A 55,672-nucleotide genomic window follows, 5' to 3' on the forward strand; every position below is an offset into this window, starting at 1 on the left:
AGAAGCGGACCGTCTCGGCCAGGTTCCGGGTCCGGATATTGAAGTGATCGAGCACACCCACGCTCACGCCCATGCGAACTCTCCCAGTTTGTTTGGTTATTAGGTGGCCAATCCTAGCACGAAACCGGCGGTTTCGGCCAAACGAAGGCGTTGCCCTCCCCTGCGCAGCGGTTATGGTGCGGCTCCTTCAAGAACCGCCCGGCCCCGACCTGCGGCCGCTGGCCAAACCTCCAGGTAGCAACATGGCAAAAGTCGCTTTTCTCGGTCTCGGCGTGATGGGTTTTCCGATGGCGGGGCACCTCGTGAAAAAGGGCGGCCATGAAGTGACCGTCTACAACCGCACCGCGGCAAAGGCGAAGGAATGGGCGGACAAGTTCGGCGGCAAGACCGCGGCAACGCCGAAGGCCGCCGCGGAGGGCCAGGACTTTGTGATGTGCTGCGTCGGCAACGACAACGACCTGCGGGCCGTGACAATTGGCCCCGACGGCGCGTTCGCCGGCATGAAGAAGGGCGCCGTATTCGTCGATCACACCACCGCCTCCGCCGAAATCGCGCGCGAACTCGACGCGGCCGCTGCCAAGGGCGGCTTCAGGTTCGTCGATGCGCCGGTATCGGGCGGCCAGGCCGGCGCCGAGAACGGCGTGCTGACGGTCATGTGCGGCGGCAACGAGGACGCCTATGCCGCGGCGGAGCCGATCATCAACTCTGCCTATGCGCGGATGTGCAAGCGGCTCGGCCCGGCCGGCGCCGGGCAGCTCACGAAAATGGTCAACCAGATCTGCATCGCGGGTCTGGTGCAGGGCCTTTCCGAAGGCCTTCACTTCGCGAAGAAGTCAGGCCTCGATGTCAGCGCGGTGGTCGACACCATCTCGAAGGGCGCGGCGCAGTCCTGGCAGATGGACAACCGCTACAAGGCGATGAACGAAGGAAAGTTCGATTTCGGCTTTGCAGTGGAATGGATGCGCAAGGATCTTTCGATCTGCATCGCGGAGGCCCGCCGCAACGGCGCCAACCTGCCGGTCACGGCGCTGGTCGATCAGTTCTATGCCGAGGTCGAGAAGATGGGCGGCAAGCGCTGGGACACCTCCAGCCTGATGGCGCGGCTCGAGCGGTGAGGATGGCCGCTGCGGTCGGTTTATCGGACCTTGTCCGCTTCATTTCCGAAGCGGACAACCAACCAAGCAACCCCGCTACTCGATGACAGCGTCCGCGCCGGCGACAAGTCCCGCAGGAACCTCGATGCCGAGCTCTTTTGCCGCCTTCAGGTTGATCACCAACTCAAAGGTCTTCTCCTGGAAATACGGCATCTCGGCAGGATTGGCCCCGCGCAAGACGATCTCAGCCATCTGCTCGGCATTCCTTCGAATGGCGGCTTTGACATCCCAGGAGTACGACATCAGACCGCCAGCCTCGGCCTGATCGCGGAAGTTATACATGGCGGGAAGCCGATTTTGCTGGATGAGCTGAGCCATAAGCACCCGATGAGGAATGTGCTCATTCTCATCTGAAATCATCACTCCATCGAATTGCTCTCTCTGCACGGAGCCGAGCACGCGTCGATACTCGGCCTCATTGTAAGGATTGTTCAAAAGCACCGACGTCAATGAAATCCCCAGCTTCGGCGCGGCATCCTCGGTGGCGCGTCCGCCGGGACCAGTCCAGCCACCTCGCGTCGAAACAAATGCAACCCGCTTCAAGCCGGGGACCGCGTGGCCGAGCAGCTCAAGACGCTTGCCCCAGACCTCAACACCCGCGTCGACACTGACACCCGTAATATTGCCTCCGGGCCGTGCCAGGTTGGAGACAATACCAAAGCGAATTGGGTCTCCCGTCATCGTCACGACCGGAATTGTGTTCGTTGCGGCCTTGAGCCTGAGCGTCATCGGCGTACCTCCAGTCCAGATCAGGTCCGGATTGGTAGCGACCACCTCGCGCGCAAGGGATTCATAACGGTCGGACCGTCCCTCTGCGGAATAGCGGTCGATGATGACATTCTCTCCTTCGATGAGACCGGTCCGCCTTAACTCTGCATCGAACAGCCGAGCCAGCGGATCGCGCTTCACATCCTCGACCTTCGTCGATGCCATTACGACGGCGATACGCTTCTTCGGAGTGGATTGCTGCGCCTCGGCGTATCGCAGCGAAGGCAACCATATCGCCGTGGCTAGCAAGAAATCGCGTCGCTTCATTTGGTCCCCCTGCCCCAACAAGGCCTAACCAATTTTCCAGTCGCGGTTCGACGGTGTCGCAATCAAATTCTTGGAATCAAATTCTCTTGGAATCGAATTCTTGGGCTTGAGCCCCAGCGGTTTCACCTGTGGCTCGAATATCACACAACTTAGCCGATCGCTCCCTTGGTAGCAAACGGACGTTGCGGTAGCCGACGTGACCTGCCCCAATATCGAGAGGGTTTGGGCAGGTGGGGGCACCATGAACATTCTCAGATGCGCCTTCGCCGGCGCAGCGATGACGTTGTCTGTCGTATCAGGCGCGCTTGCGGCGGACCTTCCGGTCAAGGCCAGGTCAGCTCAATATTTGAAGATTTGCTCCCAATATGGAGCCGGCTTCTTTTACATCCCGGATACGGACACCTGTATCAAGCTTGGCGGCTTCCTGCGCATCGACACCACGTTCAATGGCAACGTTTACGGTTTACCGGCATGGTCCGGCGACCTCGGCCAGGGCAATCGGTATTTCGACTACTTCGTCGGTCGCTCCCGTCTGGGAGTGACTGTTGATACGCGAACCGACACGCCCTACGGCCTGCTCCGCGCCTTCGGCCAGTTCGATCTGCAGTTCAATAATTTCAGCACGGCCAACCCAACTGCACTGACGACCACTTCGTTTGGTACTCCGTTCGGCTTGAATTCAGGCCTGTTGTCCAACGCCGGCGGCGGCTACGTTCCCGTGGACCCGGTATTTATCCAGTTCGCAGGTTTCACGATCGGCAAGTCGGCGTCGGCCTATGCAACGCCGTGGCATGGCTATCCCGGCAACAACACGTCGTATCTGATGGGCGGACATGACACCGTCACGGGCGTGAACAACATCCAGTACACAGCCCAGTTCGGCAACGGCGTGACCGGCAGTGTCGGCCTTGATGACCCGACCGTGTTCAACCGTACCGTTCTCTTCAACCTGTCGACCGGCACGAATGCGGTTGGCCTCGGTGCAAATGCCTACGCCGGCACGCGGGCTCCGGACGTCGTCGGCAGGATTCGCGTGGACCAGGCCTGGGGACTGGTGCAATTCTCGGTTGCGGCCCACGAGGTCGCCGCCTCTTACAACGCCCTTGCCTTCAGTGCATCGCCGACCAACTCGTCGGAGACCAGCGGACATCCCGACGCAAAGTGGGGCGGTTCGGCGATGGCAGCGCTACAGATCAAGAACATCCCGACCGGTGCCAACGACGACTTCAAGATCGAGGCATCGTATGCACGAGGAATCACCAAGAACGTGATTTCGACGAGCACTTCCTCGCCGAGCTTCGCGATGTTTGGCGGCTCAAGCCGTGCCGGCGCCTATCAGAGCATTGGCTTTGGCGCCACCACAGATGCCGTTTTTCTTCCCGCCTTCGCCGGCGGCACCGGCGATCTCAAGCTGACAACCTCCTATGGCCTCCGTGGCGCGTTCAATCACAATTGGAATCCATTCTGGTCCAGCAGCCTGTTCGGCAGCGCTTCGGCTGTTCGGTACGCCGGCAACGCATCCGACATCACCACTGCGATGGGCCAGTACTGCACGAGCTACATCGCCAGCACCGGCGGCTTGGCGACCAAATCTGCCGATTTTCGCTGCAACCCGAACTTCAATGTCTACCAGGCAGGCTTCGTTACGCGCTGGACTCCCGTCAAGAACCTGACGTTCTCGGGCGAGGTGCAATTCGTTGCGCTTGATCAGAAGTTCACGGGCACTTCGGTTTTGCCTGCGGCGGCGCCAAAGCCTGCGACTGTCTACGAGTACAAGAACCAGAATACGGCCTATCTCAACGTTCGCGTTCAACGCAATTTTTGAAACGCCTGGCTGCTCGACGGGTCCTGCGCCGAAGGCGAGAAGATGGGCAGCAAGCGCTGAGGCACCTCCAGCGTGATGGCACGGCTGGAGCGGTGCGAATGGCCGCTGCCGCTGGCTGATCGGACCTTGTCCGCTTCAGTTCCGAAGCGGACGCCGCCATGAGCCGGTTCGCACCTCAAGCGGTTCAAGTCTGACGGAATTGTTGAGATATCCCTTAACCTGCCCGGGGCTAAGACGGATCGGTTACGCGGCCCTTAGAGAACGCACGCATGTTGAGTACCGATCTCATTTTTTGGCCAGTCGTCGCTCTTCTGGTGGCGTGCAATTTGTATTTTGGGCCGCGCATCAGAAGCGACCGGATCGCGATGCAATGGGGCTTGGACGGCCAGCCAACGTGGCACGCATCGAAAGCGGTCGGGCTTTGGGGGATGGTGGCGTTCGCCCTTGCCGTCCGGCTACTGATCTGGGCGCTATCAACATACGCTCCCTCCAAAGTGCATGGCGTCGAACTGGGCTTGCTGCTTTTCTCCATCACAATTGCTGCGTCGCATGCTCTGTTGCTCAGGAAAGCGGTACAGGCGGGTTGAACCATCGCTCCGATATAGACTCCTCAAAGGTTCATGCTCATAACTCCTTCGTTCGGCGGGAAAGACTTGTCCAACCCGTGAGCATGCAGCGGCGCAAGTATAAGGGGTAAGCCGCCCCCGGAGAGGAAGCGATCGCGTGAGCAACTCGCCGTTCCGGCGGATGGTCGAGACCCCGGACTTCTGGCGCCTGTGGTATGTCGGCCTGATCGTCGCCACGGTACGTTGGGTGGAAACCATCGCGGTCGGGATCCTGGTCTACCAGCGCACCGATTCGGCGTTTCTGGTTTCGATGATGACCATGCTCCGTTTGCTTCCGATGGGGCTGTTCGGGATTTTTCTCGGCGCGCTTGCGGAACGCGTCGATCGCCGCCTGACCCTGCTCGTCATGGTGCTTGTCATGAGCGGCACCTCCGTTGTCCTCGCGCTGCTCGACCGGACCGGGCAACTCGAGGTCTGGCATCTCGCGCTCGCCAGCTTCATCAACGGGTGCGGCTGGTGCACCGATAATCCGGTGCGCCGCGTGATGATCGGCGAGGTCGTCGGCCGCGAACAGATGGGCCGTGCGATGTCGTTCGACGTCGGTGCCGTCAACGCAAGCCGCATGGTCGGCCCCGTCATCGGCGGATTCCTGCTCGCCGGGACGGGCATTCAAGGCGTGTTCATCCTGAGCGCGTTGATGTATTGCACGGCGCTATGGGCGGTCGTGACCGTCCGCCCACGCCATGCTCACGCGGCGGAATCCGCCGCGGTACTGGCACGGATCGCCGAAGGGCTGGCCCTGGTACGCACCGACAAACGGATCATCGGTGTGCTGCTTGTGACGGTCATCTTCAATATCTTCGGCTGGCCCTTCACCGGCATGATCCCCGTCATCGGACGCGACCGCCTGCATCTGGGCCCCGAGGGCGTGGGCGTGCTGGCAACCATGGACGGGATCGGCGCGTTCGGAGGCGCGCTGCTGATAGCCCTATGGTTGATCCCGAAATATTACGGCCGGGCTTATGTGGGCAGTGTCATCCTCTATCTGATCATGGTGGTCGTTTTTGCGCTGGTGCAAAGCCCGGCGCTGGCAGGTGCGGCGTTGTTGCTGACCGGGCTGGGTAACGCCGGGTTTGGTGCGATGCAGGCTACGCTGGTCTATCTTGCCGCGCCGCCGGACATGCGTTCGCGTCTGCTCGGCGTGCTGACCGTCTGCATCGGCACAGGGCCGATCGGCTTCCTGTGGCTGGGTTGGCTCGCAGAGCGCATCGGGCCTCACAACGCCACCGCCGTGACCGGCGTCCTCGGCCTCTTGGCCCTGGCCGCAACCTGGCGCTGGTGGAAGGATATCTGAGTAAAGCGCGGCTCATCCCACCGACGCCCACAGGTTGGCCATCGCCGTATCCGTCAATCCACTCCGACGTGCAGTGGTATGTAACGGACCATTTTTTCATAATGCGCGCCGAGCGCCTGTTGCGCCGCCGGCACGTCGTGAGCCAGCGCGGCTTTTGCGATCGCTTCGTGCTCGGCATCGATGTCACGCGGTCCGGTTTCGATCGCCAGCGAGATGTGGCGGTATCGGTCGGCGCGAGCGCTCAACGCGCGGCAAATCTGTAGCAAGCTTGCGGAGTCGCAGGCCGCTATCAGGGCCTCGTGGAAATCCTTGTGGCGCCGTTCCCATTCCTCGTTCATCAGCCGCGGCTCGCCCGCGCGGCGGCGCGGCAACCGGGTCAGCACGTGCAGGCTGGACATGATCCGGGCTTCCCACAATTCGTCACCCAGCGCGATGGCGCGCTCGATAGCCCAACCTTCGATCCTGATACGGGTGCGGACCAAATCCTCGAGCTCGTGGCGCGACAGCGGGGCGACGCGGTAGCCGCGATTGTGCTCGGTCACAACCAGGCCTTCAGTCACCAGCCGAGCGAGGGCTTCGCGCACCGGCGAGACGCTCATCCCGCATAGCGCCTGCATTTCATGAAAACGCAACGGCGCACCCGGCTGGAATCGTCCGGTGAAGATCGCTTCGCGCAGGATCCGCCACGCTTCCGCGCCGCGACTACCTTCGGAAATTGGGTGCTGCGTCGATCCGAACATGGGAGAAATGCGTTTTCGAAGGAGCCAAGATTTTCGAAGATATTGACTATCTGCGAACATACAATGATAAATGTTCAACCAACAGGCAAACTAAAAATTGCATGGGGAGCTCAATACATGTGGAGGGCGTTGGGGTGCGTGATTGCGCTTGGAATCGGTCTGGTACCGGCCCGCGCTGCCGAGGTGACCATCCGTTTCCCGGTCGAATACGCGATCGATATCGCGCCGGGGCTTTCCAACCAGGACTTCAAGAAGCTGATCGAGGAGCGGACCAACGGCCGCGTCGAGGTCAAGCTGTTCCCATCGGGCAGTCTTTATAAGGGGCTCGACCTGGTGCAGGCGATCCTGCGCGGCGACGCCGAAATGTCGACGCTGACTTCCGCCTACTGGACCGCGCTGTCGCCCAAGGTCGCGGTGTTCGAACTGCCCTACGCTTTCCCGGAGCGTGCCGCGTTCTATCGCGCGATCGACGACGCCGCCTTCATCAACAGCCTCTACGACGAGGTCGAGGCCAAGGGCGCCAAGGCCATCACGATCATGCCCTACGATCATTTCGGCTTCGGTACCCGCACCAAGCCGCTGCGCAATCCGCGCGACATGGCCGGCCTGAAGATGCGTGGCCTCGGCCGCACCAACTCGGCGATGTTGCAGGCATTGGGCGCTTCCGCGGTGTCGCTCAATCTGGTCGAGCTATCGCCGGCGCTACAGCAAGGCGTGATCGACGGACTCAACGCACCGATCGACATCATGCTTGCCTACAAGTGGCACGAGTCCGTGAAACACGTGACGTATGCGCCGGCCTATATCGGCTATTACCCGTGGATGGTGAACGCGAAGTGGTGGAACGCCCTGGCGCCCGACCTTCGCAAGACTATTCACGACACCGCCATCGAAGTGGCGCGCTTGCACCGCGCCCGCTCAGAGGCGGAGACCGAACGCGCGCTGGCGGGACTGAAGGCAGGCGGCGTCGAGACACACGTGCAGACGCCGGAAGAGCGCAAGGCCTGGATCGAAGCCACCCTGCCGGTGTGGCAGCAATTCGAACCGCAGGTCGGCAAGGAACTGATCGCGCGCGTCCGCAGCTACAGCAAGTAAAGCTCGATCCGGGCGACTCACGCTTCGCCAGCCAAATCTCAATCAAAGGGGGTCCATCATCATGCTCAATCGTATCGTCGCCGCATGCGCGGTGTCCTGCACCGTGCTCGCGGCGTGGCTGACCGCGCCCGCGCCGGCCGGCGCCGCCGAGGTCACCATCCGCTTTCCGATCGAGTACTCGCTCGACATCACGCCCGGCCTCGCCAACCAGGAATTCAAGAAGCTGGTCGAGGAGCGCAGCAAAGGCCGGGTCGAGGTCAAGCTGTTCCCGTCGGGCAACCTTTATAAGGGACTCGATTTGCTTCAGGCGCTGCTGCGCGGCGATGCCGAAATGACCACGCTGATATCAGCCTATTGGAGCTCGCTCTCGCCGCGGCTGGCGGTGTCGGAACTGCCTTACGCGTTCCCCACCGCGGCATCGTTCTACAAGGCGATCGATGGCGGCTTCTTCCAGGAAGCTTATAGCGAAGTGGAAGGCAAAGGCGCCAAGCTGATCACCGTGCTGCCGTTCGACTACCTTGTGCCGGGCACCAAGAATACGCCGCTGCGCAATCCGCGCGACATGGCCGGCCTGAAGATGCGCGGACTGGGCCGGGTCAATCTGGCCATGCTGCAAAGCCTGGGCGCGACGCCGGTGTCGCTGAATTTCGTCGAATTGTCGCCGGCGATTCAGCAGGGCGTGATCGACGGCCTCAACGTGCCCACCGATAATTTCCTGATCTACAAGTGGAACGAAAGCATCAAGCACGTCACTTATGCGACCTACTACGTCGCGTTCTATCCCTGGATGGTGAACGCCAAATGGTGGGCCAGTGTGCCCGCCGATCTGCGCACGATCATCGAAGATACCGCCAAGGAAGTCGCCATTCGCCACCGGGTGCGCGCGCAGAGCGAATCCGACAAGGCGATCGAGGGCATGAAGGCGGCCGGCGTCAACGTTCACGTGCAGACGCCTGAGGAACGCGCGGCCTGGATAGAAGCGACCAAACCGGTTTGGAAACAATTCGAAGCGCAGATCGGCCCCGACCTGCTTTCGCGCCTCCAGAGCTATTCCAAATGAACGGGATCCGGCGGGCTAGCGCCGTCCTGGCGCGTATCGAAGACGGCATTGCGGGGCTGGTACTCGCCGCGGTGCTCGGCGTCGTCGTCTATGAATTGACCGTGCGCGGTCTGTTCGGTCAATCCAACCTGTGGACCGACGAACTCTCCCGGGTGCTGCTGATCGCGATGACATATATCAGCGCGATCGGACTGACGCGCGACGGCGCCAATGTGCGGGTCGAATTGTTCATCGACCGGCTTGGACCTGGACCGCGACAGATCGTCGAAAGAATTTGCGACCTTCTCTGTCTCGGCTTCGCGGTGACCGCCACCGTACTAGGCGCGCGCTATGTGCAGGAATCGGCGCTGTTCGGCATTTCCTTCGCCCATTCCAATCTTCCCTTCCCGCTGTGGGCGGCGCAATCGGTCATTCCGATCGGTTTTGCCCTCATCAGCTTGCGGCTCGTGCTGCGCTTGATCGGGGTCCGTCCCGACAAGCCGGTCGCCAGCGCGGAGGCCTGACATGGCGTTTATGTTGATAGCCAGCCTGCTGGTGATGCTCGCACTAGGGCTGCCGGTGGCGTTCGCGCTGTGGCTCACCGGTCTTGCCGCCGTCGCGATCTTCAAGGTGACCTCGTTTACCCAGGTCGCGCAGTCGATGTTCTCGGGCCTCGACAGTTTCGTGCTGCTCGCCATCCCGTTCTTCATCCTGGCCGGCAACATCATGCTGCGTTCCGGCTTTGCCAAATACCTGTTCGACCTGATGCAAACCCTGGTCGGCAGCGTCTCCGGCGGCGCCTCGATCGGCGCCAGCGGCGCTTCGGCGATCTTTGGCGCCATGACCGGCTCGTCGGTCGCCTCGGCGGCAGCGCTCGGGCGCGTCATGATTCCGGTGATGGGTTCGCTGGGATACCCCCGTCCCTTCACCGCCGGCCTGATGGCGGCCGGCGGCACGCTCGGCATTCTGATCCCGCCCAGCGTGACGTTCGTGATCTACGCCGAGATGGCGCAGCAGTCGGTCAAGGACCTGTTCGTTGCCGGCGTGGTGCCCGGCATCGTGGCGGCGACCGCGATCGGCATCGTGGCCTTTGCCATCGCAAGGCGTCATGGATACGGCAAATCAACCGAACCGTTCTCGCTGCTGGCGGTCTGGCGAGCCTTCGTGCTGGCAGGTCCGGCGCTCCTGATGCCGGCGATCGTGCTCGGCGGCATTTATCTCGGCGTATTCACGCCGACGGAGGCCGCCGCGGTGTCTGCGGTATACGGGCTGCTGATCGGCATGTTCGTCTACCGGACGATCCGCCTCGCTGATCTGCCCGGCATTTTCATCGACAGCGCGCGGTCCACCGGCGCGATCCTGTTCATCCTGTCGGGCGCGTTGTTCGTCGGTATGGTGGCAACGTTGGCCGGCATTCCCGATGCCATCGTCAACGCGATTACGCATCTCAATCTGTCGCCGCTGCTGTTCCTGTTCCTGGTCAATGCCGTGCTGCTGGTTCTCGGCTGCTTCCTCGACGGCTTCACGCTGCTGACGGTGGTGACGCCATTGCTGCTGCCGACGGTGAAGGCGCTCGACATCAACCTGATCCATTTCGCGATCATCCTGACGCTCAATATCGAGATTGCAGCGATCACCCCGCCGGTCGGGTTGAACCTGTTCGTTATCACCGGCATTTCCGGAACGACGATGCAGGAAGTGGTGGCGGGCGCATTTCCCTTCGTGTTCGCCTTGATGGCGACGCTGATCCTGCTGACGATCTTCCCGGCGATCACGCTGCTGCTGCTTTGATGAGGAATTGACGATGGAACCGATCATCGACGCACACCACCACATCTGGCGGCAGGCCGACCAGCCCTGGCTGCAAGGACCGACGGTGCCGAGGATATTCGGCGCCTATGATGCGCTCAAGCGCGACTATCCGGTGGAGGAATTTCTTTCCGACATCGCGGGCACCGGTGTGGTGAAGTCGGTTTATGTGCAGACCAACTGGGGCAAGGGACAGGAAATCAGGGAAGTCGAATGGGTTCAGGCCAATGCCGACCGCGCCGGCTGGCCGCACGCCATCGTCTCCTACGTCGATTTCCAGAGCGAGCAGGCGCCGCAGGTGATGGAAGCGCAGGCGAAATCTCCGCTGATGCGCGGCGTGCGCCAGCAATTGCACTGGCACACCAACGAGCAGTACCGGTTTGCACCTGCGCCGGACCAGATGAACACCGCGGCATTCCGCAGGAATTTCGCCTTGCTGGAAGAGCGCGGCTGGCTGTTCGAATTGCAGGTGTTCACCTCCCAGATGGCCGACGGCAGCGCGTTGGCGAAAGCCTTTCCCGGCATCACGCTGGTGCTGGAGCATGCCGGCATGCCCGAGGACCGCTCGGCGGAAGGCCGGCGGGCGTGGCGCGAAGGCATGCGGCGGCTGGCCGATCAGCCGAACATGCACACCAAGTTTTCCGGGCTCGGCACTTTCATCCGCCGTAACGACGCCCAGCACATCGCCGATATTGTCGGCGAAACACTGGAACTGTTCGGTGCAAACCGCTGCGTTTGGGGATCGAATTTCCCGATCGAAAAGCTGTGGACCGACTATGCGTCGATCGTGAGCGCCATCAAATCGGCGCTGACATCAGTCCCCGAGAGCGATCGGCGCGCAGTATTGCACGATACCGCCGCGAGACTTTATCGTCTCACCGAGACAAAATGAAAGCGCGAATGACCGCTAACGGAGTTGGCGTCATGGCGCGGCCACGAGAGGAAGCGCCAATCGTCCGCGCTTCCACTGGACCGAACTGAGGTCAACAGATTGATACCTGCGCACCTACTGGAACCAGGCGGCATAGATCCTTGCAAAGCTGCCGTCGTTCATCGCGATGTGCAGCCACTGATCGACGAAGGCCTTCAGCGCCACATCGCGCTGTAGCCAATAGGCCTTCTCTGCAAAGTCGAACGGCTGGTCCGGATGCACGGCGCAAAGCACGCCCGGATGAAGTTTCTGCTGGTAGCGCGTCTCCGAGGCGTCCGTCATCATGACGTCGGCATCGCCCTTGGCGATTTCATCGAAGATCGTGCGGTTGTCGCCATATACCCTGATCTCGGCCGCTTTGACATGGGCACGGGCAAAGCGCTCGTTGGTGCCGCCGGGATTGACGATAACGCGCGTGCCCGGCCTGTCGATATCGGCAAGGGTGGAATACCTGTCCTTGTCGGCGCACCGCGCGATCGGGGTCTTGCCTTCGCGCATGACCGGCGCCGAGAACAGGCCCCTCTTCTGCCGGTCGAGCGTAATGGAGATGCCGCCCATCGCGACGTCAAACTTGTCGGCCTCAAAGTCCTGCGTCAGTTGCGGCCATCCCGTCTTCACGAACGCGACCCTGACGCCGAGCGCCCTGCCCAGCGCTTCCGCCATGTCGACGTCAAAACCGCTGAACTTCTGCGCCGTCTCGTCGAGATGGGTGAACGGGCGGTAGTCGCCGGTCATGCCGACCCGCAGGGTGCCGCGGCTGACGATCTCGTCGAGACGGGAGGGTTGCTGCGCCTGCGCGCAAACGGAGATGCTCAACGCGGCGATCACGCCGACCGGGATACGAAACATCTTGCTTCAAGGTCCGCTTTTTTCATGGTGTGGTCTGCGAGACCCGCCCCGCGTGAAGCGGTGGCCGGCGGCATGGGCCTCGTCGACGCGACGAATTTCTCCCGTCACGCCGCCGGCCGACTCCGGATATAGGAAGGCATCAACGACATCCGCAATGTCGCCGATATGGCGAGCCGTAGCTTTAATGTTTGCCCAGAAACGAAAGAACGGCCTGGTTATAGGCTTCAGGCTGTTCCGAAGATACGGTGTGCGAGCTTCCGGAAATGACAATTCTCTCGCGCCTGGGCAGGCAGCTCTCTAGCTGGTCCGTGATCAGATAAAAGAATTTCGGGCTCCGCTCTCCGCTGGACAGCAAGGTCGGTGCCGTGATTGCTTTGGCCATCTCGCAGGTGAAGACGGGCCTTGGACGCTTCGTCGTCACATCGGCCTGGTACGAAGCCAGATTGTCGAGGTTCATTTTCTTTTCCGCATCGGAACGGCGCTCGTAAGCGCCCGGCCCGCCGACGGCATCGACGAAAAGAGGAATGCTGGCCTTGGCGTCGCCAGCCTTGACCGCTTCCCTTGCCGGCGCCTGTCTGTTGCCCCACTCTTTCAGCGTATCCGCAACGTTGGGCACGCCGGTCAGCAATCCGGTGGCGGGCGGCTCGTTGAGCGCGAGGCTGACCACCATTTCGGGATGCGAAGCGGCAAAGAAAAGCGCGGCATGCGCTCCCGACGAATGCGCCACCACCCGCACCTTCGAGAAGCCGAGTGCCCGCACAAAGGCCGCCAGATCCTCGCCATGGGCGTCGGCAGCGCCATCAGGCATGCCGTCCGGGCTTGCCTCGTTCGGGTAATGATTGCGGCGGCTGTACGCGATCGCGCTATAGCTGCCGCTGAACTTGGCAAGCTGTTGCGACCACATCCTGTAGTCCTGAAGCCCGCCGTGAACGAATATGACGGGTTCACCCTTGCCCGCTTCGACATAGGCGAATTCAGCTCCGTTGGCGGAAATTCGCTTGACCTCGTCGGCCGCGGCCATGGTGCCGAGCGCGCTGCTCAAAACGAGCGCGCCGACAATGGCCGACGCAGAGCGACGACGGGTCAAAGCAAATCCGAACATTGGACGCCTCCTCTTGCGAAGAGGAGCATACGCGGTCAGGGCGCGAACGTCCAATATGAATACCTTAAGGTTGCATAACCGTTTTGATAAGGGACGTTGATCGCCCGGACGCCGTTTCGTCAAACCAGCGGGGCGACGTCTGAATATCGATGGCGGCTTGTCCGGTCGCCGTTCCCGCGGCGCCGGCTCGGGGACGGTTGCCGGTTTGGACCAGGGATAATCAAGCCGCCTGCTTCTTTGTCCGCGGCAGGAACGGACGCAGCGGCCGCTTGATCGCACCGGTGCAGGCGCGCGTCACTGTCTTGCCGCCGTCGGTCCAGGTCTGCGTGCCCTTGAGTTTCGCGCTGCGCCGCACGAAGGTGCCGCTGTATTTCGCCTGATACTCGCGGTCGCCGCCTTTCCAACTGCCCTGAAGGTCGATCTTCTGGCCGTTGATCGTGCCGGTGCCCTGCTCTGCTGTCGCTTCAACGCCTGTCGGACGCAGCCGCACCACGTGATTGTAGTTTGCAGCGCTGCCGGCGATCGTGACATCGATGGCCTCGCGCATCTTGTCGTTGGTGAAGGGCAGCTTGTCGCACACCATCGTGCCGCGATAGGTGGCGTCGAGCACTTGCGCCGCGATGGGCGTGGCCGTCGCCATCATGATCGCAACCAGCGCCGCCATCCTTGCCCCCACCATCGCCGTCCCCCTTATGAATTTTCGGCAGGCGCTCCTGCCGTTTATAAAAGCGGCATCGTAATGGGCTCAATCGGACGGGTCGACAGGAATCGATTTGGCTTCGCTAGTGCAGCATGACAGCGGCCCGCGCGCACGATTGCTCGCTGCTACCGGCTTGCCGTAACGTTGCATCGAAATGCGGTACCGGGAGAGCTTCCGTTGCGTCCAAATCCAATAAAACCGCGTCTTGCGGCCGGCGGCTGCGCCTTCGGAACGATGACGTTCGAGTTTTTTACGCCCGGCTACCCGGCAATCTGCCAAGAGGCCGGCGCCGAATTCATCCTCTATGACATGGAGCATTCGGGCGTCGGCTTCGAGACCATGAAGGCCCAGTTCGCATTCTGCCGCGGACTCGATCTGGTGCCGCTGGTGCGCGTTCCCTCTGGCGACTATCACCACATCGCCCGCGCGCTCGATATCGGCGCTATGGGCATCATGGTGCCGATGGTCGAAACGCCGGAACAGGCGAAGGCGATCGTCGACTGCACGCGATATCCGCCGGCGGGACGCCGCGGCGCTGCGTTCAACGTGGCGGCGCATGACGACTATGCCGGCGGATCGGAGGCCGACAAGATCGCCAAAGCCAACGCGCGCACGATGGTGATTGCGCTGGTCGAGACCGGCAAAGGCATCGAGAACGTCGATGCGATCGCCGCGGTCGACGGCGTCGACGTGGTCTGGCTCGGCCACTACGATTACACGAACTCCATCGGCATTCCCGGCCAGTTCGACAACCCGAAATTTTTTGCGGGTGTCGACAGCCTGGTCAAAGCCTGCACGAAACACGGCAAGACGCCGGGCTTTCTCGCCGGCGACGAGAAATGGGCGCGCGATTTCCGCGCCAAAGGCTTTCGCATGATCGCCTACGGCGTCGACACGCTGCTGATGCAGCGCACACTCGCCGGGGGGATCAGGCTGTTGCGAGGGACGGTGAAGGAGTAAACGTCACGCTCGCGGCGGCACGCTTGCCTCATCCCTGCCCTCGACCGCGAACCGCTGCACGATCCAATCGATGAACAACCGCACGCGCGGCGAGAGCTGGCGGTTGCGCGGATAGAGCACGGCAACGGGACCCGGCGGCACTTGCTTGTCGGGCAGCACCTGCACCAGGCGGCCTGCCTCGAGATCGCGACCGATATGGAATAGCGGCATCTGGGCGAGGCCGAGGCCAAGCAGGACGCCGTCGAGAAATGTTTCGGTACCGGTGCAGGTGAATGGCGTCGGTACTTCAACGTGCGTGACTTCTCCGTCGCCAACGAATTCGAACGGTGTCACCACGCCCGTGGTGATCGATCGCAAGCCGACGGCGCGATGATGCAAGAGATCGGCGATGGTCTTCGGCGTGCCGTGTCGTTCGAGATAGGCGGGCGCGCCGACGGTGATGCGCGGCAGCGCGGCCACCTGGCGTGCGACGAGATCGCTGTCGGGCAAGGCGCCGTAGCGCAGCACGCAATCGACGCCTTCGCGCACCACGTCGACCCAGCGGTCGCTCTCGCTCATCGCGAGCTCGATCCCGGGATAGCGCGCAAAAAAATCCGGCAGGCCGGGCATCAGAAAGTGCCGCGCGATCGTGCCCTGCACTTCCACGCGCAGCATGCCCTTGGGCACGGCGCCGCGGAACGCGCCTTCGGCATCCTCGACGTCGTCGAGGATGGCCATGCAGCGGCGGTAATAGGCTTCGCCATCGAGCGTCGGGCGCACGGTGCGGGTGGTGCGCTGGAGCAGCCGCACGCCCAGCCGCTCCTCGAGCTGCCGCACCACCTGGGTGGCGGTCGAGCGCGGGATTTCGAGGTCGTTGGCGGCCTCGGTGAAGCTGCGCCGGTCCACCACCCGCGTGAACAGCCGCATTGCGTCCAACCGGTCCATTGGCGCCCTATTGTTCTAAAATAACGAACAGTATTGCTGTTTCTAGCCGGATTATCTGGGTAAGGCCAGCCTATATCTCCTGCCCATCAGCCCGAAAATGGGCTTGGCAAATAAAGGAGATCGACATGACCGCCACCAACAAGACCGCCCTTGTCACCGGCGCCTCCCGCGGCATCGGCGCTGCCATTGCCGAGCGGCTCGCCGCCGACGGCTTTACCGTCATCATCAATTATTCCGGCAACGCCCGCGACGCCGAGGCGATGGCCAGCAAGATCGAAAAGGCCGGCGGCCGGGCTACCACCGCGCAGGCCGATGTCACCGATCCCTCCGCGGTCGCGCGCATGTTCGATGCGGCGGAAGCAGCGTTCGGCGGCGTCGACGTGCTGGTGAACAATGCCGGTGTCATGCACCCCCAGCCGCTCGCGGAAACCGACGACAAGTCGTTCGACAGCCACCTCGCGGTCAATCTGAAAGGCACCTTCAACACGTTGCGTGAAGCAACGAAACGCGTGCGCGAAGGCGGGCGCATCATCAACATGTCGTCCAGCCAGGCCGTCATGCTGTTCCCGGGCTACGGCGTCTATGCCGCCACCAAGGCCGCCGTCGAAGCGATGACGCATGTGCTGTCCAAGGAGCTGCGCGGCCGCAACATCACGGTCAACGCCGTGGCACCCGGACCAATCGCCACAAAACTGTTCTTCGATGGCAAGTCGCAGCAGGTGATCGACAACTTCAAGAAGCTGTCGCCGCTGGAGCGGCTCGGCCAGCCGGAAGATGTCGCCAACACCGTGGCCTTCCTCGCCGGACCCGACGGCGGCTGGATCAACGGCCAGGTGCTGCGCGCCAATGGCGGGATCATCTGATCCCGCCCGCCTCTCGCCTCTCACTCCTCGTCTCAACCCAACGTCCGCCTTGAGAAGGCGGCGACAGAAGGAATCTTGCCATGTCCAACGAAAATGCGGTTTCGACCACCGCGGCTTCCAAAGCCGTCATCCTCGTCACCGGCGCTTCCAGCGGCTTTGGCCGCCTGGCGGCAGAGTCGCTCGCGCGGGCCGGACACACCGTCTACGCCTCGATGCGCGATGTCACCGGCCGCAACGCCCGGAATGCCGCCGAGATGGCCGCGACCGCGGCTTGCGACGGCGTCGATTTGCGCGCGATCGAGCTCGACGTGCAATCCGAACCGTCGGCCAACGCAGCGGTCGAAAAGATCATCGCCGAAAGCGGCCGCATCGACGTCGTCGTCCATAATGCCGGCCACATGATGTTCGGTCCGGCGGAATCCTTCACACCGGAACAGTTCGCCCAGCAATATGACGTCAACGTGCTGGGCACCCAGCGCGTCAATCGCGCGGCGCTGCCGCATATGCGCAAGCAGAAGCAGGGGCTGCTGGTCTGGGTGTCGAGCAGCAGCTCGGCCGGCGGCACGCCGCCCTACCTTGCGCCCTACTTCGCAGCAAAGGCCGCGATGGATGCGCTCGCCGTACAGTATGCGCGCGAACTGGCGCGCTGGGGCATCGAAACCTCGATCGTGGTGCCCGGCGCCTTCACCAAGGGCACCAACCATTTTGCGCACTCGGGCCGTCCGGCCGATGAGGCACGCCTCGCCGAATACGAGGCCGGTCCCTACAGCGGCTTCGGCGAGCAAGTGCAAAAGGCCTTTGCGGCGATCGTGCCCGATGATGCCGACGTGACGGGCGTGGCGGAGGCGATCGTCGACATCGTGAGCCTGCCGTTCGGCAAGCGGCCGTTCCGCGTGCACTACGACCCGACCCAGGACGGCGCCGATGTCGGCTTCACCGTGCTCGATCGCCTGCGCGCCGAAATGCTGCACCGGATCGGGCTATCCGACCTGCTCGCCCCGGCCCGGCTCGTCTGAGGAGCATGGCCTTGGTATCGGCGGCGTCAGCTCCGCTCTGTCGCGAGCCGCAGGCCGGACAGCGTCATCTCGCGCTGCTCCGGATCGCCATAGAGCGATCCGATCTTCAACCACTGCCCGCCCGGCACGATGCCGTGGCGGGCGGCGAAGTCGCGCGCTTCGTCGAGCCGGCCCATATGGGCATAGCAGGCGGCGAGCGCCCATTTCGTCATCGCATAGCTCGGCAGTTCGTCCAGCGATTCCTCGAGCAGGCTTGCGGCCTGGTCGAAACGCCGCTGCCAGAAACGGCAGATGCCCATGCCGGTCAGGTGAAAAGCGCGCCGCGACGCGCGCGGGTCCAGCCGCTGCGAGATTTCGAAATGTTCGATCGCAAGCTCGGATTCACCCGATACGGTCCGGATCCAGCCGCTCCACATCCAGCCGATGGCATGGCTCGGATTGCGGGCCAGCGCACCGTCGACCATCCGCTTCAGCAGGTGGGTGTCTTCGCCGAGGTTGAGCAATGCGCCGGCAACGCTGATGATCGTCATGGGATCATTGGGCGCCGCATCGCGCGCCCGCCGCGCCAAAACCCTGGCCTTCTCGCTTTCGACCGCAGCGTCTCCCCATCCGTTCAGAAAGTTCTGGGCATGGCATAGCGCCAGCGATGCAAGCGCCGGCCCAAAATGCGGATCGCGCTCGATCGCCTGCTCGAGGAAGGCGGTGGCATCGGCGACGGAGTTGCGTGCCCACGGGCGGATCAGGTTCAGACCGCGAAGGTAGAGATCGTAGGTGGTCAGGTCGGGAACGGGCCGCTCGCGGGCACGCTTGATCTCGGTGTCCAGCAGCAAGGGATCGATCAGCCCGGCGACGCGCGAGGCGATATTGTCCTGAAGCTCGAAGACGTCTTCCAGCACGCCGTCGAACTTGTCGGCCCACAGGTTCGCGCCGGTCGATGCATCGATCAGCTCGCCGGCGATGCGCAGCCGCGCGCCCGCCTTGCGCACGCTGCCTTCCATCACGTAGCGCACGCCGAGCTCGCGCCCCACCTGCTTGATGTCGACCGCCCGGCCCTTGTAGGTGAACGCGGAATTGCGCGCGATCACGAACAGCGACTTGAAACGCGCCAGCGCGATCGTGATGTCTTCGACAAGGCCGTCGGCAAAATACTCCTGCTCGGGATCGCCGCCGACGTTCTGGAACGGCAGCACGGCGATCGACGGCTTGTCCGGCAGCGCAAGCGCCGGTGACCCAGCCGGGTTGTGCGCGCCAAGCCTGACCCGCCACGCCCGCACGGGCTCGCTGATGTTCTTCAGGAGTTGCGGCCCGAGATCGTCGCAGGCGATGTCGACCTTGCCGCGGATTTCCCGCCAGGCCGCCTCCGACATGCAGATGCCGCCGGGCTCGGCAATCCGTTCGAGCCGGGTCGCGATATTGACGTTGTCGCCGAAAATATCGCTCTCATCGAAAATGATTTCCCCGACGTGAATGCCGATGCGCAGTTCGATCCGCCGGTCGCGTGCCGCGCCGGCGTTCTGTTCGGCCATGGCGCACTGTAGCTCGGTTGCGCTGCGGAAGGCTTCGACGGCACTGGCAAATTCGACCAGCAGGCGGCCGCTGCGCGCCTTCACCGTACGGCTGCGATGCGCTGCAAGGACGGGATCGGCGACGACCTTCTTCAGTTCCCGGAGCCGGGCCAGCGTGCCCTCCTCGTCGACGTTCATCAGCCGGCCATAGCCGGCGACATCCGCCGCCAGCACCGCCGCAAGTCGCCGTTGTATGCCCTCACCGGCCAAGATGCGCTGCCCCTGAGATCGCTCCGAACATAAGAGCACGCCGGGCTTGGCGGGGCCAGAGCCATGAGCCGGTGAGTGGAAGCCGGACTTCACTTAACCGGCCTTCGCCTGATCGCCGGCTGCAACATCGTCGCCAACGGCATGCAGCGCGAACGGCTTTCCCGCGCGTCGGATTTCGCGGAGCGGAAACAGCTTCTTGCGGATGCGCTTTGGCCGTGGCGCGGCCTGGGCCTCGGCGGAGCGAAACAGTGCATAGTCGCGCCCGAACAGCCAGCACGACATCTGAAAGACACCGTAGGTAATGAACAGAGCGGCGAGCACGTCGATCGAATAGTGATAGTGGCCGAGCAGCACGACCGCGCCGAAGAACGCGGTCAGCGCCAGGAAGAATATCCGCCACAGCGGGATGTGCCAGAAGGCAAGCGCGGCCAGAAACGGCAGGCCGGTGTGGCCGGAGAAGAACAGGTCGCTGCCGTAGAAGATGGAGTTGAGGAAGGGCACGGGCTGTTGCGGATCGATCGGCGATGGCGCCACGTGGGTGAGCGCCACGAACACGGCGCGTATCAGCAGGAACAGGGCCACTGCCTTGAGAGTGAACGGCAGCCGGTTCGGCTTCCAGGCCAAAAGGCCCGCGGTGACGGCAAAGGCCGTGAAGGTGCCGTAGACGAACAGGAAGCGCAGGTTGAACGGGCCGACGCGGCTCAGCACGAAATCCGTGACGGGATTGCTGGCGTGGACCGTCGCATAGGAGACTGCGGCAAAGATCGCGATGGTGCTGGCAGCGAGGAACGCCGTACCCTCGCAGACCGAGCGGATATAGGCGCGATTGGCGAAATGCGTGGCATAGAGCCGCAACGTGTCTTCCATTGCCCTGCTCCGTTTTCCGCGAATGCAGAAGGAGCTCTGCCTTGCCGGAAGATCGTAGTTCCAAAGCGAACGGCACGGAAGTGAACCAGGCCACATCGACGGCGTGGTCACGCTCACTTGAACGTCAGGCGCAACGCTCCCGCACAGAGCGAAGGGTTAATTTAACTCTCCGTTAACGGGATTCTTTAGTCTTTTAAGTCATCGCTTAAGGATTTAGGGACAGAGATAGATGATGCGAAAGGTCCGCGCGGTTCGCGGGCAGGATTTGTTGTGTTCGATGAGTAAACCCGCTGAAAAGCCTGAGGTTGTCCAGCTTCCGGCTGAAACGCCAGCCAGCGCGCCCGTCAGCTCACGGCGCGCCGCTGCGCAGCGGGTGCGCGAGGCGCGCGACCGGTTAACGTCCTCGAGCGGAACGCGGCCCGCCTTCGACACCGAGCTGTTGCGGCAGTACGCACAAACACGGATCTCCGCATCCTATGTGGTGATGCTGCTGGTGGTGGCGACCGGGGCGCTATTCGGCTTCTGGCTACAGCCGGTTTCCGCGGTCGCGTGGACTTGCGCGATGCTCTGCATCCACGCCGCCATCATCCGCTATTGTCGGCGCTTTCTGGCCGAACCGTCGTCGCCCGCCGCCACGCGCAAATGGCGCACCCGCTTCGTGCTGCTCGATCTGCTCTACGGCTTGTGCTGGACGGTGATCCTGATCCGGCCGGCCGGGCTCGATGTCGCCTCCAACACGCTGATGATGTTTTTGATGCTGCTGGTCGTCGCGGTATCCAGCATGCTGGCGGCGAGCCTGCCGATCGCGGCACTGGCCGCAACCGCGCCCGTGACCGCCGCGATCGCGCTCAATTTCGTCATCAGTGGCACGTTCGACAATTATGTCCTCGCCGTATTGGCGCTGGCGGCGGAGGCTTATTTCGCCCTGCTCGCCCATCGCCTGCACTCGACCACGCTGGCGACGCTGGAGGCGCGCGCCGAAAAGGACGCGCTGATCGGCGAGCTCGAGCAGGCCAAGTCGATCTCGGACGAGGCGCGCCATCGCGCCGAATCCGCCAACGTCGCCAAGTCGCGCTTCCTCGCGCAGATGAGCCACGAGTTGCGCACGCCGCTGAATGCGATCCTCGGCTTTTCCGAGGTGATGAAGAGCGAGATTTTCGGCGCGCATGCGGTGCCGGTCTACAAGGAATATTCGGCTGATATCCACAATTCCGGCGTCCACCTGCTCAACCTGATCAACGAGATCCTCGACCTGTCGCGGATCGAGGCCGGACGCTACGAACTGAACGAGGAAGCGGTGTCGCTCGTGCATGTCGTCGCCGACTGCCATCATCTCCTGAAACTGCGCGCCACCAGCCGCGGCATCACCATCCACGAGGTGTTCGAGCACGGCATGCCGCGGATCTGGGGCGACGAGCGCGCGACGCGCCAGGTCGTGCTCAACCTGCTCTCCAACTCGATCAAGTTCACCCCGCAGGGCGGCGAGATCTGGCTCAAGGTCGGCTGGACCGCCTCCGGCGGGCAGTACCTCTCCGTCAAGGATACCGGCAGCGGCATCGCGGAAGACGAAATCCCGATCGTGCTGGCCTCGTTCGGACAGGGCTCGAACTCGATCAAATCGGCCGAACAGGGGGCGGGCCTGGGCCTGCCGATCGCCAAAAGCCTGATCGACATGCATGGCGGCACCTTCACGCTGAAATCGAAGCTGCGCATCGGCACCGAGGTGATCGTCACCTTCCCGCCGGAGCGCGTGATGAGTGCGCTCGGACCGATGACCGAGGAGGCCCCGCCACTACAGCCGGAGCCGGCAATCAATCCAGCCGACGAGAAGCGAAGGGCGCGTCACAAGCCGATCATGAGCGCGGGCACCGGACTGGAACGATAGGCGCTTGCCTCGGGGCGAAAATATCCGCAACACTGGACGAATGAGCAAAGAAACGCCGTGCATCTCAGTTTGTCAGATGGATCCGAGAACCAACCTCTGCTTCGGCTGCGGCCGTACGCTGCCGGAAATCGCGCGCTGGTCATCGATGACGAGCGCGGAGCGGCTTGCAGTCATGGCGCTGCTGCCGGCGCGGATGGCGGAGGCCGGGCTGGCACCTGTCGAGCAACCACAGACGACAAACGCTCGCTGACCCGCGGAGGTGCGGCGTCATGATCCGCGTCCTGCTCATCCTTATCATGCTTGGCGCCACCGCCGGCGCCGTCGTCGCTTATGGCGATCCCGAGCAGATCGCGCGCGCCGGCGACAGCATCTCGCACATGCTGCGCAATCGCACCCTCTCCACGGCGCACGCCGTGCAGATCCCACGTAGCCAGGGCGGCGAGTATGCGCTGCGCGCAAAAATCAACGGCGTGGCTGCGCCGATGGTGATCGACACCGGCGCGACGTCGGTGGTGCTGACCTGGGAAACGGCAAAGGCGATCGGCCTGCCGATCGAAATGCTCGAATACAATGTCGATCTGGAAACCGCCGGCGGCCACACCAAGGCGGCCCGCCTGACGCTCGATCGCCTTGCGGTCGGCAAGCTCGTGGAAAAATCGGTACCGGCGCTGGTGGTGCCGCGCGGGCAGATGAAGACCAATCTGCTCGGCATGAGCTTTCTGGACCGGCTGGAAAGCTGGGGCGTTCGCGCCGACAAACTGATGTTGAACGGCTATCCCGAAACCACCGGCTCGATCGGCTCCAGCAGCCAGAAGCGCGACCGCGCCTCGGGACAGCGTCCGGCACGGCCGTCCGCCCGCGACGGCTGAGCCCTCACCTCCACAGCACAGGCGCGGCCGCGACTGTCTGCGGCACCACCTGTTCGATCTGCACCCGCTTGCGCTCGGCGTCCCGCTTGGCCTGCAGCCATTGCGGGAACCACATCGCGATCGCCGGGAACACCAGCACCAGCACCACGCAGGCCACCTGGATCACCATGAAGTCGGCCATGCCGCGGTAGATCAGCCGCAGATTCCATTCGCGCACGACCTGCTTGAGATAATAGGCGGACATCGCGACCGGCGGCGACAGGAAGGCGGTCTGCAGCACCACCGCGACGATGCAGCCGAACCACACCATGTCGTAGCCGAGGCCCTTGGCCACTGGCGCCAGCATCGGCAGGAAGATGAACACGATCGCCGGCCATTCGAACGGCCAGCCGAGCAGGAAGATCAGCGTCAGCAGCAGGCTCATGGTGCCCCACGGCGGCAACGGCGAAGCCAGCAGCGCGTTGGTCATCCACGACGCCGTGCCGAGCCAGGCGAACACCGCGCCGAACACGTTGGACGCGACCGCCAGCAGCAGCACCATGCTGGTCGTGGCCAGCGTGCTGTAGCAGGCCTGCAAGAGACCGTTCCAGGTGAACTTGCCATAGAGCATCACCAGCACGATGGCGCCGAACGCGCCGAGCGCGGCGGCCTCCGCTGCCGTCGTGATGCCGGCGAGGATCGCGCCCAGGGTGACGATGGTCAGCACCGTCACCGGAACGAGGCCGACCAGGCACTCCCACAGCACGACCTTGATCGACTCCGGCCGCTCCTCCTTCGGCACCGGCGGGCCGAGTTTCGGATTGAAGTAGCAGCGGATCAGCGTGTAGGCGATGAACATGGCCGAGAGCAGGAAGCCCGGGCCGAACGCCGCCGCGTAGAGGTCGATGATGGAGATATCGAGCACCGGCGCCATCACCACCAGCATCACCGACGGCGGAATCAGGATGCCGAGGGTGCCACCGGCGGCGATCGCTCCGGCCGACATGCGCACGTCGTAGCCGGAGCGGATCATCATGGGCCCGGCCATGATGCCGAGCAGCGCCACCGTTGCGCCTACCGTTCCAGCGGCGATGCCGAACAGCGTCGCGGTGACGATCACCACCACGTAAAGCGCGCCGTTCATCGGCGCGAACAGGTCGCGGAACGCCTTGAACAGCCGTTCCATCAGTCCGGCCTGGTCGCAGATGAAGCCCATCAGGATGAACATCGGCACCGCGACCAGTTCGTCCTGCTTCATGATGCCGATGGTCTGCAGGTAAGCGAGGTTGAGCACCCGCTCGCCCATGCCGATGTAGCCGAACACGCCGGCGAGGAACAGCAGCGTGAAGCTGATCGGCAGGCCGATGAAGATCGCGCCCAGCATCACCACGAGCATCGCAAGGCCAAGCAGCTCGGACCCGCTCATATCTCGACCTTTTCCTTGTGCTCGAACTCGCGTCCGAACTGGATCTGGTACCAGCACTTCAGGACTTCGGAGACGCCCTGGATCATGAGCAGGGCCGCCGCCAGCGGCACCGTGGCGCGGAACGGCCACATGATCGCGCGCCAGACGCTTTCCTGCGACCGCTCGCCGGTGTCGAAGGAATGCAGCGTGGCGTCGAAGGACACCAGCATGAAGGTGATCATGACCGGGTAGAACAGGAAGATGTAGGAGACCATGTCGATGATCCCCTTGGTGCGCTCCGAAAAATTCTCCCAGTAGATATCGGTCCGCACATGCGCGCCCTTGTAGAGCGCATAGGCGCAGCCAAGCATGAAGGCCGCACCGTTGACCATGAAGCTCGACTCATAGACCCACACGGTCGGCGCGTTGAACGCATAGCGCATCACGACCTCGTAGGAGATCGTCGCCAGCAGGAACAGCATCGACAGCGCGATCAGCTTGCCGGTGACGTCAGAGAAGGCGTCGATGACGCGAATGATCGTGTAGAAGGCCTGTGGAAACTCGCGGCCCCCGTCGGCAGGGTACGCGGCTCCGCCATTGCTCGACATGAATGACCCCTCTTCTGGAAAGCAACTGGCGCCGTTGAATGACGCCAGTTGCGTGCACGAGAAAGCGGATCACTTCTTCTGTAGGTAGACCTTGTCCTTCCAGTAATACTCGCCCGCGAAATTGTAGGGCGGGAACCAGGACAGCTTGAACGGGACGATCTTCTCGGCGTAGGCCTTCTGGCTGTCCATCGCCTTCTTGTAGAAGGGATTCTTGGCAGCGTATTCGGTCTGGATCTTCTCCCACTCGTCGAGGAAGTTCTTCAGGACCTCGTCCGGCGTGCGGTGCAACTGGACGCCGGCCTTGAGCAGGTCCTGGCAGGCCGCCGCGGTCTCGCGGTTGAAGGCGAAGTTGCGCTGCGTCGTGGCATAGACGCTGGCGACCTTGATGATCTCTTGCAGGTCGGGCGTGAGCTTCTTCCACACGTCGCCGTTGATCATCAACTGGCCGCCGGTGACCGGCTCGTGCATGCCGGGCGTGTAATAGTGCTTGGCGACCTGGTGCAGGCCGAGCTTCTTGTCTTCCTCGCAGTTGATCCATTCGGCGCCTTCGATCACGCCCCGCTCCATCGCCGGCACGATCTCGCCGCCGGGGATGGTGACAACAGACACGCCGAGCCTGCCGTAAGTTTCCGCGCCGATGCCGTAGATGCGGTACTTCAGGCCCTTGAGGTCGGCGAGGCTGTTGACCTCTTTCTTGAACCAACCCATGCCTTGCGGATAGTCGGTCGGGATCGGGAAGCCGACGACGTTCAGCTTGAGGACGTCGCGATAAAATTCCTCCAGCAGCGCCATGCCGCCGCCGTCATAGTACCAGGCCCAGTAGTCGCTGCCGTCCATGCCGAACAGCGGGCCGTGCGACATCGGGATCGTCGCGGTGTTGCGGCCGAGGATGTAGCCGAACGGCGCCATGCCGACGTCGAGCACGTTCTTGGATGTGGCGTCGAAGACCTCGAACGGAGGCACGATGGCGCCCGCGGGCAGCGTCTCGATCTTGAGGCGGCCGGCGGTCATCTTTTCGACCGTCTCCGCCCACAGTTTGAAGATGAGATGGAAGTTTGACGACGCGGGGTGCGTCGATTGCCCTTTTAGAACGATGGGCTTGGGTGGCGAAGTCTGGGCGCTGGACGGCCCCGAGAAGGTGGCAACGAGTCCGAAGACCGCAGCCACGACAACTGACGTGTACTTCAGCATTTCAATCCCTCCCTGTAATGTACTTCCTCCTTGGTTGCGTTTTCTTGGTTTTGTGCAGGGAAGGTTACGGACGCTTTGGTAGCGCTGTCAAGAAAATCTCCATCACGCGGAATGAACGCTCGACACGGTGACGATCAAGCCGCGAGTCGAGAACGTGAGTTGGAAAGGTGACTTGAAAAAGTGACTCGAACAGTGACTTGAAAAATTTGTCGGCTGCGCGCGTGCCGACGTTCAGCCCGCCCCCATGGCTGCGCATATCATCGCCGTGACGCCGCCGGTGCTCCGCATACGAACCTCGGATGTCGCTCCGGTGTCAAACAATCGCCCTCCGTCACGAGACGCGAAATGGCCGTACGGCTCGCGCCATACGTCAGATCAACAGGCGTGGCGGAGGCCGAAGTATTCCGCAACACGAGAACGAGCAGACAGCTTGCCCGAAATGCGACGCTGCGAAGCAGCCGCTTCTTCTGTGTGGCGTCGTCATGATCGTTCCCGCCTGATACGCCTCTCGAGATTTGCGGAACTATCCTGTGAGAAACGGCGTCCATCGCGTACATGCAGCACTCCTGCTTCGTTGAGCACGCGCAGGATGGAGTCGGGCTGTCGCAGAACTTTGCCGACTGTCATGGGAAATTGTCGCGATTTGTCTCAGGGATGCTGCATTGCATAGTTCGCGACAGGTTGGGCCGTCTTCGCAATTTGTGACGATTTGCGACCGCATGCGGTTCCGATCTGCCGACGACGCTGTCAGGAATGCCAAGCATTTGATTTCAATCGATCCCCGCGCGGCAGGATACATTCTGTTACACTTTTCCGATGGGCTGGTTGCCGGACTTCGGTATGATGCGGAACGGAGCAACTGGATGGACTCGGCACCGCACATCGCCGTCGTGGATGATCATCGCGACATCCGCGATCTGGTCGGCAAATACCTGACCCAGCATGGCTACCGCATCAGCCTTGCGGAAAGCGCTGTCGCACTGCGCCGTTTGCTGGAACGAAGCGCACCGGACCTGGTGGTTCTCGATATCATGATGCCGGGCGAGGACGGATTGTCGCTCTGCCGCCATCTGCGCAGCACCACAGAGCTGCCCGTTATTCTGTTGACGGCCATGGCGGAGGAAACCGATCGGATCGTCGGCCTGGAAGTGGGCGCCGATGACTACTTGACCAAGCCATTCAATCCCCGCGAACTCCTCGCCCGCATCAAGGCGGTGCTTCGACGCGTGCAAAGCCTGCCGCCGCAAAAGGGGCGGCTCGCGAGCAAGGTCGTGCGTTTTGATCGGTGGACTTTCGATGTCAACCGGCGCGAGTTGCTGGGAAGCGACGGCGTTGCCGTTCCGCTCAGCACGGCGGAGTTCCGCCTCTTGTGCGCATTTCTCGATCATCCGGGCCTGGTGCTCAGCCGCAATCAGCTCCTTGACCTGACGGTCGGCAGGGATGCCGATCCGTTCGACCGCAGCATCGACAACCAGGTCAGCCGCTTGCGGAAGAAGATCGAGGCCGACCCGAAAGTGCCGGCCTTGATCAAGACGCACTGGGGTGGCGGATACAGCCTCGTCGCGGAGGTCGAGCAGCCATGACGAGCTTGTGGACGCGCAGCCTTGCGGCCCGCTTTATCTGCTTCACGCTGCTGTCGCTCGTGCTGTCGCAGGCGATCGTGTTCTTCATATCCTGGGATGAGCACGGGCAGACGATGCGGAAGGCCGCCAAGGGCGAGATATTCAGCCGGTGCGCCTCGCTCGCACGCGTCTTGGAGGCGACTCCGCCGTCCCTGCAGGCCGACATCCTCAATGCCAGTAACACCAGTTCGACGAGATACTGGATATCGACCAACGGCCTGAAGGATGCTTCGGCATGGCGAGAGGAGGCATGGGAGCGCCTGGCGCAGCCATTGCCGCGAATGTCCTTTCCCGGTCACAGCGCGCCCGCCGAGGTGCGACCGGATTTCGCCCGAAACGCAGCCAGCAGCAGCGCTACCTCCTCGCAATGGATAGACGTAAGGCCGGAAGCCTGGCCACTCTCCCGGCCCGCGAAGTTTCTCTATCTCGATGATGCCACCGGCATGGGTCTGGCCGTTAAGTTGGCGAACGGCGCATGGCTGAACACCGCATTTGCCAAGCCGGCGCAAGACGGCTTCTGGACTTCCAAATCCACCCTGGCGCTCGGCCTTTCGGCGTTGTCGTTGTCGATCATTGCCGTGTTTGCCGCACGCGGCATTGCGCAACCCTTGCGACGCCTCGCCAAGGCGGCCGAGGCCCTTGGCCGCGGCCAGGAGATCGTGCCGCTGCCGGAGACCGGCCCCGACGATATCCGGCGCACCGCCGAGGCATTCAATCGCATGCAAGCGCGCCTGCATCGTTTCGTCGAAGACCGTACCAGAATGCTGGCTGCCATTGGCCATGATCTGCGTACACCTCTGACCTCGCTCCGTTTGCGTGCCGAATTCGTGCGCGACGACGACATCCGCGAGAAAATGCTTTCCACCATCACCGAAATCCAGGCGATGACAGAGGCGACCCTCGCATTCGCCCGCGAGGATGCGACCGCGGAGAATACGCGAACCGTGGACCTCTCGGCGCTCGTGGAAAGTCTCTGCGACGATCTCGCCGAACTCGGTCATGACGTCTCTTTCTCGAATGGACAGAAAATCGGCTATAGCTGCCGGCCGGACGCACTCCGCCGCGCGTGCCGCAACCTCGTCGAGAACGCCATCCGCTACGGCGAGCGGGCGCATGTCAGCGTGGCGAGGCGCGCGGATACCATCGAAATCATCGTCTCGGATGATGGGCCCGGCATTCCCGAGAGCGCCAGGGAGCAGGTTTTTACGCCATTTTTCCGGATGGAGAATTCGCGAAACCGCGAAACGGGTGGCGTAGGCCTCGGCCTTTCCATTGCCCGGACCATCGTCCGCCACCATGGCGGAGACATCGTCTTGACCAACAAGACGAAGGGACTGCACGCTGTCATCAGCCTGCCGGCGCAGGACGGCGAGCCCCCTCCCGTCGGTCGATCCGTCGCGGCCGCGGGAGCGAAGGATCTTATCAACGCGCTCGAACCGGCACCGCGAAGCGTGTCCGCTTGAGCGGGCATCTCGACGCGCCGGCGCTCTCACTGCCTTACTGCTGCGTCGAGCCACTCCGGAACCGGCCGGCCTTGGCTCGCCAGATAACCTGCCACCGCGGAAACGACCGGCAAGACAGCGGGCCGCAATGTCATGCGCTCGCGCCATGCAAGCAGCCGCGGCGTCCCCTGCCCCACGACGGCTCCCATCCGTTCACCGAACAAGGCGGCCATATAGAAGGCAATGTCTGCAAAGGTGTAATCTCCAGCGAGCCATTCGCGCCCGGCCAGACGTGCATCCATCTCGAGATAATAGCGCGATGCGCCATCGCGCGCGGCAACTGCGGCCGGATCGTCAGGCCTGTCCTGCAATCCCATCAGCCGAATGACGTGCGGGAAGTAAACCTCATCGGATTTCAGCTCGAGCTGACGCGCGGCAGCCCGGGCGGCGGGCTCGCGGGGCCATAGCGGCGGCGCCGGCTGCGCATCCTCCAGATATTCGAAGATCTGTGTCGAGTCGAAAATCTCCACGTTGCCGTCGATCAGCACCGGCACCTGCTGCTTCGGATTGACCCGCAGCACTTCGGGATGCCGCGGCTGGTAGCCGCGATCGCGGTCATAGGCCACCATGACCAGCTCAAAATCGATGCCTTTCTCCATCAGGGCGATCTGCACCTTGGCACCAAACATGCTGAGCGGTCCGGAATAGAGGATCATTTCGATATCTCAATGAGCGGGATCGGGCTGGAGGACGACGAACGCCTGCGCCATTTCTCTTACATGCGCTGAAACGTTGGCCCGGCAATCGTTTACGCGGCGATTGAGGCCACAGCGCGGTCCTCGACCAGCGCGATCGCCTCGCGCAGCACGTCGATGCCCGCATCCGCCTTGACGCCGCGCTCGGCGAGATAGCGGCGGAACGCACGCGCGCCCGGTACACCCTGATAGGCGCCGACAAAATGCCGCGTGATCGAATGCAGCCGCGTGCCCGCGGCTAGCTCGCGCTCGATATAGGGCATCATGGCCTCGAACACGTCCTTCATGCTGCCGCACGGCGCCGCTTCGCCGAACAATTCGGGATCGACAGTCAAGAGCCGCCACGGCTCCTGATAGGCCGCGCGGCCCAGCATCACGCCATCGACATGGCGAAGATGCTCCCTCGCCTCCTCAAGACTGCCGATGCCGCCATTGATGATGACGGGCACATCGGGCAGCGTCGCCTTGAGCCGGTACACGCGATCGTAGTTGAGCGGCGGAATGTCCCGGTTTTCCTTCGGCGACAATCCGCTCAGCCAGGCCTTTCGCGCGTGCACGATCAGCGCATCGGCGCCGGCGGCGATGACGCCGCGCGCCAACCGATCGAGCGCGATTTCCGGGTCCTGGTCGTCGATGCCGATCCGGCATTTCACCGTGACCGGAATCTTCACCGCGCGCTTCATCGCCGCCACGCCCTCGGCGACGAGATCAGGCTCTGCCATCAGGCAGGCGCCGAAGCGGCCGTCCTTCACCCGGTCGGACGGGCAGCCGACATTGAGATTGATCTCGTCGTAGCCAAAGTCCTCGCCGATGACAGCCGCGGTCGCGAGGTCGCGCGGCTCAAAGCCGCCGAGTTGCAGGGCCACCGGATGCTCGCTCGCGTCGAAGCCGAGCAGCCGCTGCCGGTCGCCATGGATGATGGCGCCTGATGTCAGCATCTCCGTATAAAGCCGCGCCCTCCGCGTCATCAGACGGTGGAAGACGCGGCAATGCCGGTCGGTCCAATCCATCATCGGCGCGACGGAAAAGCGATGCGGTAACATGTTGATGTTATTTTGCTTTATCATCCGGTTTGGAATAGCTGATTTTTGGGCCGACAGAAATTCACAACTGACAGTCGAGGTGTTTTCGTTTCGTTTCAAGTGCTTAAGTCGCAAGACGTCTTGTTATCCGGGTACGACACTGGAAGAGCCAAGACTCTCGCGAATGCCCGTTTGCCAGGCGGCCAGAAGTCTATCTCCGATCTCGCGATGGGCAGAATTCTCGCTGAAATACCGCGTTACGTCCGGCGCCAACTTCGCCAGAGCGTCCGCGGCTTGCTCAATGATCTTGTTGATCGCCGGCAAGGAAAGATCGCAGCGGGTTTGACCAAGACGCACTAACGCCTTGCGGTCCGGCCAGTCGGTCGAACCATTCAATGTGAGCGCCATGCCGTCCTTCGGCAGATAAGGCACTGTGCTGACCAGATCATAGACCGGCGCAAGACGTGCAGGAGCCGTCACATCTTCGTAGATGACACCGAAGTTTTTCAGATGTGCGTCACCATTGCGAAGTGCACAATTGAGGACGAACAGCTTGAATAGATCCTCCAGCGTGTTGCGCAGTCCGGCCAGATCGGTGAATTCGCGGACACGCCTGAACAGGCGGGTTTCGTAGCCACCATTGTATTTTTCGGAACTGGGTACACCATTGAGGACGCAAAAGTCCTCATAGCCCAGGTAAGTGCCATCGAGCCGCAGATCGAAGCGCTTGACGACGATGGCAGCACCATCGTCCGAAAGCTGGAAATCCGGAACGGTCAATCCCATGGCCTTTGCGGCCGACAGGCAGAAATGTTCGTTGGCGGCCAGTTCGGGATATTCGTTCGGATCCCAGAACTTTACGATGTGCGTAGCGCTGCGGAAGCTCTGGGACTGGCGGTCACCTGCACTTTTTCCAGCGTCGTCGACGGCGCGGATCATCACCTTCGGCTGAATACCGGAAAGCCCTGAATGGACCGCGAACTTCTCAAGCAGATAGCCAAACAACTCGCCACCGCGCTTTGCGCGGAGGATCTCGTCGATCGATTGGAATGGAACGTCCTCATTTAGCTCGGCATCGAGATCGGAGTAACGGATGCGTCCGATCTGGGTTCGCCCAACAACCGCCAGCAAATCGAAATCATCGAACGTTCCAGCCGCCTTGGCAAAACTTCGCATGAGGTACGCCCGAAGCGCCCCCTCCGGGAGATTCATGTCGAATATCGGCGCAAGACCGTGTTGCGTATTCCAGGATGCCGTTCGTACCGGCATGGTGATCGAGACTGCGCGTTCGGCTGCCACTTTCGGCTCGTAGACGAAAGCCGTCCCACGCGGTCCATGGAGGTCCAGATGTCCCGCGGATTGCTGATCGGTCCAGACGCGGAGCATCAGCGAAGCTCCTCCGCCGTCAGATCCTCAAGTGTCGGCCGACCGCGATTAAACTGCGTCAACCTCAGGTCGAGATCCAACGCATTCAGGATACGAAGCAGATGTTTGAAGCCTATTTCCGCAAGGCGCGCATTCTCAAGCGCCTCCAGGCGCGCGCGGCTGACGCCCGCAGCTTGTGCCAGCTTCGTCTGCGACCACCCTTTTGATTTACGGGTCGCTTTAACACGCTCACCCAGCTCGATCAGATCCATGTCTGAAGCCTATAATAGTCAATTTGGTATTTCTTGGCCCATATGCCTACTATAATGGTCGATCTGGTCGGAAAGCAATGCCTCGTATAAAAGCTAGTTTATCAAAGATTGACACGAGTGCCTCTTTAAGTAGGCAAGTGTGGGAATTGACAGGGAATAGCCGGCAAAGGCGTTGACTTCCTGAACATATAGGGAACATTTTCAAGCTTACCAGCCGATGTCGCTTGCGACAGACGCTTTCGAACGCCGTGCCGCCCAAGCCAAGCCTTCACGGCGGTCACCGTCGCGGGCAGGTCGCCCACACCTCAGCGCCGCTGGTTGTAGACGTCGAGGCACACGGCGCCGAGCATATAATTGAACCTCCGAGAAGCCCCTTCGCCAACCCGGGACCCTGCCCCGGACACGTCTTTGCATTGCCGCGGCGCGTTTCGCGCCCGGGCTTTGCTCCTTCGTTGCTCCTCTGAAACCAGAGGGCGCAGGGGTGCCGGGTGCGCGCTGCACCCGCGGTTTCGTGTGCGCTAGTTGCGCAAGCAAAAAGATGCACACGAACATACAGGTGAAGCGGAGAACACTCCGACAGCCCCTGCGCAATGGTGTTACGGCTTACTTCGTGATCTTCCCGGCGGGGCGAACTCGTTGTCGCCGTCGCCCGTGAGAAACGCGAGGCTTCCCACGAACTTGACGCCAGTATGCGCGGCGTCAGAACCACACGACTTGACCGTACGCGAACCGCTTCCTTCGCCGAGTGAAGCCACCGCGTCCATCGCAATCCCGCGCCCCACGTGTCGTGACGATGGCGAAACGTCCCTCTGGCGGGCACGGGATGGGGGAGTTATATTTCTGATTTTCGGAATTGTCAAGGGATGTTTTTTTCCCCTCCTTTACCGGCGGACATGTAATGAAGAAGAGAAATCGCTGCCTGCCCGGGCGAACGTGACAGGGACGCGGTTACGTCATGATTTCCCTTCAAGAACAGCCGTGACAGCGGAATGCTGAGCCATGACCAATGACCTCCCTCGCAACCTCACGAGCCTCCACAACGCCGAGGAGCAACTCCGTCAACAACCCAGCCGGGTGATTGCCGCGGATGCGCACCTTAGTTTACATGTTGCAGTGACCCGAGGCAGCTATGGAACTGGCCGAGGTGTTGCGTCAATTTTCAACGAGCGACGAAGACTTGAAAGTTGTCCAGATGCTTGGAATGCGGACCTTCAACGCATTCGGCGCGAGTCTAAAGCTCCTGTTGTCGGGCTATCACCAGAACGGTGCTCTTATCTTGCGCAACGTGCTGGAAACTGCGTTCTTGTTGGACCTGTTCCGCAGTAATCGCTCCCTCATTACGAAATGGCGGTTCGCCGACAAGAAGGCTCGCGAAAGTGCGGGAGGCGCTCGACGCGCGAGATGGATTCACCTCAAAAAAGCGGTTTGAAACTTATGAGATGTTCTCCGAGCCTGCGGGACACCCCAATATGAATTCGCACTTGATGATGAGGCCCGAGAAACGGAGGCGACGCTGTGATCGGCCGATTCATGGAGATCACGACCCTGCGGGCCGGCTTATCCTAGATGGGTCGGCTCGCAATTCAGGTGGCGAAAGTCCAGGCTCCGACCCTTAGCGGACCGCTGAAATAGTTCATGGATCGTTCGCACCCCGGCCTAGATGTTTGCGGTATATAGATTCGTCTGCCACAACTATCCCTAGAGGGCTGTGGGAGACGCGCAAATGGCCAGGTTTTTCTGGACCCTGTTCAACGTCGGCTTGGCGACGATACAGCTTTGGTGGAAAAAGCTGGTCGCGCTCGCAAACTATGTCGGGGTTGCCAAGCTGCCAACCGACTTGGGGGAGATTTTCGGGACCTTCAGTGTGAGCATCCCAACCCTCGCATTGGTCGGAGTGGGACTTGTCGGTCTGTACTTAACCAATCGAGATTTCTGGCACGCAATCTTAGAGCGAAAGACTTTGGAGAGAAGCTTGTCGATATCCACAATAGTAATGGTTTTATGCGGCTTAGGTTTTGTAGCCGCGCTCGCATACAAGATTTGGGGGGAGTCCTCTGCCTCAACCAAGCTGACTTGGGTATTCTCGGGAATGGGCGGCAAGTCGGACGAGAACGGCTTCCGTGTAGGCGACATTCAATTCACATCAAGAAACACCACAGGCCGCTCTATCAGATTGCTTGATGCCTATATCGAATCTGGAATTGATGGCGGAAAGAAACGGCCCCTATATCTGAATAGTCGCGAGCACGGATTGATTTCGGTTTTCCAAGCCAATCAAATTCCCGCCGGGACAGAGATGACTCTGATTTCGAAGTTCCCGGATCTATCTGAACGAGACTTCATGAAAGACTGGGGTGTTATTCATTTTCTAGTGCAGGATGATGCGGAGACGTTCCGGGGCAGAATTGAAAGCAAGCAACTAAGCGAAGCGTTTGCTGGGCATCACCCCAAGCCTGCCGCTCCACAGGTCACAAAGGCTCCAGAAAGCGCAACACTCCCCAAGCGTGCATACACGCCCGCTGATGTCAGGGTCTTGCCAGAGGCCTTGCTGGAAATAGCTAATGTCCTGAATACGAAGGCGTTAGCTGTAAAGAACGACAACTTTTCTTTGGCAAACGATTGCCGGACTATCATCAAAGCATTAGGCAGGACTAACGCCGTTGAGCGACTCCAGAAAACGCTAGGTATTGCGGCTGACGTAGGCAAAGAACTCTATGCGATAAAAGACCGTCACGGATACTACATCCGGGAAATAAACTATATCGTTGAGGCCTCTGACGAGCCATCTGCATTTGTTTCGTCGGGGAAAATTTTCATTGATGCAATGCTTAAACTACCGGAACATCCAACTGAGGACGTGCTTTCTTTTATCAATCCGCCGCTCAATGAATTTATTGGTAGCGTGAATAGGTTTCGAGAGTGGCACGAGAATTCAAATAAGCGGCTCCTCGAAATTAAAGGAGAGATCGCCGCTGCAAGCGCGAGGCAACAATGAGTGAAACGGCTTGCTGGCCCCCGAGCGGTTGGGGCGTCGCGATTTCGCCTAGAGACCCCTAGCAGACATTATCTCCAAAGCGTCGAATGAATGCCTACTCGCGAACGTGGCGCTCGCGCGCCGTGTCAGCTTCTAAACGGACGCTAAACCGTTGTCCCGAGAGGGATTCGGTTTTCGAATCGCCGCAGGAAAGAGAAAGCTGTGCGCGTTTATCACTTCATAGATCAGCGCTATGGACTGGATGACATTCAGAGAAAGCGCCTCAAAGTGGCGCGATTACACGACCTGAACGACCCATTCGAGTTGGAAGTAGCAAGCTCTGATCCGACTGTGCGGCGGGCTTTTCGACGCACCAAGAATGAACTCGACAAATGGGCTGGACTTCTGTGCTTCAGCCGAAACTGGAAGAACCCAGTACAGTGGGCGCACTATGCAGATCGACATCGCGGTTTGTGTTTGGGCTTCGATGTTCCGGATGATCGGCTTCAGCCAGTGGTTTACCGGACTAAGCCTCTGAAGGCCGACGTGGCCGCCATGAATGGCACAAACGATGACCGCTGGGCGTTCTACAAGCGCGTGCTATCCACGAAGTTCACCCACTGGCGCTACGAGAATGAGGTAAGGTTATTCATCCATTTGCAGGACGCGGATGCTGAGGGTCTCTACTTCATGCCGTTCGGCGACGAGCTAGCCTTGCGTGAGGTGATAGTCGGACACCGATCAACATTGAGCCGAGAGCAACTGGCCGCCGCGCTTGGAGGCGATGCAACTGCGACGTTGGTTTGCAAGGCGCGACTATCCTTTCGATCCTATACGGTGGTCAGACAAAAGCATCCCGACTTGTGGTAAGTGCCAGCGACCCGGCAAAAACCGCCGAACACGCAAGTACGACAAAGCGGTACGACTGACCGTCACCTTACCCCGTGAGCCCTTGACACCTTGGGCGAACTTTTGCGCGTTCGTCCAGTCCATCATGGGTGCGACGGAAAAGCGATGAGTTAACACATTCATTGGTCTTCTGTATCTCAGACCGACTCTACAATGGATCGAATCGATGGATTCAAATTGTCTGAGACCCAGTTCGATCCCCCGCACCTCAGCGCCGCTGGTTGTAGACGTCGAGGCATACGGCGCCCAGCAGCACCAGGCCCTTGATCACCTGCTGGTAGTCGATCCCGATGCCGAGGATCGACATGCCGTTGTTCATCACGCCCATGATCAGCGCGCCCGTCACTGCGCCGGCGACGCGGCCGACGCCGCCATAGGCCGAGGCTCCGCCGATGAAGCAGGCCGCGATGACGTCGAGCTCGAAGCCGGCGCCCGCCTTTGGCGTTGCGGTATTCAGGCGCGCAGCGAATACGAGGCCGGCGAGCGCAGCGAGTGCGCCCATATTGACGAAGGTGAGGAAGGTCAGTCGCTCGGTCTTGATGCCGGAGAGTTTGGCCGCCTTCTCGTTGCCGCCGACCGCGTAAATCTGCCGTCCGATGGTCGTGCGCGAGGTGACAAACCCATAGAGCGCGATCAGGGCGACCATGATGACAAGCACATTGGGTAGGCCGCGATGCGAGGCGATGAGCCAGGTCAGGTAAATGATCGCGCAGAACAGCAGCGCGTTCTTGAGCACGAAGAAACCGGCCGGCTCGATCTCGACACCATGGCTCGCGCGCCGGGCCCGGGTCTTGGCGCTGACATAGATCAGAACGAGCGCCAGTGCGACGCCGAGCAGAAGCGAGGTGGGATAGAGCCCGGCCTCCGGAAACAGTTCCGGAATGAAGCCGGACGAGAGTTTCTGGAATGTCGGCGGAAACGGGCCGACCGATTGGCCCTGTAGCACGGCCAGCGCCAGTCCCTTGAAGACGAGCATGCCGGCCAGCGTGACGATGAAGGACGGAATCTTGAAATAGGCCACCCAGTAGCCCTGCGCCGCGCCGATCAGCGCACCGACCGCGAGGCAAAGGATCGCGGCGGGAATGAAGTGCAGGCCATAGCGCACCATCAGTACCGCCGCGACTGCGCCGACGAAGCCGGCCACCGACCCCACCGAAAGGTCGATATGCCCCGTGACGATCACCAGCAGCATGCCCAGCGCCATGATCACGACGTAGCTGTTCTGTAGCACCAGATTGGTGAGGTTGAGCGGACGCAGCAGCGTGCCGTCGGTCGCGAACTCGAAGAACACCATGATGGCGATCAGCGAGAGCAACAGGCCGTAGTCGCGCAGGTTCGCCCGCAGAAAGCTGCCGTTGCGCGTTTCGGGAAGCATCACGGTCTTGTCGCTCATGGACGCGCTTCTCCCGCCAACTTCTCCTCCAGTGCTTCCTTCAGGCCTTCATCCACCACGCGCTCCCCGTGACGCATGATGGCGCGCATGATCTTTTCTTGCGTGGCCTCGCCGCGGCCGAACTCGCCGACAAAACGGCCGGCGTTCATGACGCAGATGCGGTCGCAGATGCCGAGCAGTTCCGGCATTTCCGACGAGATGACGACCACCGCCTTGCCGGCATCCGCAAGCTCATTGATGATGGAATAGATCTCGTACTTGGCGCCGATATCGATGCCGCGGGTCGGTTCGTCCAGGATCAGGATTTCGGGATCGGTGAACAGCCATTTCGACAGCACCACCTTCTGCTGGTTGCCGCCGGACAGTTCGTCGGCCATCTGATAGACGTCGGAGGAGCGGATGTGCATGCGGGTGCGGTAGCCGTTCGCCACCTGAAGCTCCCTGAGATCATCGATGACACCGCCGGGCGCGACAGCGCCGAGATTGGCCAGCGTGATGTTCTTGCGGATATCTTCGCCGAGCAGCAGACCGAGCTGCTTGCGATCCTCCGTCACATAGGCAAGGCCCGCCGCGATGGCGCGGCCGACGGTCGACAGATCAACCTCGCGGCCGTGCAGCAGGGCGCGGCCGGTAATCCCGTGGCCCCAGGAGCGTCCGAACAGGCTCATGGCGAATTCGGTGCGGCCCGCGCCCATCAATCCCGCGATGCCGACGATCTCGCCGCGGCGAACATGAAAGTCGACATTCCTGATGACCTGCCGATCGCTGTGCTGGGGATGATGGACCGACCAGTTCTCGACCCTGAACACCACCTCGCCGATCTGCGGCTCGCGCCGGGGAAAGCGGTCGCCGAGGTCGCGATCGACCATCTTGCGGATAATCCGATCCTCCTCAAAACCATCCGCTCCGCGATCCAGCGTGTCGACGGTGCGGCCATCGCGCAGCACGGTGATGCGGTCGGCGACGCGGGCGACCTCACCCAGCTTGTGCGAGATCAGGATCGCCGACATCCCGTGCGTACGCAGTTCGAGCAGGAGATCGAGCAGCGCCGCGCTGTCGCTTTCATTGAGGCTTGCGGTCGGCTCATCCAGGATCAGCAGGCGCACCTCCTTGGACAGTGCTTTCGCGATCTCCACCAGTTGCTGCTTGCCGACGCCGAGATCCGTGACGAGGGTGTCCGGCGCCTCATTAAGGCCGACCTTTGCCAGCAGCCGCAGCGACCGCTCATAGACTGCGTCGCGATCGATCACGCCCAGCCGGCTGGGCGGATTGGCAATGAAGATGTTTTCCGCGATCGAGAGCTGCGGGATCAACGCAAGCTCCTGGTGGATGATGATGATGCCGAGCGCCTCGGATTGATTGATATCGCGAAAGCGCCGCTCCTCGCCATCGTAGACGATGGCGCCGTCATGGCTGCCGTAGGGGTAAACGCCGCTCAACACCTTCATCAGGGTCGATTTTCCGGCGCCGTTCTCGCCCACCAGCGCATGGATCTCGCCTTGCCGAACCGTGAGATTGACGCCATCCAGCGCCTTCACGCCCGCAAAATCCTTGCCGATACCGCGCATCTCGAGCAGGACGGTCATTCAGGCCCTCTCCCGCGACAATGGCATCGGCTTCAATTGATCTGTGCCTTCTTGTAGTAGCCGCTGTCGATCAGGACTTTTTCCCAGTTGGTCTTGTCGACGACAACAGGCTTGAGCAGATAGGAGGGCACCACCTTCACGCCATTGTTGTAGGTGGTGGTGTCGTTCACCGCGACGGTCTTTCCGCTCAGCGCGGCGTCCACCATGTCGGCGGTGACCCTGGCGAGATCGCGGGTATCCTTGAAAATCGTCGAGTACTGCTCTCCGCGCAGCATCGATTTGATCGAAGGAATTTCGGCATCCTGCCCGCTTACGATCGGCATCGGCATGTTGCCGCTGCCGTAGCCCACGCCCCTGAGCGAGGACAGGATGCCGATCGAAAGCCCGTCATAGGGCGAAAGAACCGCATCGACCCGCTTGTTGGTGTAGAACGCGCTGAGCAGATTATCCATCCGCGCCTGCGCCGTGGCGCCGTCCCAGCGCAGCGTCGAGACCTTGTCCATGCCCGCCTGCTTGCTCGCGACCACGAGCTTGCCGCTGTCGATATACGGCTGCAGCACCGACATCGAGCCGTTGTAGAAGAAATAGGCGTTGTTGTCGTCGGGAGAGCCGCCGAACAGCTCGATGTTGAACGGCCCCTTGCCCTCCTTCAGCTTCAACGCATCCACGATCGACTGCGCCTGCAACACGCCGACCTGGAGATTGTCGAACGTCGCGTAATAGTCGACATTGGGCGTGTCGCGGATCAGCCGGTCATAGGCGATCACGGTGATGCCGCCGGCCTTGGCCTGCTTGAGCACATCGGACAGCGTCGAGCCGTCGATCGCGGCGATCACCAGGACCTTGACGCCCTTGGCCACCATGTTCTCGATCTGGGAGAGCTGGTTCGGGATATCGTCTTCGGCGTATTGCAGATCGGTGTTGTAGCCCCGCTCCTTCAGCACCTTGACGATGTTGTTGCCGTCATCGATCCAGCGCGCCGAGGCCTTTGTCGGCATCGCGATGCCGACCGTGGACTTGCCTTGTGCCAGCGCGGGTCCCGAAAAGGCGATGGAACCAGCCGCGATGGCACCGAGAATCGATTTCAGCAGCTTCATGTTTCACTCCCACTTGACGTCAGCCGCCGGAATGCAACGGCCTGCCCGTCACCGGCGCGTGGTCAGACACCACGGCGGCCGGCGAAGGGAGCGGGATGATCGGTCACACGCTGCGGTTCTGCAAGATACCTCAGGCCGCCGCGAAGGACGGATAATCCTTCGGGAACACCTGCTGCTGTCCGGCCGGGAGGGGCACCTTGCCGGCAAAGCTGGCGTGGGCGTGCCATGCGCTCCCTGCCCGGTCGGTCAACGTGTTGAGCCGGTCGAGAACGGCGACGCTGTCAGAAGCCAGCGAACGCTCCATGGCGGCGAAGTCGGGGAAATGACGGAACGCCTGCGACCAGATCGCCCTGCCCGCGAGATAGCCGGCCGCGCCGGCGCGGTAGGCATAGTTGAGCGAGCGCTCGAAATCGTCGGCCTCGGCTCCCGCCGACAGCATCACCCACGGACGCGGCAGCATTGCCGCCATGCTGTCGTAATGCGCCTGCAAGGCGGCGGCGTCCTTGCCATGGGGATCGGGCACGTTGTGCACCGGCCCGGGTGGCTCCAGCTTGAAGATATCGACGCCGAATTTCGGGTCGCAGAATGGACGGATCGAATCCAGCACCAGTTGCGTTCGTCGCGGTTCGAGCGAGGCCGCATTCTCCCCCGCCAACGGATAGATCAGCACTTCAAGCAGCATCACGACATCGTGCTCGCGGCAGGCTTCACCCGCCGCCTGCACAAAGGCCTCCTGGTGCGCGCGAACCTCGGGCGCCGCGTCGGCGCGATACCAGACCAGCACCTTGACCGCATCGCCGCCGATCCGCCGCGTCTTGGCCACCGACCAGTTGGGAATGTGGACGGATTTTCGCCCGCTCGGCGTGTTCTCGGTGACGGAATGCTCGTACGACAGCACGAGGCCCTTGTTGGCGGGGATCTCGTCGATCGCCGAGAGATAGCCGTAGATCGGATCGGTAAGGATGGCGGAGGCCCTGGGCGCCAGATGGCGCGCCAGCAACCGCTTCACCGCAACGACATCCTCGATCGGCGGCTCCTTGGTGCCGCGCTTTGCTGCGATCGGCTCGAACAGCGGCGTGCGCTGGTCGATCGCCACCATCTTCCAGTGGCCGGCGGTGTCTGCAAGGCGGCGCAGGCCCCAAAGCTTGCCCGGTGAAATGTTCATTGGTGCTACTCCCTGAGCATCATGTTGTCGACGAGTTTTCGGTCCGGCATTCCGTCCCACCCCATGCCGTGCGCCGCCTTGGCAGCGGCTGTGGCCGAGGCAAAGCGCGCAGCCGCGAGCGGCGGCATGCCTTCCGCCAGTCCAAGCGCGTAGGCGCCGTGAAAGACGTCGCCGCAGCCGGTGGTATCGCGTGTCGTGACGGGAAAGGCGCTGACGTGCGAAGTCTTGCCGTCGATCCACCACAGGCTGCCGGCGGCGCCACAGGTGACGGCGACGATTCCCTCCAGTTTTTGAGCCGCGCGCTGAAGCCGCGCCTCGATCTCGCCTTCACCGACGAAATCGGAGAGCCCTTCGTCCGAGAACACGACGTGATCGGCAAGCGCGGCGAGCCGTGACAGCATCTTGCCATCGCCGCCATCGGCATCGAACACGCGCGGGATACCGGCATCGCGGGCGCGCTTGAGCGCAATCTCCGACCCCTCGGGCCAGCGGCTGTCAGCCAGCAGCACCGACGTTCCGGCTAGATCGCCTGCCGGCAGACAGGACGCGTCCGACGGCAGCCCGTTGCGATCGACAAAGATACAGCGCTCGCCGGAGCGGTCGACCAGCACGGCCGCGCGCACCGTACGGGCGCCGGCGATGACGGCGAGGCCCGAGAGGTCGACGCCATGGCGCTTCAACGCGGTCTGCAATGCGCTGCCGGCGCTGTCGTCGCCGACACGGCCCCACCAACTCGCGCTGCCACCGAGGCGGGCGATGGCGAGCGCGGCGGTAGCGGCAGGTCCTCCGCCGCTCTCGCGAAAATTGAGCGCGGTTGTCTTGACGGATGCGCGCGGCAGCGCCTCGACCTCGTAGACCTGGTCGAGCACGCCGTTGCCGACGCAGACGATCCGTCCGCTCATGGCAGCGCCAGTTGCGGCTTCAGCCGTTCGCCGCGAGCAAAGGAGTGGAACAGGTCGGACAGCCCATCGAGGTTGGCCTGAGCATCGACCAGGCGTTCGTACTTGTCGCGGTCGGCGCGCAGCAGGCCGATGTTTTCCTCATAGTCGCCGATCGGGAAGTAGAACGAGCGGATCAGGAAGAAATCCTTCAGGCGGATCGAGCGCGTCTCCGATATCGACCATCCGTCGGACTCGCCGAGTTGCACGATGGCGCCTTCTGCTGCGACCGCTTCGAGCGCAAGCTGCCGCGCGGGATCCTTGCCGGTCGCCTCGATCACGATGCTGTAGCGCGGAGCGGAGGCGGCTTCAGGTGTCGTTCGGTTCGCACCGAGCGACTCTGCAAAGCGCGCGCGATAATCGGATGGCTCGATCACATCGATCGGCCCATAGCCCATGCGATTGAGGACGATGATGGCGCCGAGCCCGATCGGCCCCGCACCGAGCACCAGCGCCTTGCCGCCGGGCACGATGCGGCGCGCCAGCCGGATGCCGTGCGCGGTGGTGCCGATCGTGTCGAGCAGGAGCGGCGCCAGCCGGTCCGGGATATCATCCGGCACCGGCAGCAGGCAGCGCTCCGGCGCGACCAGCTTTTCGGCGTAACCGCCCGGCCGCTGCCATCCGATCAACTGGCGGGTGCCGGTGCCGCTATCGCACAGATGGGTGCGGCCGGCGCGGCAGGCCTCGCAGGTACCGCAGAACACGGGAATGTAGACGACGACACGCTGGCCGTGACGGGGATGGCCAGGCTGGTCGATCCGACCCGCAATCTCATGGCCCGAGGTGACCGGCCAGCCCAGCCGCCACGGCCGGAAATCGCTGCCGCAGAGCGCGCAGGCGGAAACGCGCACCGCCACTTCACCCTCAGCGGGAACGGGATCGTTGAGCTGTTCGATCGTGATGCGGCTCTCGCCGTGGAATTTTGCTGCTCTCATCCCTTGACTGCTCCTGCCGAAAGGCCGCCGACCAGCTTGCGCTGGATCAGAAGCGTGAGGATCAGCGGCGGCAGCGCGATGATCACCGCGGCCGCCATCAGCGCGCCCCAATTGGTTACGCCCTCGCCGATGAAGTTGAAGCTCGCGACGATCGCCGTCTTGGTCTCGACGCCCGACAGCACCAGCGCGAACAGAAAATAGTTCCAGGAGAACACAAAACTCAGGATCGAGGCGACGACGACGCCGGGCATCGCGATCGGCAGCACGACCATGCGCAGGATCTGGTCCTGGCGCGCGCCGTCGATCTGCGCGCTCTCCACCAGCTCGCGCGGCAGGGTCTCGAAATAGGGCAGCAGCACCCAGATCACGATCGGCAGCGTGATCACCGCATGCGTCAGGATCAGCACCGTGTAGCCGCCGACCAGGCCGACCTTGCTGAACATCAACAGCCATGGCAGCAGGAACAGCGTGCCGGGCGCCATGCGTGCAAACAGCGTCGCGGTCGCGGGCCACGACATCCGATGCCAGGCCACGGCAAAGGCGGCGGGAACGCCGAGCACGAGGCCAAGCAGCGTAGAGCCGCTCGAAACGATCAGGCTGTTCAGCGTGTTATGCAGAAAGTCATTGCGCGAGAACAGCTCGATGAAATTATCGAGCGTCGGCGTGAATAACAGGCGCGGCGGGATCGCGGCAACCTCGGTGCGCGGCTTGAAGGCCGACAGGAAGGTCCAGGCGATCGGAAGCGCAAGCACGATCAGCACGACCGTGAGCTGGACCGCATCGGCGACACGGACGAGGCGACGCGTCACCATGCCACCGCCCTCCTCAGCCGCGCGAACATCAGGACCGAGCCGAACACGATCGCCGACAGCGTCACCATGATGGCGCTGGCGTAGCCGAGCTCGGAGAATTCGAAGCCGCGGCGATAGGCCAGGATGTTCAGCGTCGTGCTCGCGGTGCCGGGCCCGCCCTGCGTCGTCAGATAGATGATGTCAAAGAAGCGCAGGATGTCGACGCTGCGCAACACGGCCGCCGTGATCAGCGTCGGCCCGAGCAGCGGCAGCGTGACGTAGCGGAAGCGGGTCCATCCGTGGGCGCCGTCCATCTCCGCGGATTCGAAGACGTCATGGGGAAGCGACAGGTAGCCGCCCATCACGATCAGCGCGACGAACGGCGTCCATTGCCAGGTGTCGAGCGCGGCGATCGTGAACATCACGGTATCGGGATTGGAGAGCCAGAGTGCCGGCGGCAATCCGAGCTGCGAGAGCAGCCAGTTGGCGATGCCAAAGCTCGGATCGAGGATGACGATGGCCATCATGCCCACCACCACCGGCGGCAGCATGAACGGCGATACCATCACGGTGCGGACGAGGCCACGCGCGCTCTGGAATCGCGCCAGCAGCAGGCCGAGCCAGGTTCCGATCACGAGCTGAAGCGACAGCGAGACGACGTAAAGCAGCAAGGTGAGACGAAGCCCGTTCCAGAATTCCGGATCGGCCAGCATGCGGTGAAAATTGTCCAGGCCGGTGAAGCGCGGTGCGCTGCCAAGCTGCACGTCGCTGAGCGCAAGCCACACCGCGTAGCCGAAAGGAAAGGCAATCATGGTGCCGGCGAACAGCAGTGCAGGCGCTGCCATCCAGCGGAAACTGTTGCCGGCAAGCGAAGTGTTGAAGCCGCCGGCCCCGGCGGCTTCCGTTGCCTTGGCTGCTACGGCGTCACTGTAGCTTGGCAAGGTCTGCGTCCGCAGCACGCGCTGCCTCCGCCGGCGAGGCTTTGCCCTGCACGATCGCCTGCATGGCCCCGCCGATGATGTCGCGCGCTTCCGGAATGCGGTCGGTCGGTGACTGGTAGATGCCGGTGCCGGTGCGTCCGATCTCGATCAGCGCATTCGCCCAGGCGCGGCGGATCGGCAGCTCCTTGGCCCAGGCATTGAACTCCTCGCCCTCGAACACGCTGGCACGCGGCGGCGCGACACCGGCCTGAACCAGCTTGGCCTGCACCTCGCGGCTGGTCGCCCATTGCAGGAACAGCCAAGCCGCCGGCTGGCGCTTGGAATGCGAGGAAATCGCCACTGTCCAGCCGATTGCGACCGGTTTTGAGATCTTCGTATCGCGGCCGGGCGGCAGCACTTTTACGCCGAGATCGTTGGCGCGGTTCGGAAAGCGCACGATATTGGCGAATTCGTTGCTGCTCTCATGGGTCATCGCGACGCGGCCCTGCCCGAGCAATTCGATCACCTGGGTGAAGGTGTGATTCAGCGCGCCGGGCGGTCCGTAATCCTTCAGGAGATTGGCATACATCTCAAGCCCGCGGACGCTGTTCGGCTGCGACAGGCCGGGCTTGCCGTCCGGCGTCGCGAACGAGCCGCCGGAATTGTAGATGAAGCCGGCCATCGCATAGGGCGTGACGCCGCGGATGCCGCGCGCCGCCCACGCTCCCTGGTTCGCATCGCACTTCTTGATCGCGGCCGCCGCCGCCGGAATGTCCTCGAGCGCCGCCGGCTCCGCAATCTTGCAGCGCTCAAAGATGTCCTTGCGCCAGTAGAACAGCGGGCCTTCCTGGTTGATCGGCAGAGCGACGATCTGCTTTCCGAAAGTCGAGGCCTGGCGGATCGACGCGCCGAAATCCTCGTAGTTGAAGTCCGGCATCGTCAGCGACTTGTCGGCCATCAGCGGCGCAAGATCGGCATACCAGCCGGCCCGGTGGAAGATCGAGCCCTCGCGGCTGGTGAGCGACATGTAGACGTCCATGTCGGCCGAGCCGCCCTGCATCAGCGTGGTCAGGCGAGCGCGAAACTGCTCTTCGTTGAAGATTTCGATGCGCGCCTTGACGCCGGTCTTGGCGGTGAAGTCGGCCACCATGTCGCGCATCGCCTGCGACCATGGGTGGTTGTTGAACATCAGATTGATGGTCTGGCCGTCCTGGGCGCGCCAGTTAAAACTCTGCGCCGCTGCGGGACTGGTGACGGCAAGAGCAGCGGCAAACAACGCGCTGCCTAAAAGACCGAACTTCCTCATGATCTTCCTCCCCTGCTCTATTTTTGTTTTACCTCAGGACGCGACGTAACCTCCGTCCACCGGAATCGTCACGCCATTGATCAGCCGCGATGCCGGCGAGGCCAGAAACACCGCCGTTCCCGCCAGTTCCTCCGGCTCCGACCAGCGCTTGGTCGGCAGACGCGCCATCACCTTGTTGTTGAACGCCTCTTCCTCGCGGCCGCGCCGGCTGATCTCGGTATTGATCCAGCCCGGTGCAATCGCGTTGACGCGAATGCCGTCCTCGGCATAGGCGACCGCCAGCGACTTGGTGAGACCGACGATGGCGGTCTTGGCCGCCGCATAGCCCGGGATCATCGCCGAACCGAAATAGGAATACATCGAGCCGATATTGATCAGGCAGCCCTTGGTCCTGGCGAGATGCGGGCGGAACGCGGTGGCAAGCCGCAGGTTTCCGATCAGATGGATGTCGACGGTGTCGCTGAAGACTTCCGGCTTGTGTTCTTCGTTGCGGATCAGCCGCCCCGCACAGTGAATCAGCACATGCAGCGTCGGTATCTTTTCGGCCAGCGCACGCACCGCGGCGTCATCGCGCACATCGAGCGTTTCGAAGGCAAATCCTTCGTCGCGCGCCGGCGGCTTGATATCGCAGATCGTGACGGTCGCGCCCGCATCGCGGAAGGCGCGGGCAAAGGCGGTGCCGATGCCGCCAGCGCCGCCGCTGATCAGGACATGCTGGCCGCCAACGGAAAAATCAGGGGCACTCATCGGCCCAGCCCTCCGTCGCGACCGCAATAATAATGAGTTAGCGAGCGCGAGAAACAGCGCATTCCAAATCCTCCCGATCCGCTCCAAGGGGAGCGGCATGTTCGTTATTGAAAGGAAGGATAGTCTTAATGTTGTTTTTCGCAAGCAGTATTTTCGGTTTCGCGCATCGCGTCATGCGCGTATAATCGCTGCGCACCACCGGAGCACCTTCGTCCCCATGCAGATCGAATCCCGCCAGGACCGCATTCTCGAGATGCTGATGCGTCGCGGTTATGCCGGCATCGATGAGTTGGTCGCGAGTTTCGACGTCACGCCGCAAACCATTCGCCGGGACTTGCAGGACCTCGCCGATCGCGGCCTGCTGCGCCGCCATCATGGCGGGGCGAGCGTGATGTCGAGCACCGCCAACACCGAATATGCGCACCGGCACATCGAGAACGCCACCGAGAAGGCGCACATTGCCGCGGCCGCCGCCAACCTGATCACGCCGGGCTCTTCGATCTTCATGACGCCGGGCACCACGGTGGAAGCAACCGCAGCCGCGATCGTTGAGCGGAAAATGACCGGACTGCACGTCATCACCAACAGCACGGCGGCGGCGCGTATCCTGGGCCGCGACCCGCGGATTGCGATTCATGTCTCGGGCGGCCTCTGGCAGCAGAACAATCATGCCCTCTCCGGCCCGGCTGCCGCCGAGTTCGTCAGCCGCTATCGCTGCGACGTGCTACTCACCAGCATCGGATCGGTCGATGCCGACGGCTGGCTGCTGGAGTTTCGCGACGAGGAGACCGTGGTGGCGAAGGCCATGCTCGCCAACGCACGCCGGCGGATTCTGCTCGCCGATCATTCGAAATTCACCCGCGTGGCGGCCTGCAAGCTGGCCGAGCTCGCCGACATGACGACCGTGATCACCGATCGCGAGCCGTCCAAGGCGATGATGAAGATGATGAGGGACAGCAAGTGCGAGCTGATCGTCGCCGGCGACGGTCAGGATTCATAGCCGGCGCCGCTGGCAAATCAGGCCGCGACGCCTAGATCAGCTCTGTCTCGCCGCGGGAGATCAGGATGATCCACCACGTCTCGGTCGGAACCAACGACATCAAGCGAGCCAGAGCGTTTTACGATCCGCTGATGGCGCTGATCGGCTTTCGGCTGCTGAAAGCCTCCGATGGCGCCGCGCATTACGGCGCGTCCGATATCGTCTTCAGCGTGGAAACGCCGACCGATGGGCGCACCGCCACGCCCGGCAACGGCGTTCACATCGCCTTCCAGGCGCCGGACCGGGAAACGGTCCGCCGGTTCTTTGAGATCGGCCGGGCCAATGGCGGCGCCGACGAAGGCGCGCCCGGCCTTCGCGAAAACTACAACGCGAACTATTACGCCGCCTTTGTCAGGGATCCCGACGGCAACAAGATCGAAGCCGTCACCTACACGGCAAGGGAAAGTTTTGGGTTGGGACGCGGTTAGAGCGGCTCCGGCGATCTAGCCCCCGAGCACATTCCCCCATCCGTCAAATTCGTATCCGCTCCATGCCAGGGCTCCATCGGGCCGCCGGACGCAAGTGCGCCGGAAGTCGGCTGCCTCGTCGCCACTCCACGCAATGATAATGTCCGATAGGCGGTCGTGGAGAATTGCAGGCTCCGATGGATTGAAATCGGTCATGGGATGAAGGCTTGGCGGCGGCTGGCTCGCAGGCATGACAAGATGATACTCCGGCTTCTAACTGTCGGCGGCACGGGAGGAAGTTTGCTGCCCGTCGTCCGTCTCCCTTTGCGTCTTCCTCGCTAGGCGAAAGCCAGACCATTCGCACTATCGGCCAGCTTCACCGTATTGCCATCGAAGCGAACGGATGCGCGACGAAGTCGTTCCTAGCGCGATTGGGGCGATTGCATGGGTGAACCGTTCCGCGCTGAGTAGTTCTCTTTCCCGGTTCCGCTGCCGACATTGAAAGACCACTTCCGACTTCCTACATATGTTCTAGTTGATTTGGATTCTTTGGCCGGCGCATGCGGTTTCGCCATGCAAATCCGGTCCCGCGGCAGTCGTCGAAACCCTACCCTGTTGCTGCAAGGTCCGTCGGCCGATCCAGTCAGCTTTCCGAAACGAATGAATGTCGCTCGGCTATCGCCGCCCGCGACACATCCCGCGACAGAACGGGAGTGAACAAGCACGATACAAGGAGGAGCAGCACAGCCGCTGCCAAACCGATGAGAAAAACCAGCACAATGCGGAGAGCACCCCGCCAAAACAACAGGCCACACCGCCGGCACCATGCCGAGGCGCCCCAGAACGCGCAACGAAACTACCAGCGCTATCTGGCTCTGGCGCAGGCCGAAGCCAAGAACGGCGATCAGATCGCCGCGGAAAATTACTACCAGCACGCCGAGCACTATTTGCGGTCGATGCACGAGGCTGGCGCGAGGACCTGACCCTCGGTGTCAAGCGTTCGTTGCAGCACCGCGATTCGAAGGGCAGCCGCTCGCCAGCCACGCCGTCAACTTGGCCGCTGGCCCTTCCCGCGCGAGCGAGGCGGCTTGGCCGCACCATAGCGGAGAAAACTCCGATGCTCCGAGCGCTTCCGATGCCGCGCGCAGCGGCGAGACCAGCCCGGCGGCCAGTGGAAAGCATGGCGCGTCATTTTCCATCGGGCCAAGCTCACGAACAAGGCGGTTGGCGATCGCGCGTGCCGGCCGTCCTGTGAAGATGCGGGTGATGGCGGTTTGATGGTCGCACACGCGTTGCAACGCCGTCCGGTACAAGGAAGAGGTGTTGGCCTCGTCGCAGAGCAGATAGGCAGATCCCGCCTGCACGCCCGACGCGCCCAACGCGAATGCCGCAGCCACGCCGCGGGGATCGGAGATGCCGCCGGCCGCAATGACCGGCACTTTCACGGCATCGACGACCTGCGGTACCAGCGCCATCGTTCCGACCTGCGTGTCGATATCGGTGTGGAGGAACATGCCGCGATGACCGCCGGCTTCTACGCCCTGCGCAATGACCGCATCGCAGCCGGACTCTTCCAGCCACATCGCTTCCTCGACCGTCGTCGCCGACGACATCACCTTCGCACCGGTACGCCGCACGCGGTCGAGCAGATCGGGGGCCGGCAGACCGAAATGAAAGCTCACGACCTCGGGCTTCAATTCCTCCACGAGGCCGCATTGAATATCGCCGAATGCCGGAATCGGCGGCATCGGCCGCGGCTCCGGGCAATCAAGGCCGAGCTCGGCATAGTATGGCTCGAGCCGGGACATCCATGCCGCCACGCCCGCCGCGTTCATTTCCGGCGGTTGATGGCAAAAGAAATTCACATTGACAGGTCTTGAGGTGCCGCGGCGTATCTCCGCGAACGTCGCTCTGGCTTCCTCCGGGCTGGAAGCGACCAGCGAGAACGAGCCAAGCCCGCCGGCTTCCGCCACACCGATGACCATGGCAGGCGTGACAAAGCCAAGCATAGGCGCCTGAACCACCGGGACTTCAATACCAAAGAGATCGCAAACAGCATGAGCAGCATGATCGGTCATCTCACTCCCCGAAATAAAATTAGCTGAAGAAGTCGCCGGCGCACTACCAATGGCCGGCGTGAGCGCCACCATCGACGTGCACGACCTCGCCGGTGACAAAATCCGCGCCCTCAAGGAAAAGTACGGCGTCGACAATTTCCCGCACTTCGCCGATGCGTCCCATCGGATGCAACGTCGCGAGGAAGCCATGCGTTTCGGCAGGATGCATCGGCGTACAGATCGCGCCGGGTGCGACAGCATTGACGCGGATTCCCCTTCCCGAATATTCGATGGCGAGGGACCGCGTGACCGCGTTGATTCCGCCCTTGGTGATGGCCGTGAGCGCTGCGGGCAATGCCTTCAACGGCTGTTCGGCCACCAGGCTGGACGTGATATTGACGATGTGACCGCTTCCCTGGCGCAGCATTTCCACTGCGGCCTTCTGCGACATATGGAAGAAGCCGCCGAGGTTCACTTTGACGAGCGCCGTGAAATCGCTCTCGCAGTAGTCAGTGAATGATTTCGGAACGAAGATGCCGGCGTTGTTGATCAGCGTATCGACGCGCCCGAAGCGATCCACCGCCTCATTGATGATGAACGAGGCGAAATCCGGATCAGCAACGTCGCCGGCGATCGCCAGCACATCCGGATCACCGTTCTGCTCCATGCCGCGCGAACAGGCGACGACACGGTAATCTTTCTGCAAGAACTCCTGAACCAGACCGGCACCGATACCGCGCGACGCTCCGGTGATGACAACCACTTTCCTGGCAGCATTCATAATGTCTTTCCTTCGTGACAACTGATCGAAAGTCAGACATCATTTTGATCACGGCTCGCAAATCCTCTTGGCGTTTTCGGACCTGCCTCTTCAACTAGCCGTGAACATTCGCCGCTGAACCACAAAGTTCGCCTGCCGCAGGCCGCCCGTCCCGAAAACCAATTCCCGGGCGAAAAACTCCGTCGGCCGCTCGCCAACGATGGCCTTGAATTCCCTGACGAGATGGGCCTGATCGCTCAATCCGCAGGCGCAGGCGACCTGCGCCCATGACAGGCCATTGCGGCGCGCCGTCAGCATCTTTTCAAAGCGAGCGAGACGCGAGAAGTATTTTGGTCCCATGCCAAAGGCAGCGTTGAAGCTTCGCGCCAGATGCCGTGCGCTAAAACCCAGTTTCGACGCGAGGCTCTCCACTTGCAGGGCCGGATTCCGCCTGAGGCTTTGCGCAACATGGCAGGCCAGATCATCGGATTTCGGACGCAGGCGTCGAAGCAAAAACGCCTCAACCGTCGCCATTCTCTCAATGCTGCTGCGCGCGCTTGCCAGCATATCGTCGCAGGTCGATACGTCGCCGGCGCTGAAGAGGCTTTTCAGATGAACGTCGGCGTCGGCGAACTCCCCAAGCGGAGCATCGACGATCTGGCCGGCCGCATCGGGCCTCAAGCAAACAATGATGACGCCGAGCGCTCCGGTCGGACGAAGCGTGGCGGCATGCGCCTGAATCTGGATCGCGCATTTGGTTGAAAGATCCCGATTGCGATGACGGACCTGAACGGGCGATCGATACTGCGCCATCAACAACAGAGAGGTGCTCGGCGCATGCTTGATCGTCAGCATCCTCGCTGCATCGCTATCCGGAATATCCAGATCCCAGATGGCGTCGACGGTATCGGCCAGCCACCGCGGTTGCAGGCGCCTGAATGCTCCGACGCGCCTTGACGCGACAGCGCCAGTCCGCAGATCGATCGGGTACTCGAGGAAACCAGTCACTATGCGATGCACTCCGGAGGTTCGGCGCGCCGTGCCTCAGTCGCATCGTTATCCGTCTTGCCGGCTTATCTGCACTCGGCCCAGCGGATCGCCGTCCCGAACGAAGGCCTCGCGGACGCACGAATGCGCGGCTTGCATCACATGTCAGGAGCCGTTGCGGCACAAGTCAGATTGCCGCGACCTCGGGGAGCCGCCGCTTCACGGATATGTGCTGATGCCTCCGGCGGGATTGGCGAGAGCACATTGGATTTTGACGTCCGGCCGACCGCGCGGCGCAAATCGCAGTGCTAATGACTTCTAGGACGGGGCTGTCTGATCAGCGATCTGAACGCGGTCGGCGTGAAGCATCCAATCCCTCACATTCTCGCGCTCGCAGAATGTGATTTTCGCAAGCTCGGTGGCATCTCCGAGACACGGAGCCTCGATCTCGATCGTGCGCTGGCAGATCTCGGCTTGACGGCCATTGCCGCCAAGTACGTCCTTCATGAATCGTACGACGAAGTGTGCCATGTTGGATCCTCCCACCTGGAATTGGTCAGCCTTCTTTCCCAATTGAGGGCGTGCTGGACCTTGTTCGTGATGCAGCTCGACAGGAATCGCGAGCCGATATGGCGGAGCGCGCCATACCGTCAATATCTGCCGGCTGGCTCGCCGGCGACACGATACTCGCATGGACGAGGGTTGCAATCGCAATGTCGATCGCCACGAAGGATCGAGCTATTTTTAATGTGGAACCACCGCCGTCGCCTCGATCTCGACGCGCGCCGCCTGCTCGACCAGACGGACAACCTGCACCACCGCCATCGCTGGATAGTGCGCGCCGATCACCTCACGATAGACGCGGCCGAGCCCCTTCAGGTCGGCGAGATATTCCTCGATGTCGACCACATACCAGGTCAGGCGAACGAGATGCTCGGGCCCTGCTCCGCCCTCGCGCAGGATCGCAACGATGTTTTCCAGGGCTTGGCGCACCTGATCGAGGAATGCCCCGGAAAAGACACCATTCGTATTCCAGCCGACGACGCCGCCGGTCACCACGACGCGCCCTTCAGCGGTCATGCCGTTGGCGTAGCCTTTCGGCGCAGGCCATCCTTCCGGCTGGAGGACTCTCGGGCGAGCGCTGACAGCTTCGTCTTTCTTCACCGGCAAAACGGTGCTCACCGATCTCTCTCCATCTATTCCGCCGCGAGGCCAGACGATGTGCTCGCCTGCGCCATCTGCCGCAAGGCGAACCGCTTCAGCTTGCCGGTCTCCGTCTTCGGCAATTGCGCGACGAATTCCACCGCGCGCGGATATTTGTAAGGCGCGATCTCGCGCTTCACATGCTCCTGTAGTTCCGTCACCAGCGCTTCGCAGGGCTCGCTGCCCGGCGCAACCACCACATAGGCCTTGACGATCATGCCGCGCGCGTCGTCTGGCGCGCCGACTACGCCGCATTCGGCGACCGCCGGATGCTTGAGCAGCGTAGCCTCGATCTCGGGACCTGCGATGTTGTAGCCGGACGACACGATCATGTCGTCGGAGCGCGCGACGAAGGAGAAGCGGCCATTCGTGTCGCGCACAAAAGTGTCGCCGGTCAGATTCCAGCCGTCGCGCACATAATTGGCCTGCCGCGTGTCGGCGAGATAGCGGCAGCCGGTCGGTCCGCGCACCGCGAGCTTGCCGGGCGTGCCCGCCGGCAACTCCTTCATGTCATCGTCGACGATTTTTGCCTCATAGCCGGAAACCGGAAGTCCCGTCGTTCCGGCCACCGCGTCGCCTGTCCGGTTGGTGATGAAGATGTGCAACAGCTCGGTCGAGCCGATGCCGTCCAGAATGGTCTTGCCGGTCTTGCGAGTCCAGCTTTCGAACACCGGAGCCGGCAAGGTCTCGCCGGCCGAAACGGCCAGACGCAGCGACGACAGGTCCGCGCCCTTGTCCATCGCGGCCATCATCGCGCGATAGGCGGTCGGCGAGGTGAAGCAGATCGTGGCCTTGTAGGTCTCGATGATCTTGATCATCTCGGGGGGCGAAGCGTTCTCCAGCAGCGTCGCGGTCGCACCGAACCGCAGCGGGAAAATCGCGAGGCCCCCGAGCCCGAAGGTGAAGGCGAGCGGCGGCGATCCCACGAACACATCGTCGGGGGAAACGGCCAGCACTTCCCTGGCATAGCCGTCCGCCACGATCAGCAGATCGCGGTGAAAGTGCATCGTCGCCTTCGGCTCGCCCGTGGTGCCCGAGGTGAAGCCGAGCAGCGCGACATCGTCGCGGCCGGTCTTCACCGCATCGAAGCGCACCGGCTTGTTCAGCGCGACGCGGTCGAGCTCGGCATCGTGGTTCGAGGTGCCGTCGAAATTGACGACCTGCTTGAGGAATTTGCTGGTCTTGGCGCAGGCGACGAGTTCGTCGGCGATCCGGCTGTCGGTCAGCGCCAGCGCGATCTCGGCCTTGTCGACGATCTTTGCCAGTTCGCCGGCGCGCAGCATCGGCATGGTGTTGACGACGACGGCGCCGGCCTTCGTTGCCGCGAGCCAGGCTGCGACCAGCGCCGGATTGTTGCCGGAACGGATCAGCACGCGGTTGCCGGGCTTTACGCCGTAATTCTCCACCAGCGCATGCGCCAGGCGGTTCGACCAATCGGC

At 62.2% G+C, this 55,672-nt stretch carries 55 protein-coding genes (2 of these 55 cut by a window edge); 23 read left to right on the forward strand and 32 right to left on the reverse strand.

Annotated elements, in window-relative coordinates:
• Positions 1-73, reverse strand: partial view of a VOC family protein gene (locus tag JQ628_RS10095; protein ID WP_212222393.1) — the 5' end (the start) only. 365 nt of this gene lie to the left of the window's left edge; the window shows 73 of its 438 coding nt (coding positions 1-73); it begins with the start codon at positions 71-73; its stop codon lies off the left edge, out of view.
• 169 nt (positions 74-242) lie between these two features.
• Between JQ628_RS10095 and JQ628_RS10100 the strand changes: the two genes are divergently transcribed.
• Positions 243-1,115, forward strand: coding sequence for an NAD(P)-dependent oxidoreductase (locus JQ628_RS10100; RefSeq protein WP_212222394.1), 873 nt, complete (start codon positions 243-245; stop codon positions 1,113-1,115).
• Positions 1,116-1,190: 75 nt separating this feature from the next.
• Here the strand turns inward: JQ628_RS10100 and JQ628_RS10105 are convergent, their stop codons facing one another.
• The gene (locus tag JQ628_RS10105) at positions 1,191-2,189 is read right to left on the reverse strand and encodes an ABC transporter substrate-binding protein (protein WP_212222395.1); all 999 of its coding nucleotides are present in this window, start codon (positions 2,187-2,189) and stop codon (positions 1,191-1,193) included.
• A gap of 241 nt (positions 2,190-2,430) precedes the next feature.
• Between JQ628_RS10105 and JQ628_RS10110 the strand changes: the two genes are divergently transcribed.
• From JQ628_RS10110 to JQ628_RS10120, 3 genes are all read left to right on the forward strand, one after another.
• Positions 2,431-4,014 carry a porin gene (locus JQ628_RS10110; protein ID WP_212222396.1) on the forward strand — a complete coding sequence of 528 codons (1,584 nt, stop codon included), beginning with the start codon at positions 2,431-2,433 and terminating at the stop codon, positions 4,012-4,014.
• 269 nt (positions 4,015-4,283) lie between these two features.
• Positions 4,284-4,601 carry a hypothetical protein gene (locus tag JQ628_RS10115; protein WP_212222397.1) on the forward strand — a complete coding sequence of 106 codons (318 nt, stop codon included), beginning with the start codon at positions 4,284-4,286 and terminating at the stop codon, positions 4,599-4,601.
• A gap of 136 nt (positions 4,602-4,737) precedes the next feature.
• A complete protein-coding gene (locus JQ628_RS10120; protein ID WP_212222398.1) occupies positions 4,738-5,934 on the forward strand; it encodes an MFS transporter in 1,197 nt (398 codons plus the stop codon).
• Positions 5,935-5,987: 53 nt separating this feature from the next.
• On the opposite strand, the gene JQ628_RS10125 is transcribed toward JQ628_RS10120, so the two are convergent.
• Positions 5,988-6,752 carry a GntR family transcriptional regulator gene (locus JQ628_RS10125; protein ID WP_212222399.1) on the reverse strand — a complete coding sequence of 255 codons (765 nt, stop codon included), beginning with the start codon at positions 6,750-6,752 and terminating at the stop codon, positions 5,988-5,990.
• Between the two features lie 39 nt (positions 6,753-6,791).
• On the opposite strand from JQ628_RS10125, the gene JQ628_RS10130 reads away from it, so the two are divergent.
• The 5 genes from JQ628_RS10130 (at position 6,792) to JQ628_RS10150 (ending at position 11,509) form a co-directional block, all read left to right on the forward strand.
• Positions 6,792-7,769 carry a TRAP transporter substrate-binding protein gene (locus JQ628_RS10130; protein ID WP_212222400.1) on the forward strand — a complete coding sequence of 326 codons (978 nt, stop codon included), beginning with the start codon at positions 6,792-6,794 and terminating at the stop codon, positions 7,767-7,769.
• A gap of 61 nt (positions 7,770-7,830) precedes the next feature.
• Complete coding sequence (locus JQ628_RS10135) at positions 7,831-8,829, forward strand: TRAP transporter substrate-binding protein (RefSeq protein WP_212222401.1); 999 nt, start codon at positions 7,831-7,833, stop codon at positions 8,827-8,829.
• A complete protein-coding gene (locus JQ628_RS10140; protein ID WP_212222402.1) occupies positions 8,826-9,332 on the forward strand; it encodes a TRAP transporter small permease in 507 nt (168 codons plus the stop codon). The genes JQ628_RS10135 and JQ628_RS10140 overlap by 4 nt, the downstream gene beginning before the upstream one ends.
• A gap of 1 nt (position 9,333) precedes the next feature.
• Complete coding sequence (locus tag JQ628_RS10145) at positions 9,334-10,599, forward strand: TRAP transporter large permease (RefSeq protein WP_212222403.1); 1,266 nt, start codon at positions 9,334-9,336, stop codon at positions 10,597-10,599.
• 13 nt (positions 10,600-10,612) lie between these two features.
• The gene (locus JQ628_RS10150) at positions 10,613-11,509 is read left to right on the forward strand and encodes an amidohydrolase family protein (protein WP_212222404.1); all 897 of its coding nucleotides are present in this window, start codon (positions 10,613-10,615) and stop codon (positions 11,507-11,509) included.
• Positions 11,510-11,623: 114 nt separating this feature from the next.
• On the opposite strand, the gene JQ628_RS10155 is transcribed toward JQ628_RS10150, so the two are convergent.
• From JQ628_RS10155 to JQ628_RS10165, 3 genes are all read right to left on the reverse strand, one after another.
• A complete protein-coding gene (locus JQ628_RS10155; protein WP_212222405.1) occupies positions 11,624-12,397 on the reverse strand; it encodes a transporter substrate-binding domain-containing protein in 774 nt (257 codons plus the stop codon).
• A 181-nt stretch (positions 12,398-12,578) separates the two neighbouring features.
• Positions 12,579-13,499, reverse strand: a complete 921-nt coding sequence (locus JQ628_RS10160; RefSeq protein WP_212222406.1) for an alpha/beta fold hydrolase — start codon at positions 13,497-13,499, stop codon at positions 12,579-12,581.
• 220 nt (positions 13,500-13,719) lie between these two features.
• Positions 13,720-14,178 (reverse strand): hypothetical protein, encoded by a 459-nt coding sequence (locus JQ628_RS10165; protein ID WP_212222407.1) that lies wholly within the window; start codon positions 14,176-14,178, stop codon positions 13,720-13,722.
• Between the two features lie 255 nt (positions 14,179-14,433).
• Between JQ628_RS10165 and JQ628_RS10170 the strand changes: the two genes are divergently transcribed.
• Positions 14,434-15,159 carry an HpcH/HpaI aldolase family protein gene (locus JQ628_RS10170; protein WP_212222408.1) on the forward strand — a complete coding sequence of 242 codons (726 nt, stop codon included), beginning with the start codon at positions 14,434-14,436 and terminating at the stop codon, positions 15,157-15,159.
• A 3-nt stretch (positions 15,160-15,162) separates the two neighbouring features.
• Here the strand turns inward: JQ628_RS10170 and JQ628_RS10175 are convergent, their stop codons facing one another.
• Positions 15,163-16,083, reverse strand: coding sequence for a LysR family transcriptional regulator (locus JQ628_RS10175; RefSeq protein ID WP_212222409.1), 921 nt, complete (start codon positions 16,081-16,083; stop codon positions 15,163-15,165).
• Positions 16,084-16,208: 125 nt separating this feature from the next.
• Between JQ628_RS10175 and JQ628_RS10180 the strand changes: the two genes are divergently transcribed.
• The gene (locus JQ628_RS10180) at positions 16,209-16,946 is read left to right on the forward strand and encodes an SDR family oxidoreductase (RefSeq protein ID WP_212222410.1); all 738 of its coding nucleotides are present in this window, start codon (positions 16,209-16,211) and stop codon (positions 16,944-16,946) included.
• An 80-nt stretch (positions 16,947-17,026) separates the two neighbouring features.
• The gene (locus JQ628_RS10185; protein ID WP_212222411.1) at positions 17,027-17,962 is read left to right on the forward strand and encodes an SDR family oxidoreductase; all 936 of its coding nucleotides are present in this window, start codon (positions 17,027-17,029) and stop codon (positions 17,960-17,962) included.
• A gap of 26 nt (positions 17,963-17,988) precedes the next feature.
• Here the strand turns inward: JQ628_RS10185 and JQ628_RS10190 are convergent, their stop codons facing one another.
• Both JQ628_RS10190 and JQ628_RS10195 read right to left on the reverse strand, forming a co-directional pair.
• Positions 17,989-19,737, reverse strand: coding sequence for an adenylate/guanylate cyclase domain-containing protein (locus JQ628_RS10190; protein WP_212222412.1), 1,749 nt, complete (start codon positions 19,735-19,737; stop codon positions 17,989-17,991).
• Positions 19,738-19,830: 93 nt separating this feature from the next.
• Positions 19,831-20,604: a phosphatase PAP2-related protein gene (locus JQ628_RS10195; RefSeq protein WP_212222413.1), complete on the reverse strand. Its 774-nt coding sequence runs from the start codon at positions 20,602-20,604 to the stop codon at positions 19,831-19,833.
• A gap of 277 nt (positions 20,605-20,881) precedes the next feature.
• Between JQ628_RS10195 and JQ628_RS10200 the strand changes: the two genes are divergently transcribed.
• Genes JQ628_RS10200 through JQ628_RS10210 form a run of 3 tightly spaced genes read left to right on the forward strand, consistent with a single transcriptional unit; the run spans position 20,882 to position 23,358 of the window.
• The gene (locus JQ628_RS10200) at positions 20,882-22,489 is read left to right on the forward strand and encodes a sensor histidine kinase (protein WP_212222414.1); all 1,608 of its coding nucleotides are present in this window, start codon (positions 20,882-20,884) and stop codon (positions 22,487-22,489) included.
• 40 nt (positions 22,490-22,529) lie between these two features.
• Entirely contained in the window at positions 22,530-22,739 is a 210-nt protein-coding gene (locus JQ628_RS10205) for a DUF1289 domain-containing protein (protein WP_212222415.1), read from the forward strand.
• Positions 22,740-22,758: 19 nt separating this feature from the next.
• Positions 22,759-23,358: a TIGR02281 family clan AA aspartic protease gene (locus JQ628_RS10210; protein ID WP_212222416.1), complete on the forward strand. Its 600-nt coding sequence runs from the start codon at positions 22,759-22,761 to the stop codon at positions 23,356-23,358.
• A gap of 4 nt (positions 23,359-23,362) precedes the next feature.
• On the opposite strand, the gene JQ628_RS10215 is transcribed toward JQ628_RS10210, so the two are convergent.
• The 3 genes from JQ628_RS10215 to JQ628_RS10225 form a co-directional block, all read right to left on the reverse strand.
• Positions 23,363-24,763, reverse strand: a complete 1,401-nt coding sequence (locus JQ628_RS10215; RefSeq protein ID WP_212222417.1) for a TRAP transporter large permease — start codon at positions 24,761-24,763, stop codon at positions 23,363-23,365.
• Positions 24,760-25,350 carry a TRAP transporter small permease subunit gene (locus JQ628_RS10220; protein WP_212222418.1) on the reverse strand — a complete coding sequence of 197 codons (591 nt, stop codon included), beginning with the start codon at positions 25,348-25,350 and terminating at the stop codon, positions 24,760-24,762. The genes JQ628_RS10215 and JQ628_RS10220 overlap by 4 nt, the downstream gene beginning before the upstream one ends.
• Before the next feature lie 69 nt (positions 25,351-25,419).
• Entirely contained in the window at positions 25,420-26,541 is a 1,122-nt protein-coding gene (locus JQ628_RS10225) for a TRAP transporter substrate-binding protein (protein ID WP_212222419.1), read from the reverse strand.
• Between the two features lie 863 nt (positions 26,542-27,404).
• Here JQ628_RS10225 and JQ628_RS10230 point away from each other — a divergent pair.
• Both JQ628_RS10230 and JQ628_RS10235 read left to right on the forward strand, forming a co-directional pair.
• Positions 27,405-28,124: a response regulator gene (locus JQ628_RS10230; protein ID WP_212222420.1), complete on the forward strand. Its 720-nt coding sequence runs from the start codon at positions 27,405-27,407 to the stop codon at positions 28,122-28,124.
• Complete coding sequence (locus tag JQ628_RS10235) at positions 28,121-29,626, forward strand: sensor histidine kinase (protein WP_212222421.1); 1,506 nt, start codon at positions 28,121-28,123, stop codon at positions 29,624-29,626. Before JQ628_RS10230 ends, JQ628_RS10235 begins: the two co-directional genes overlap by 4 nt.
• 26 nt (positions 29,627-29,652) lie before the next feature.
• On the opposite strand, the gene JQ628_RS10240 is transcribed toward JQ628_RS10235, so the two are convergent.
• The 4 genes from JQ628_RS10240 to JQ628_RS10255 all read right to left on the reverse strand — a co-directional run bounded on the left by JQ628_RS10240 (position 29,653) and on the right by JQ628_RS10255 (position 33,019).
• Positions 29,653-30,321 carry a glutathione S-transferase family protein gene (locus JQ628_RS10240; RefSeq protein WP_212222422.1) on the reverse strand — a complete coding sequence of 223 codons (669 nt, stop codon included), beginning with the start codon at positions 30,319-30,321 and terminating at the stop codon, positions 29,653-29,655.
• A gap of 92 nt (positions 30,322-30,413) precedes the next feature.
• Complete coding sequence (gene dusA / locus JQ628_RS10245; protein ID WP_283815783.1) at positions 30,414-31,427, reverse strand: tRNA dihydrouridine(20/20a) synthase DusA; 1,014 nt, start codon at positions 31,425-31,427, stop codon at positions 30,414-30,416.
• 99 nt (positions 31,428-31,526) lie between these two features.
• The gene (locus JQ628_RS10250; protein ID WP_212222424.1) at positions 31,527-32,768 is read right to left on the reverse strand and encodes a type II toxin-antitoxin system HipA family toxin; all 1,242 of its coding nucleotides are present in this window, start codon (positions 32,766-32,768) and stop codon (positions 31,527-31,529) included.
• Entirely contained in the window at positions 32,768-33,019 is a 252-nt protein-coding gene (locus JQ628_RS10255) for a helix-turn-helix domain-containing protein (protein WP_212222425.1), read from the reverse strand. Before JQ628_RS10255 ends, JQ628_RS10250 begins: the two co-directional genes overlap by 1 nt.
• Positions 33,020-34,148: 1,129 nt before the next feature.
• Between JQ628_RS10255 and JQ628_RS10260 the strand changes: the two genes are divergently transcribed.
• The 3 genes from JQ628_RS10260 to JQ628_RS34480 all read left to right on the forward strand — a co-directional run bounded on the left by JQ628_RS10260 (position 34,149) and on the right by JQ628_RS34480 (position 36,863).
• Positions 34,149-34,448: a hypothetical protein gene (locus JQ628_RS10260; protein WP_212222426.1), complete on the forward strand. Its 300-nt coding sequence runs from the start codon at positions 34,149-34,151 to the stop codon at positions 34,446-34,448.
• 294 nt (positions 34,449-34,742) lie between these two features.
• Positions 34,743-36,014: a hypothetical protein gene (locus JQ628_RS10265; RefSeq protein ID WP_212222427.1), complete on the forward strand. Its 1,272-nt coding sequence runs from the start codon at positions 34,743-34,745 to the stop codon at positions 36,012-36,014.
• A gap of 201 nt (positions 36,015-36,215) precedes the next feature.
• Positions 36,216-36,863, forward strand: a complete 648-nt coding sequence (locus JQ628_RS34480; RefSeq protein WP_212222428.1) for a DUF2971 domain-containing protein — start codon at positions 36,216-36,218, stop codon at positions 36,861-36,863.
• Between the two features lie 247 nt (positions 36,864-37,110).
• Here the strand turns inward: JQ628_RS34480 and mmsB are convergent, their stop codons facing one another.
• From mmsB to JQ628_RS10320, 10 genes are all read right to left on the reverse strand, one after another.
• Positions 37,111-38,295 carry a multiple monosaccharide ABC transporter permease gene (gene mmsB / locus JQ628_RS10275; protein ID WP_212222429.1) on the reverse strand — a complete coding sequence of 395 codons (1,185 nt, stop codon included), beginning with the start codon at positions 38,293-38,295 and terminating at the stop codon, positions 37,111-37,113.
• Positions 38,292-39,872: a multiple monosaccharide ABC transporter ATP-binding protein gene (gene mmsA / locus JQ628_RS10280; RefSeq protein ID WP_433996128.1), complete on the reverse strand. Its 1,581-nt coding sequence runs from the start codon at positions 39,870-39,872 to the stop codon at positions 38,292-38,294. Before mmsA ends, mmsB begins: the two co-directional genes overlap by 4 nt.
• A gap of 41 nt (positions 39,873-39,913) precedes the next feature.
• A complete protein-coding gene (gene chvE, locus JQ628_RS10285; RefSeq protein WP_212222431.1) occupies positions 39,914-40,978 on the reverse strand; it encodes a multiple monosaccharide ABC transporter substrate-binding protein in 1,065 nt (354 codons plus the stop codon).
• A 130-nt stretch (positions 40,979-41,108) separates the two neighbouring features.
• Entirely contained in the window at positions 41,109-42,143 is a 1,035-nt protein-coding gene (locus JQ628_RS10290) for a tagatose 1,6-diphosphate aldolase (RefSeq protein WP_212222432.1), read from the reverse strand.
• Positions 42,144-42,148: 5 nt separating this feature from the next.
• Entirely contained in the window at positions 42,149-43,045 is an 897-nt protein-coding gene (locus tag JQ628_RS10295) for a PfkB family carbohydrate kinase (RefSeq protein ID WP_212222433.1), read from the reverse strand.
• Positions 43,042-44,016, reverse strand: coding sequence for an alcohol dehydrogenase catalytic domain-containing protein (locus tag JQ628_RS10300; protein ID WP_212222434.1), 975 nt, complete (start codon positions 44,014-44,016; stop codon positions 43,042-43,044). Before JQ628_RS10300 ends, JQ628_RS10295 begins: the two co-directional genes overlap by 4 nt.
• A complete protein-coding gene (locus JQ628_RS10305; protein ID WP_212222435.1) occupies positions 44,013-44,828 on the reverse strand; it encodes a carbohydrate ABC transporter permease in 816 nt (271 codons plus the stop codon). The genes JQ628_RS10300 and JQ628_RS10305 overlap by 4 nt, the downstream gene beginning before the upstream one ends.
• On the reverse strand, positions 44,822-45,766 hold the full coding sequence (locus tag JQ628_RS10310) for a carbohydrate ABC transporter permease (protein WP_349628043.1): 945 nt from the start codon (positions 45,764-45,766) through the stop codon (positions 44,822-44,824). Before JQ628_RS10310 ends, JQ628_RS10305 begins: the two co-directional genes overlap by 7 nt.
• Positions 45,732-47,033 (reverse strand): ABC transporter substrate-binding protein, encoded by a 1,302-nt coding sequence (locus JQ628_RS10315; protein WP_212222436.1) that lies wholly within the window; start codon positions 47,031-47,033, stop codon positions 45,732-45,734. Before JQ628_RS10315 ends, JQ628_RS10310 begins: the two co-directional genes overlap by 35 nt.
• Before the next feature lie 33 nt (positions 47,034-47,066).
• The gene (locus JQ628_RS10320; RefSeq protein ID WP_212222437.1) at positions 47,067-47,780 is read right to left on the reverse strand and encodes an SDR family NAD(P)-dependent oxidoreductase; all 714 of its coding nucleotides are present in this window, start codon (positions 47,778-47,780) and stop codon (positions 47,067-47,069) included.
• Positions 47,781-47,997: 217 nt separating this feature from the next.
• Here JQ628_RS10320 and JQ628_RS10325 point away from each other — a divergent pair, with 217 nt between their 5' ends.
• From JQ628_RS10325 to JQ628_RS10335, 3 genes are all read left to right on the forward strand, one after another.
• A complete protein-coding gene (locus tag JQ628_RS10325; protein ID WP_212222438.1) occupies positions 47,998-48,780 on the forward strand; it encodes a DeoR/GlpR family DNA-binding transcription regulator in 783 nt (260 codons plus the stop codon).
• A 65-nt stretch (positions 48,781-48,845) separates the two neighbouring features.
• Positions 48,846-49,247: a VOC family protein gene (locus JQ628_RS10330; protein WP_212222439.1), complete on the forward strand. Its 402-nt coding sequence runs from the start codon at positions 48,846-48,848 to the stop codon at positions 49,245-49,247.
• 740 nt (positions 49,248-49,987) lie between these two features.
• Positions 49,988-50,209 (forward strand): DUF4167 domain-containing protein, encoded by a 222-nt coding sequence (locus JQ628_RS10335; RefSeq protein ID WP_212222733.1) that lies wholly within the window; start codon positions 49,988-49,990, stop codon positions 50,207-50,209.
• A gap of 9 nt (positions 50,210-50,218) precedes the next feature.
• Here JQ628_RS10335 and JQ628_RS10340 read toward each other — a convergent pair whose 3' ends face one another.
• The 6 genes from JQ628_RS10340 to JQ628_RS10365 all read right to left on the reverse strand — a co-directional run.
• The gene (locus JQ628_RS10340) at positions 50,219-51,376 is read right to left on the reverse strand and encodes an NAD(P)H-dependent flavin oxidoreductase (RefSeq protein WP_349628044.1); all 1,158 of its coding nucleotides are present in this window, start codon (positions 51,374-51,376) and stop codon (positions 50,219-50,221) included.
• Positions 51,348-52,064 carry an SDR family NAD(P)-dependent oxidoreductase gene (locus tag JQ628_RS10345; RefSeq protein ID WP_212222440.1) on the reverse strand — a complete coding sequence of 239 codons (717 nt, stop codon included), beginning with the start codon at positions 52,062-52,064 and terminating at the stop codon, positions 51,348-51,350. The genes JQ628_RS10340 and JQ628_RS10345 overlap by 29 nt, the downstream gene beginning before the upstream one ends.
• Positions 52,065-52,154: 90 nt before the next feature.
• The gene (locus JQ628_RS34835; protein ID WP_212222441.1) at positions 52,155-53,051 is read right to left on the reverse strand and encodes a helix-turn-helix domain-containing protein; all 897 of its coding nucleotides are present in this window, start codon (positions 53,049-53,051) and stop codon (positions 52,155-52,157) included.
• Positions 53,052-53,348: 297 nt separating this feature from the next.
• A complete protein-coding gene (locus JQ628_RS10355) occupies positions 53,349-53,561 on the reverse strand; it encodes a hypothetical protein (protein WP_212222442.1) in 213 nt (70 codons plus the stop codon).
• Between the two features lie 213 nt (positions 53,562-53,774).
• The gene (locus tag JQ628_RS10360; protein WP_349628045.1) at positions 53,775-54,212 is read right to left on the reverse strand and encodes a RidA family protein; all 438 of its coding nucleotides are present in this window, start codon (positions 54,210-54,212) and stop codon (positions 53,775-53,777) included.
• A 14-nt stretch (positions 54,213-54,226) separates the two neighbouring features.
• A protein-coding gene (locus JQ628_RS10365) for a benzoate-CoA ligase family protein (protein WP_212222443.1) crosses the window boundary here: on the reverse strand, positions 54,227-55,672 show its 3' portion. It continues 231 nt past the right edge of the window; only the last 1,446 of its 1,677 coding nucleotides appear in the window; the start codon falls outside the window, past its right edge; it ends in the stop codon at positions 54,227-54,229.

The sequence above is a fragment of the Bradyrhizobium lablabi genome (genome assembly GCF_018129385.1).
GTDB lineage: Bacteria > Pseudomonadota > Alphaproteobacteria > Rhizobiales > Xanthobacteraceae > Bradyrhizobium > Bradyrhizobium lablabi_C.

What these genes read in the sequence shown, in the direction of transcription:
- JQ628_RS10100 (WP_212222394.1), top strand. Translation starts at nt 243, where the DNA reads ATGGCAAAAGTCGCTTTTCTCGGTCTCGGCGTGATGGGTTTTCCGATG.
- JQ628_RS10105 (WP_212222395.1), bottom strand. Translation starts at nt 2,189, where the DNA reads ATGAAGCGACGCGATTTCTTGCTAGCCACGGCGATATGGTTGCCTTCG.
- JQ628_RS10110 (WP_212222396.1), top strand. Translation starts at nt 2,431, where the DNA reads ATGAACATTCTCAGATGCGCCTTCGCCGGCGCAGCGATGACGTTGTCT.
- JQ628_RS10115 (WP_212222397.1), top strand. Translation starts at nt 4,284, where the DNA reads ATGTTGAGTACCGATCTCATTTTTTGGCCAGTCGTCGCTCTTCTGGTG.
- JQ628_RS10130 (WP_212222400.1), top strand. Translation starts at nt 6,792, where the DNA reads ATGTGGAGGGCGTTGGGGTGCGTGATTGCGCTTGGAATCGGTCTGGTA.
- JQ628_RS10135 (WP_212222401.1), top strand. Translation starts at nt 7,831, where the DNA reads ATGCTCAATCGTATCGTCGCCGCATGCGCGGTGTCCTGCACCGTGCTC.
- JQ628_RS10140 (WP_212222402.1), top strand. Translation starts at nt 8,826, where the DNA reads ATGAACGGGATCCGGCGGGCTAGCGCCGTCCTGGCGCGTATCGAAGAC.
- JQ628_RS10145 (WP_212222403.1), top strand. Translation starts at nt 9,334, where the DNA reads ATGGCGTTTATGTTGATAGCCAGCCTGCTGGTGATGCTCGCACTAGGG.
- JQ628_RS10150 (WP_212222404.1), top strand. Translation starts at nt 10,613, where the DNA reads ATGGAACCGATCATCGACGCACACCACCACATCTGGCGGCAGGCCGAC.
- JQ628_RS10155 (WP_212222405.1), bottom strand. Translation starts at nt 12,397, where the DNA reads ATGTTTCGTATCCCGGTCGGCGTGATCGCCGCGTTGAGCATCTCCGTT.
- JQ628_RS10160 (WP_212222406.1), bottom strand. Translation starts at nt 13,499, where the DNA reads ATGTTCGGATTTGCTTTGACCCGTCGTCGCTCTGCGTCGGCCATTGTC.
- JQ628_RS10165 (WP_212222407.1), bottom strand. Translation starts at nt 14,178, where the DNA reads ATGGTGGGGGCAAGGATGGCGGCGCTGGTTGCGATCATGATGGCGACG.
- JQ628_RS10170 (WP_212222408.1), top strand. Translation starts at nt 14,434, where the DNA reads ATGACGTTCGAGTTTTTTACGCCCGGCTACCCGGCAATCTGCCAAGAG.
- JQ628_RS10175 (WP_212222409.1), bottom strand. Translation starts at nt 16,083, where the DNA reads ATGGACCGGTTGGACGCAATGCGGCTGTTCACGCGGGTGGTGGACCGG.
- JQ628_RS10180 (WP_212222410.1), top strand. Translation starts at nt 16,209, where the DNA reads ATGACCGCCACCAACAAGACCGCCCTTGTCACCGGCGCCTCCCGCGGC.
- JQ628_RS10185 (WP_212222411.1), top strand. Translation starts at nt 17,027, where the DNA reads ATGTCCAACGAAAATGCGGTTTCGACCACCGCGGCTTCCAAAGCCGTC.
- JQ628_RS10195 (WP_212222413.1), bottom strand. Translation starts at nt 20,604, where the DNA reads ATGGAAGACACGTTGCGGCTCTATGCCACGCATTTCGCCAATCGCGCC.
- JQ628_RS10200 (WP_212222414.1), top strand. Translation starts at nt 20,882, where the DNA reads ATGAGTAAACCCGCTGAAAAGCCTGAGGTTGTCCAGCTTCCGGCTGAA.
- JQ628_RS10205 (WP_212222415.1), top strand. Translation starts at nt 22,530, where the DNA reads ATGAGCAAAGAAACGCCGTGCATCTCAGTTTGTCAGATGGATCCGAGA.
- JQ628_RS10210 (WP_212222416.1), top strand. Translation starts at nt 22,759, where the DNA reads ATGATCCGCGTCCTGCTCATCCTTATCATGCTTGGCGCCACCGCCGGC.
- JQ628_RS10215 (WP_212222417.1), bottom strand. Translation starts at nt 24,763, where the DNA reads ATGAGCGGGTCCGAGCTGCTTGGCCTTGCGATGCTCGTGGTGATGCTG.
- JQ628_RS10220 (WP_212222418.1), bottom strand. Translation starts at nt 25,350, where the DNA reads ATGTCGAGCAATGGCGGAGCCGCGTACCCTGCCGACGGGGGCCGCGAG.
- JQ628_RS10225 (WP_212222419.1), bottom strand. Translation starts at nt 26,541, where the DNA reads ATGCTGAAGTACACGTCAGTTGTCGTGGCTGCGGTCTTCGGACTCGTT.
- JQ628_RS10230 (WP_212222420.1), top strand. Translation starts at nt 27,405, where the DNA reads ATGGACTCGGCACCGCACATCGCCGTCGTGGATGATCATCGCGACATC.
- JQ628_RS10235 (WP_212222421.1), top strand. Translation starts at nt 28,121, where the DNA reads ATGACGAGCTTGTGGACGCGCAGCCTTGCGGCCCGCTTTATCTGCTTC.
- JQ628_RS10240 (WP_212222422.1), bottom strand. Translation starts at nt 30,321, where the DNA reads ATGATCCTCTATTCCGGACCGCTCAGCATGTTTGGTGCCAAGGTGCAG.
- dusA (WP_283815783.1), bottom strand. Translation starts at nt 31,427, where the DNA reads ATGATAAAGCAAAATAACATCAACATGTTACCGCATCGCTTTTCCGTC.
- JQ628_RS10250 (WP_212222424.1), bottom strand. Translation starts at nt 32,768, where the DNA reads ATGCTCCGCGTCTGGACCGATCAGCAATCCGCGGGACATCTGGACCTC.
- JQ628_RS10255 (WP_212222425.1), bottom strand. Translation starts at nt 33,019, where the DNA reads ATGGATCTGATCGAGCTGGGTGAGCGTGTTAAAGCGACCCGTAAATCA.
- JQ628_RS10260 (WP_212222426.1), top strand. Translation starts at nt 34,149, where the DNA reads ATGGAACTGGCCGAGGTGTTGCGTCAATTTTCAACGAGCGACGAAGAC.
- JQ628_RS10265 (WP_212222427.1), top strand. Translation starts at nt 34,743, where the DNA reads ATGGCCAGGTTTTTCTGGACCCTGTTCAACGTCGGCTTGGCGACGATA.
- mmsB (WP_212222429.1), bottom strand. Translation starts at nt 38,295, where the DNA reads ATGAGCGACAAGACCGTGATGCTTCCCGAAACGCGCAACGGCAGCTTT.
- chvE (WP_212222431.1), bottom strand. Translation starts at nt 40,978, where the DNA reads ATGAAGCTGCTGAAATCGATTCTCGGTGCCATCGCGGCTGGTTCCATC.
- JQ628_RS10290 (WP_212222432.1), bottom strand. Translation starts at nt 42,143, where the DNA reads ATGAACATTTCACCGGGCAAGCTTTGGGGCCTGCGCCGCCTTGCAGAC.
- JQ628_RS10295 (WP_212222433.1), bottom strand. Translation starts at nt 43,045, where the DNA reads ATGAGCGGACGGATCGTCTGCGTCGGCAACGGCGTGCTCGACCAGGTC.
- JQ628_RS10300 (WP_212222434.1), bottom strand. Translation starts at nt 44,016, where the DNA reads ATGAGAGCAGCAAAATTCCACGGCGAGAGCCGCATCACGATCGAACAG.
- JQ628_RS10305 (WP_212222435.1), bottom strand. Translation starts at nt 44,828, where the DNA reads ATGGTGACGCGTCGCCTCGTCCGTGTCGCCGATGCGGTCCAGCTCACG.
- JQ628_RS10315 (WP_212222436.1), bottom strand. Translation starts at nt 47,033, where the DNA reads ATGAGGAAGTTCGGTCTTTTAGGCAGCGCGTTGTTTGCCGCTGCTCTT.
- JQ628_RS10320 (WP_212222437.1), bottom strand. Translation starts at nt 47,780, where the DNA reads ATGAGTGCCCCTGATTTTTCCGTTGGCGGCCAGCATGTCCTGATCAGC.
- JQ628_RS10325 (WP_212222438.1), top strand. Translation starts at nt 47,998, where the DNA reads ATGCAGATCGAATCCCGCCAGGACCGCATTCTCGAGATGCTGATGCGT.
- JQ628_RS10330 (WP_212222439.1), top strand. Translation starts at nt 48,846, where the DNA reads ATGATCCACCACGTCTCGGTCGGAACCAACGACATCAAGCGAGCCAGA.
- JQ628_RS10335 (WP_212222733.1), top strand. Translation starts at nt 49,988, where the DNA reads ATGAGAAAAACCAGCACAATGCGGAGAGCACCCCGCCAAAACAACAGG.
- JQ628_RS10340 (WP_349628044.1), bottom strand. Translation starts at nt 51,376, where the DNA reads ATGGTGGCGCTCACGCCGGCCATTGGTAGTGCGCCGGCGACTTCTTCA.
- JQ628_RS10345 (WP_212222440.1), bottom strand. Translation starts at nt 52,064, where the DNA reads ATGAATGCTGCCAGGAAAGTGGTTGTCATCACCGGAGCGTCGCGCGGT.
- JQ628_RS10355 (WP_212222442.1), bottom strand. Translation starts at nt 53,561, where the DNA reads ATGGCACACTTCGTCGTACGATTCATGAAGGACGTACTTGGCGGCAAT.